This window comes from Brevibacterium ravenspurgense (assembly GCF_001584615.1).
Classification (GTDB): Bacteria; Actinomycetota; Actinomycetes; order Actinomycetales; family Brevibacteriaceae; genus Brevibacterium; species Brevibacterium ravenspurgense.
This window is the reverse complement of the sequence record NZ_LQQC01000012.1, coordinates 57672-115342: the sequence shown is the minus strand read 5'-3', so window position 1 is coordinate 115342 and position 57671 is coordinate 57672. Positions and strand designations below refer to the sequence as shown.

The following is a 57671-nucleotide window of genomic DNA, read 5'->3' as shown; positions in this document are numbered from 1 at the left end:
GACCCGAGAACGTCAGTGGCCACGGGCAATCCGGGACCACGGGGCGCGAACCGACCGCGGCGGCCCACACATCGGCGGACGCCGCATCCGGATTCGGGTCACGGGGAACAAAGCGCACGCCAGCAGCCTCGTTGAGTTCGAGCACGGCCTGACCCAGCTCCGGACTGGTCCCAGGCAGGGGAAGGTCACCGCGCAAGTGGAGTGCCACCTCGGCACCCAGGTCGGCAGCGGAGCGCGCGATCTCAAGAGCCAAGAAACCAGACCCCAGCACACCCAGCCGCGGCAGGGGGTCTCCCCTACCGACAACAGCATCGCGCAGTGCCTGCGCCCCAGGCAGCGAGCCGACCGTGAAGCCGCCCGGAATGGGTGAGGGGCGCGGGCTGAGCCCCGTGGCAATGACAATCGATTCGGCCTCCAACACGCGCCCGTCAGCCAGGTGCACAGCACCCTGTTCAACGCGCACGGCCTCTGCCGTGATGCGCTGGATGCCCTCCGGCACCGGCAGCGGCGTGACGGTCAGCGCCTCCCCGAACAGGCCGTCGGTCAGGGGCGGAAGCTCAACGGGTTCGTCCCGCGGGTCAACAAGCACGGCCGTCTTGCCAGCACGCGACAGCACCTGGGCGACCTGCGTGCCGGCAGCACCGGCACCGACAATGACAATGTCCGACTTCTTCACGCACCCCACTGTACTCACGGAGCTCGGCAGTCATGGCAGACTGACCGTATGAGTGACGAACAGCCGAAGGCCAGCGATTTCCCGCTGGTTGCAATTGAAAAGATCCGGTACGGCGACACTGACAGGCAGGGCCATGTCAACAACGCCGTCTATGCGACCTACTTTGAGTGCGGTCGTGTGGAGATCATCCAGTCGATGCAGGATATCTTCGCGGAGGACGACGCTTTTGTTCTTGCGACGATCACCATCGACTACCTGGCTGAAGTGCTGTGGCCCGGCGAAGTTGAAATCCGCACGCGCCTGACGAAGGTCGGAAATTCCTCAATCGGCCTGGAGCAGCTGCTCATCAACGAAGGCGAAGTCCGTGCGAAGGCAACCTCGGTCATGGTGCTGACGAACATTAACACCCGCCGCTCCGCTCCCCTGTCGGACGAAGCAAAAGACCGCCTGCGCACCTTTATGTGACACTGAGCCCCCTCTCAACCCAAATGACGAGGCGCCGCTCACCTGGGAAGGTGAGCGGCGCCTCGTCGTTTGCTCGGGTGAGGTTCGCGGCCTCAGCTGCGCAGTGCGCGTGCCAGCTTGCGTCGGCTTTCCTGTTCCACGGGGTCGGGAACGGGCAGCGATGCGATGAGGCGCTGCGTGTAGGTGTGCTGCGGTGCGCCGAGCACCTGTTCCCCGGTGCCCTCTTCCAGCAGGTCGCCGTGGAAGAGCACGCCCAGACGGTCTGACAGCATGTCGACAACGGCGAGGTCGTGGCTGATGAACAGTGCGGCGAAGCCGAACTCGTCCTGCAGCTGGGTGAACAGCTCGAGCACGCGCGCCTGGACGGACACGTCGAGGGCGGACGTGGGTTCGTCTGCCACGACCAGTTCGGGCTGCAGCGCCAGGCCGCGGGCCAGCGAGCAGCGCTGACGCTGACCGCCGGACAGTTCGTGCGGATAACGGTCGGCGTATTCGCCCGGCAGCTGCACGGCATCGAGCAGACGCACGACTTCGCTGCGGCGGTCGCGTTCGCTCATGCGCGGCCTGTGTACCCGGAAGGGCTCGGCAATACAGTCGCCAATCGACAGGTGCGGGTTGAACGAGGCTGCGGGGTCTTGGAAGACGAAGCCGATCTTTTCGCGCAGCGGCTTGAATTCCTTTTCTTTGAATCCGACCATTTCCTGATCGAAGACCCGCAGGGAGCCTCCGCTGGCGCGAGTCAGGCCGGCGATTGCACGGCCGATCGTGGTTTTTCCTGAGCCGGATTCGCCCACCAGGCCGTAGACCTCGCCTTCGCGGATGTCGAAGTCAACGCCCTTGATGGCCTGGAAGTCTGGTTTGCCGAAGCCGCCGCGGTAGGTGATTTCGAGGCCGCGCGCCTTGACGATGGTCTTCGCGTCGGCAAAGGGGTCTGCCTGCTGTGCGGCCTTTCCCACGTCCTCTGCCGCACGGTCCGCTGCCAAGGCGCTTGTCGGCTCAGTACCGGTGGCCGGGCCGCTCTTAAGCGTGCGGATCTTCGGCACTGCCGCCAGGAGGGACTTCGTGTACTCGTGCTGCGGGTTGGCAAACAGCGAGCGCACGTCGGCGACTTCGACCAGCTCACCGCGGTACATGACGGCAACTCGGTCTGCGAGGTCGGCGACAACACCCATGTTGTGGGTGATGAGCACAATTCCGGTGGAGAATTCATCTTTCAGCGACCGCATAAGGTCGAGGATCTCCGACTGGACCGTCACGTCGAGTGCTGTTGTCGGTTCGTCCGCAATCACGAGGTCGGCCCCCAGCGCCAGTGCCATAGCGATGACGATGCGCTGTTTCTGCCCACCCGAGAACTGGTGCGGGTAGTAGTCGAAGCGCTCATCAGCCTGCGGGATGCCGACCTTCTCCATGGCCTCGACAGCGCGCGCCCGAAGGTCCTTTTTGCTTGCCTTGGGGTCGTGCGCGCGCAGGCCTTCCGTGATCTGCCAGCCCACGGGGAACACGGGGTTGAGCGCGGTGGACGGCTCCTGGAACACCATGGCCGCTTTGCGGCCGCGCATGGCGGTCAGCTGAGCAGGCGTCATCTTCAGGACGTTGTCACCTGAAACGAGGACAGCGCCGTCGGCCACCGCTGTTTCCGGCAGCAGCCTCAGGATCGTCTTTGCAGTGACGGTTTTGCCGGAGCCGGATTCGCCGACGACCGCAAGCACTTCACCCGGGTCGACGGAGAGGCTTACGCCCTTGACGGCGTCGACATCACCAGCGTCGGTGGTGAAGGTGACGTTGAGGTCCTCAATAGACAGCAGATGTTCAGACATTCTTGCTCTCCTTTGCCTTCCGGCTGCGGCGGGATTTCTTGCGCAGGCGCAGGCGCGGGTCGTTGAGGTCGTTCATGGATTCGCCGACCAGCGTGATCCCGATGACGGTAAACACGATCGCAAGGCCCGGGAACAGGGCCGTCCACCAGATGCCCGAGGTGACATCTGAGAGCGACTTGTTGAGGTCATAGCCCCATTCGGCTGCCGAGGTCGGCTCAATGCCGAAGCCCAAGAAGCCCAGGGCGGCGAGCGTGAGGATCGCCTCGGAGCTGTTGAGGGTGAAGATCAGCGGGATGTTGCGGGTGGCATTCGGGTAGATGTGGCGGGCGATGATCCGCAGGTTGGAATCACCCAGAACCTGCGCGGATTCGACGAACGGCTCAGCCTTCAGGCGCACCGTTTCAGACCGCACCACGCGGAAGTACTGCGGGACGAACACCACCGTGATCGAAATTCCGGCGGCGACGACACCGCCGACGACGGTCGACTGACCGCCGGAGATGACGATCGTCATGACGATTGCCAGCAGCAACGACGGGAACGCGTAGATCGCGTCGGCCACGACCACGAGCACGCGGTCGAGCCACCCGCCGATGTAGCCGGACAGCAGACCGAGGATCACACCGAGGAACACGGACGCGATGACTGCCACCACGATGACGAACACCGCTGTGCGCGCACCCCAGATAACGCGGGAGAAAACATCGAAGCCGGTGACGGTCGTGCCCCAGATGTGCTGGGCCGAAGGCCCCTGCTGCGGGGCGAAGCGACCGTTTTCATCGCCCAGGTCGGCGTAGCCGTACGGGGCAATGAGCGGGGCGAACACAGCGCAGATGAGCACAACGCCGCAGATGATGAGACCGGTGATCAGCATTCCGCGCTGCAGGCCGGAGGACTGCAGCACGTGGCTGATGACGGGCAGCTTCTTCCACCAGGGTTTCTGTGCGTAGCTGCCGGAGTCCTTGCCGGCAGCGGGTGCCGCTGACGGGGTTTCGGGAGTGTTGAGGGTGCTCATCAGTACCTCACTCGGGGGTCGATGAAGGCGACGATGATGTCGACAATGAAGTTGGTGACCGCGACGATGACCGCCAACATAACCACAATGCCCTGCACTGCAACGAAGTCACGCGCCTGCAAGTACTGGAACAGCTGGAAGCCCAAGCCCTTCCATTCGAAGGTCGTTTCGGTCAGAACCGCACCGGCCAGCATGAGGGCAATCTGCATGCCCATGACGGTGACGATCGGAATGAGAGCCGGGCGGAACGCGTGGCGAGTGGTCAGACGGAACTCGCTGACACCTCGGGAACGGCCCGACTCAATGTACTGGGCACCCAGGGTGCCGATCAGGTTGGTGCGCACCAGGCGCAGGAACGTACCGCCGGTGATCAGCCCCAGGGCGATAGCCGGCAGAACGGCATGGGACAGAACGTCGTTGACAGCGGCGAAGTCGCCGATCCGCAGCGCATCGATCAGGTACAGGCGGGTGGGCGCAACAACGCCGTCAAGCAGAATCTCCGTGCTTCCGGAAGCTCGGCCCGCCACCGGCAGAACCGGCCACAGAACACCGAAGACCAGCTTGAGAAGCAGACCGATGAAGAACACCGGGGTCGCGTAGGCGAGGATGCCGAAGATACGCAGAACCGCATCGGGAGCGCGGTCGCGGCACTTCGCAGCGATCATGCCCAGCGGAATGCCCACGATGAACGCGACAACCAGCGAAAACAGCACAAGCTCCAGAGTTGCTGTGCCGTACTGCGCGAGAACCTCCGTGACGGGGCGGTTGTCCGACACTGTGGTGCCGAAGTCACCCCGCAGCAGGTTGCCCATGTACTCGAAGTACTGGACGATCAGCGGCCGGTCATAGCCGGCTTCAGCTACGCGCTGGGCCAGCTGTTCTTTTGTCAGACGACCGCCGAGGCTGGCGGTGATGGGGTCACCGGTGACCCGCATGAGGAAGAAGACGAGCGTGGTGAGGATCCACACCGTCGGGATGATGAGGAGGAACCGGACCAGCAGGTAGCGGCCCAAACCCGAGCCGCTGCTCTTGGTCGCTTTCTTCTTCTGCTGGCCGGCCGGGCCGGATGCGATATCCGGAATTTCGACACTGGCTGTCATATGAGTTTCCGTAGGTAGAGGGAGTGCAGGCCCTTGACACGGGCCTGAGGATCGAGCGAGGCCGCCGCGTCCATCAAGTGTCAGCGGCGGCCTCACTCTTCAGCGATTACTTGCTCAGCATCGACAGGCGGAACTGGAACGACGGGTCGAGCGTTTCGTCAACGCCCTTCACGTTCTTGTCCGCAACGGCGATCTGGTTGCCCTGCAGCAGCGGCAGCGTGGGCAGCTGCTTGGCCAGGTCGTCCTGGATGTCGCTGATCAGCTGTTCGCGCTTGCCGGCGTCGGGCTGGGAAACCTGTTCGAGCAGCTTCTTGTTGATGCTGTCGTCCTGGAAGTGGTTGGCCAGGAACGCCGGTTCTTCTTCTGTGTTGTAGAAGAACGGAACCAGGTAGTTGTCACCGTCGGAGTAGTCCGGGAACCAGCCCAGCTGGTACATCGGGTAGACGTCGTTGCTGCGGTCCTTGGCGTACTGCACCCATTCCGTCGACTGCAGGTCGACCTTGAACAGATCGGTGTCTTCCAGCTGCTTCTTCACAGCGGCGTATTCGTCGCCGGACGACGGACCGTAGTGGTCCGGATTGTACTGCAGCTTGATGTTGACCGGGGTTTCCACACCGGCGTCTTCGAGGAACTTCTTGGCTGCATCTGCGTCAGCGCCGCCCTGCTTGTCACCGTAGAGGCCCTTGAGCGATTCGTTTGCACCCTGCATGCCTTCGGGCACGTAGGAGTACAGCGGCTGGTAGGTGTCCTTGTAGACGTCCTTGGCGATGGCCGCGCGGTCAATCGAGGATGCCATGGCCTGGCGGATAGCCAGGGCCTTCTTTTCGTCCGGGTTTTCCGACTTGGCACCGTGGGGCATCGTGTCGAAGTTGAACACGATGTAGCGGATTTCGCCGCCGGGGCCCTTGTGGACGGTCAGGTTGTCCTTGCCCTCGAGGTCTGCGATGTCCGTGGGCGACAGCGAACGGTAGGCAACGTCGATGCTGCCCTTTTCGACGTCGAGCTTCATGTTGTTCGCGTCGGAGTAGTACTTCATCTGCACTTCGGCGCTCTTGGCCTCGTCACCGCCGCCGTTGTAGCCGTCGTACTTCTTGTAGGTGACCAGTTCGTTGAACTTGTAGGTCGAGATTTCGTAGGGACCGGCGAATGCCTTGCCCTTGACGATTTCGTCGTCCTTCGTGATGGCGTCAGCAGCGAAGACGTCTTCGTCGACGACCGGACCGGCGGGGCCGGCGAGAACCAGCGGGAACGTCTGGTCGTTTTCGCGGTTCAGCTTGAAGACGACGGTGTGGTCGTCCGGGGTGTCAATCGATTCGATTGCGGTCAGCAGCGAAGCCGGGCCGTTGGGGTCCTGGATCTTGGTCTGGCGCTCAAAGCTGAACTTGACGTCCGAGGCAGTCAGGTCGTTGCCGTTGGCGAACTTGAGGTCCTTCTTGAGCTTGACTTCGTATTCGTTCGGCTTGACGAAGTCAGCAGATTCCGCGATTCCCTCGCGGATTTCCGACGTTCCGGGCTTGTATTCCATGAGGAACGGGAACACCTGCTGCATGACGAAGAACGAACCGTTGTCGTACGAACCTGCCGGGTCGAGCACGGTGACCTTGTCGGTGGTGCCGACGCTCAGTGCGCCGCCTTCACCGGAGTCCGAACCGCCGGTGGTCGACGACGAGCATGCGCTCAGCCCCAGTGCGAGGGCGGCAGCTGCGGCAACAAGTCCCGCCGCGCGCTTCTTTACGGCCATGAAGCCATCCTTTCGTTGCGAACCGCCCGGTGGGGCGGTCAGACCAATGCAGCGACCACATTCAGTGTTTATTTACAGGCCGCTCAGGTTCCGTTAAGGATAGCAAGACTTTGCGCCGACTTGTGATCCACCTAACCCCAAACACGAGGCGCCGCTCACCTTTTCGGTGAGCGGCGCCTCGTATTTGCGGTGGTTTCTCAGTCCCTCAGCCGTGCACGAACTCGATCGTCGTCGCGGTGCTCGGGGCGATGTCGATGACCAGCCGCCCGTCTTCGGCGGTCTTCACACCGCTGCCGGAGTCTGCGAATTCGGCTAGTTCGCGGTACCGGGTTTTGCTCTGAGCAGCGTTTGAAGGTGCGTGGATCTGTGCAGCGCGCTTGGCGGTGAACCCCTCGGGGACGGTGACGGTCACCTCGCGGCTGCCGTACTTGGCGGCGTCGGCGTTGTTGACGATGGTGACAATGAATGAGCCCTCAGTGCGCACGGCGTAGGCGTAAGCCTCCTTGCCGGAGACCGCGACATCGTGGAACGTTCCGCCCACACCGATTTCGGCCAACCGCAGGCCCTGGAAGTTCGGCTGGGTCAGCACTTCCCCGTCACCGTCTTCTCCGGTGCCTTCTGCTGAGCAGACCACGGACATCGGCGCTCCGCCCTTGCAGGCGCCGAGCATAGAGTGCATGTTCATTCGCTCGACACCCATTTCGGCGGCGTGGAGCACGTAGTCGACAGTCCACAGCGCCGAGGCGTGGGTGCGGGACGTGTCGTTGGTTCCCGGGCAGCTGGTGGGCCCGGTCTCCTCGACCCACAGGGGAATTTCGGCGGCCTCGGCTTTGTCCAGGCCGATCGACAGGAGGCGTTCGGCGCTGTCGTGGACCAGCGGGCTGACAAGGTTCTCCCATTCGGGCCCGCGCCCGGGGACCTTGTCCGATGTGCATTCGTAGGTGGCGTACCAGTGCTGGCTCAAGGCTGCGGTTTCGTCGAATCCGGCGTCCAGGAACGCCGTCATCCATGAGCCTTCGGCCACGCCGGGGCCCACGAGCCGGACATCGTCGCCGACGCGCTGTTGGATGGCTGAGCGGTATGCCTTGACTTGTTTGAGGTAGGCACCTTCGTCCCACTCTGCGGCGTCGCGGATCTTAAGTCCCTCGCGGTGGTCGGCGGTGAATCCGTTGGGTTCGTTCCCAATCGACACTGCCAGCAGGTGGGCACCGAAGGCTTTCTTCGCGTGGGCGACCATGTCGGCGCCGCGCTCTGGGTCATAGTCTCCCAGGGGGATGCCGAGTGTCACACTCGCGCCGACCTTTTCGACCGTGCGCGCAACGCGGTTGAGGTCCTCTGGAGTCACGGCGATTTTGCCATCTGGCGGCCGCTCCCCCGACGAGGTCCAGAACATGCCGCGGTCCAGCTGGTTGCCTCCGAATCGCAGGCCGGGGCTGCCGAGTGCAGCCAGCACCTCATCGAGGTTCCCCGCGTCCGGGTCCCATCGTGGATCGGTCAGGTCCGTAGCTTCGAAGGAAATGCCGATGTTGTCAGCTGACAGCGTCGTGTTCGCGGGATTCTCACTGACGTCCACGCCCACTGGTGCGGGGCTGGGCGCATCAGAGTCGAGATCCTGCACAAAGGGCGCGGCCGTCTTGGCCGTGTTTTCCTGACTCGTTGTTTCTGAGCCGCTGCGCGTCTTCCCGTTGGTACAGCCCGAAACGAGGAGGGTGACGGCAAGCGCTGAGGCGATTCCAGCTCTGAAGATTCGGGTCTTAGGTGAGGTTGTCACGGGTGCTGTTGGTCGGCGTTCGCCGCGTAGTCCTCTACGGTGTCGTCTTTGAAGGCCTTGCGGACGTTTTCGAGTTCTTCTTCGTCGACGTTGATGATTGATTGGCCGTCTGATGATCGGCCGACACCCGCGGTCGGTGCGGTGAAGAAGTCGATGTCGTCGCTGCGGATATCGCGCATCGACAGCGCGTACCGAGAGATCGAAGACGAGCGCAGGCCTGAATCCAGGTACATGTACGGCGAGAAGTCACGGATCATGCCGGTGACTTTGTTCGGGTTGGACAGCGTATCGGCGGTGAGGAGCTTGCCGAACAGGGAGGACATGAATTCCTGCTGGTTGCGGGCGCGTTGGAAGTCGCCGTCAGCGAATGGTTTGCGTGCGCGCACGAAAGCCAGCGCTTGTTCACCGTTGAGGTGGTTCGTTCCCTCGGTGAAGCTGTGACCACCGCTTGAAAATGCCTTTGGTGATTGGACGTCGACGCCGCCCACTGAGTCTGTGAGCAGTTTGAAGCCTTCGAAGTCGATCATCGCAACGTGGTGGATCGGCGCACCGATGAACTCTTCGATGGTGCTGACTGCCAGCGGCAGGCCTCCGTAGGACAGGGCAGCGTTGATTTTCGCTTTGCCGTGGCCCTCGATATCGACCCAGGAGTCACGCGGGATTGACATGAACTGCATGCTGGAGCGGTCTGCTGGAACGTGACCGACCATGATGCTGTCTGAGCGCAGACCACGCGAGTTCTCGAAGTCCGCCTGGTTCATGGGTTCGTCGGCGCCGAGGATCAGGATGTTCATGGCGCCACCGTCGACCGGCGGGGGCGTCTTCTTGCCGAAGACCTGCTCGTCAGTCAAGCTGTTGGCGTTCTTGTCGAAGGTCCGACCGACGTACCAGGCGTAGCCGCCGATGCCGGCGACAACAACGAGAACGAGGACGAGGAGCCCGAAGAGAATCTTCCTGCCGGTTCGGCGAGGCTTGCGTCGAGGCCGCTGGCGGCGCTCCGGAGCATCCTCAAAAATATCGTTCGACATTTCTTGCGTCATTGATTGTCCTACTCGTTCCAAAGGTATTGGGAGCTGTTGACCTCTGAATCGTCGATGGCGGCTGCCTGACTTCTGACGGCATACAGTCTTCAGAGTCTTTCCGAATAATGATAGAGCTAGTTCCTCATAGTAGGCGCGAGCCCATTCGTCAACAGTCGTTTACCAGCCCAGACAACTCGCGTTGCTGAAACCAAGTCGTTCCAACGACTACCCCGCTAGAGGACCGAAGCAGCCCCATCGGTTAACCTTGACGGTGATCGTTGTCACATCTTCAGGGTCGATGACCATGGGCTAACTTCAAATGATATTCGCCGCACCCGAGACCACAACGCGACTATGTGAGCCCCTGCCGCCCCTGCGGCAAACCACTCTTTCCCTGCACGCTCGACCGTTATCGCCCGAACGCCAGTTGCGCCACCACTCACATGCAGTGTCGAATATCGATGCTACCTGTGCTCCTACTTGATCAATGAACCCGTTGAGCAGACTGATGGTGGCTGCCCACCTCCTACCCAGGCACTTTCACGAACAGATCTCTAGGCGGAAGCTGTCAAGCTCTTCGGGCCGGTTAGCGGGCATGAAAGAAAGGTGCTCTCATTTGTAGGACTGTGTCCGCCGCTCCGACCCGTCTGCGGTAACGTCGACACGTCGTAGTTGCGGTCGCCGTTCGGTTCAGGCGGGATTCGTCGCCGAAAATTAATACAACCCTCTTGTTTTGGCAACCTCGACGGGCTCTGATGTGCTGACTCCACCCTTGGCACGGTCAATCGAACGATCGGTGCCGAACAGCCGACCTAACCGTCAATGGTGAGAGCATGCGCCGACGCCTTCGTCGGCGACGGATCGGTGCGCATGCGCGTTGCAGCGAGCAGGACTCCAACCGGACCATTGCAACGATCTAACAGACCGCCCTCCTCGAACTCGACATAGCGCTTTCTGGGCTCCGTTCTTAATTGAGGCAGGAGCGGACCCGGGACTCTACAGGTCCTGGTGCAGTACCAGCGCCTGAGTTCCGCCGGGTTTCGCTCGAGGTCGGCCACGTGGCACGACTCAGGCACCGGATAATGGTCCAGTGTGGTAAACCTGACACCGATAGACGAGCCGTCAGCCTGCTTCCTACCCCGCTGAGGTGAGCATCTTTTTGATCGCCACGACGCTCTGCTTCGCAGCTGTGCCGTCGCCGAAGGGATTAATCGCCTCCGACATCTCCCGGTAGGCATCGGCGTCTTCGAGCAGACGGTTAACCTCGGATTCAATCCGATCGGGTTCGGTGCCGATGAGCCGCGCCGTGCCCGCCTCGACGGCTTCGGGACGCTCCGTATTCTCACGCATCACGAGAACCGGTTTGCCCAGGGTCGGCGCTTCTTCCTGAAGACCACCCGAATCGGTCAAGACCACATGCGAACGGGCGATCAAGTGCGAGAACTCGCCGTAACCCACGGGCTCGATCATGAGAACGTTGTCGAGACCGCGGATATGGGGTTCGATGGCCCCGCGGACTGCCGGATTCCGATGCGCTGGCCACACAATGGACACGTCTGGGTGTTTGCGGGCTATTGCGCTGACAGCGGCCCCGATGTTGTTAACTCCCTCTCCGAGGTTCTCTCTGCGGTGAGCGGTCAGGAGCACAACACGGCGGGACGAGTCGTAGAGCTCAGTCACCGCTGCCTCAGAGAACTCAGCGGGCTGCTTGACTGCCCACTGCAGCGCATCGATCACGGTGTTGCCGGTCATGACGATGCTGTCGGACGCGATTCCCTCAGCCAGCAGGTTGTTCTTCGACTTTTCTGTCGGCGCAAGGTGCAGTCGAGCGATCTGCGATACAAGCTTCCTATTCGCCTCCTCCGGGAACGGAGACATAATGTTACCGCTGCGCAGGCCCGCCTCCAGGTGGACCACGGGTATCTCGCGGTTGAATGCTGCAACGGCCGCGCCCATCACCGTTGTGGTATCACCCTGCACCAGGACAGCGGCAGGTCGATGCTCAGCATAGACGGCATCCATCTTCGCGATAACACCAGCAGCGATCTCATTCAGCGTCTGGCCGGCACGCATGAGGTTTAGATCAACATCAGGGGTGATGCCGAAGACGCGGTTCACCTGGTCGAGCATCTCACGATGCTGTGCTGTGACGACCGAGATCGGACGCAGCTGCTCAGAGGCTTCCAACACCCGGATGACCGGAGCAACTTTGATGGCTTCCGGTCGAGTTCCATATACGACCATGACCGGGATTCTCTGATCAATCACAGAAATCCACCCTTCTTCCTTTCGATTGAGTTCACGATCTCGTCTGCAATAGATTGATAGTCAGCGGCTCTGTAGTGATAGGGAGCGGTTCCCCACTGATTCGCAGTCGACATCCGCAGATCATCTGCCTGTCGCCTGATATGCACTCCGTCAATGCGAGACTGTGCGAATTGTCGATACCGTCGGAACTGCCGGTTCGCCCGCCGAGCCTCGCGCCGCAGCTTTTCCCGTTCCGTCGCGGGTGGAACACACAGGTCGCGGAGCATCGCCCTGTAGTCTCCCTCGCGCACATCACGCAGCGCCGTGCGCAGCCCGCGCCGGAGTCGGCGAACGGCTCGCCCGCCAAAGGCGACTAAGCCGTGTGACGGGTTAACGTCGTCGATGAGTTCAGCCCAATCGAGATCAATGAAGAACGTCAAAGCCGAGCTTTCGGCCTGGAGTCGTCGCATCACCGACGCGAAGCCCGCTGACCAGAGGCGGAAATGCTCATCAGAGCCGAATGGGATGAGGCGGCCGCCTTCTCTGGGCGCCCAATCATCCACCCCCGTGCGGAAGGCCTCAACCGAATTGGTCAGGTAGGTGCCGTCGGGAAAAACCCACACTCCGCGCCGTTCGTCGACCAAATCGATGAGCAGTACATCAGGTTCGGCTTCCAGCAGCCGCTCTACAGCGTCAGCTTCCATGTCACCGTTGAACATTTTGGCTTGGAACGCAGAGTTGAGTGCTTCATCGGACCAGCGACGGGCACCGGCCGGATTCAAGTGCACTATTGCAGACTGCCGTGCCACGTACGGTGCGACATCGGCAGAGGGCAGATACTCGCACGTGTCTCTGCTGACACACGATCCGAATACCGCAACCTGCAGCTGTTCCGTGTCCTCCATGTTCCGCTTTCAGCTCCGCGTGGCACGCTCTGGTACGGAGACTGACCTATGGCCTTCTTCATCCCGCACATGCCGACTAGGGCGGAACCTTTTCACACCTGAGAAATGACGTGGTTGCAGCATTTCCATCGGTGCATCCTGGAGCACCTCAACGACCTCCGGGTCACCTTCTGCGATGGCCTTTTCCAGAAGTCGTTCGGCGGTTTCGTCTTCACCTTTGGCAATATTCCACGCCCACCAGCGGTACTTCTCCGCCACCTCGTCAGCCGGACCGTCCATAATGATCTGCCCCTCGTGCAGCCAGATGGCACGCGAGCACATTTCTTGAATCACCTTCGCTGCGTGATTGACGAGGAAGACTGTCCCGGCGTTCTCGAGCATCTGATCCATCGCCTCGGAGCTGCGCTGCGCGAAAGTTGCGTCACCGGTTGACAGCGCTTCGTCGATGAGCAAGATCGACGGTCGGTTTGCAACCGCGATGGCGAATCGCAGACGGGCCGCCATACCCGAAGAGTAGGAGCCCATTGGTCGATAGATCGAGTCTTCCAGAGCGGAGAGCTCAACGACTTCGTCGAAGACGGCCTCTGCCTGTTGCGGTGTCATGCCCATCGCAAGGCAACCGAGGCGCACGTTGTCTGCGCCTGAGAGCGCCGGTTGCAGAGCTGCGTTGACCCCGAGCAGCGTAGGTTGGCTTCGGGCAAGGATCTGGCCTTCGTCCGGTCTTTCTACACCGGCAATCAGCCGCAGCAGGGTCGACTTCCCGGAGCCGTTGGCACCGATCAGACCAATGAATTCGCCTTTGCGGGCAACCAAACTGACACCGCGGAGGGCATGAACCTTCTGTTTTCGACCGCTTCCGAGAATCTTCTGTTGCACTCGTGCAAGGCGCCCGCACTGGTTGCTCACCGGCACGGAATAGCTGATGTGCACATCATCCACCACAACTGCCGCATGACGCCCACGGGACTCAAGGCTGCCCATACTTCTCCTCTCCGAAGTAGAAGTACAAGAAGCCCAAAATGAGGGCCGCGATACCCCAGCCGAAAACGAGCATCCACATCCACGCGGGGGAATCGAGCCCGTAGAGGAGGGAATTCCGCACGATCTGAAGATAGGAGTACATCGGGTTGATCTTCATGATCGCAGCCAGCACGGGCGTGTCCACGAACCTGTCGACTGAGAAGAACACACCGGAAGCGTAGAGCCAGAAGCGGGCAGCCACCTGGATGACGTTGATGAAGTCCGGTACCTGGTGACACAGGCGTGCTGCAATGAAGGCGCATCCCTGGGCGAAGCAGATCTGCATGATAAAGCAGGGAACAACGAGCACTACTCGCCACGTGATGGTCTCGGCTGGTGGGAAAGCGAGGATGATCACCAGCATGACGACGAAGGTCGGAACAAAGTTCATTGTCTCACGCACGATGACGGCGATCGGCAGGGAAGCACGCGGAAAGCTGAACGCACGGATCATCGACTGCCCACTTTGGATCGCCTTTGCCCCCTGAGTGACGGAGCGCATGGTGAACTGGAAGAAGAACACGCCGATAATCAGGAAGCCTATGAAGTTCTCGATACCGCGTGAAGTGTTGAGCACGTATCCGAAGATGAGGAAGAAGCCCAGTCCATTGAGCAGCGGGCTGAGCAGCAACCAGACACTGCCGAGGACGTTGCGTCGGGCACCGCCGGCAACCTTGGCGCGCGATTCCGCAAGAATGAAATGCCGGCGCTGCCACAGCTGGCCGAAATAGGTCCCCAGCGGAGCGCGCTTGCCCACTTCGCTCAGCGTCCATGACGGAACGGTGATGGGACTGCGCCAAGGCGGAGCAGCAGCTTCTGCGGAGAGCGACTTCGTCACGTCAAGCCTCCTACCCCGAGTTCACGGTACATGTCAGTATAGGCACGCCCTACAGCATCCCATGTGCGATGTTGCTCTACGAATCGGCGGCCGATGCGACCCATGTCCCTGCGTGTCTGTTCATCCTCTGCCAAGCGCGACAGCACCTCAGCCCAGCGGGTCACATCCCCGGGAGCGACCGCCGTGTGTGCTTCTGCGGGCAGCGCTTCGGTCAGTGCGGGAAGGTCGCTGAGCACCACGGGGCGGGCGAGGCCAGCAGCCTCAACCGGCTTCAGCGGCGTAACGAGGGAGCAAACCGGATCGTCACGCCGCGGCACCGCAAAGATGTCGAGCGCGGTGACGAGCTCGTGAGCTTGCTGCTGGGCTACGCGCCCTGTCAAGACGGCTGCGTCTCCCAGCGATGCGGCACGCTGCCGCAGAGCCGGCAGCTCGACTCCATCACCGACGATCATCACCCGCAAATCGGTTCCGGCACGCCTGGCCTCGGCGACCGCGTCGATGAGAGTGTCGAGCCCTTCGTATCCGACGATCGATGCCGCTGTGCCCACCCACACTCCGCCGGCGGGCAGTCCGTTCTCCGCGCGGACAGCGCTAGGCGGCCGGTCAGCGTCCCGGCGCAGCACTTCACTGCTCACCGCGTTCGGCGCAACCAGAATGCGTTCCCGCGGGATTCCGCGGCTGACCAGTTCGGCGGCCATTGTGCTCCCGAGGGTGACGACCCGGTTTGCCTGAAGGGCAATCTCCGTTTCGCGTGCTCGGAAGAGCCGATAGCGTTCGCTCTGCCGAGCGTCTTTACGCTCCTCTGGTAAACCAGCCGAGGCGGCCCACGTCTCCTCGAGCAGCCCTCTGACCTCATATACCCACGGCAGTTTCAGCTTCCGGGCGGCGGCTGCCGCAGCAACTCCGTTTACGAAGTGCGAGGTCGTGTGGATGACCTGCGTACCGCTGGCAGCGGCAAGTGCGGCAGTGAATTCCGCTTGCTTGCTCAGTCGTTGAGCCATCGTGCGCCCCTGATTCCAAGGGATGTCGCGCAGGTAGGCGATATCGTCGATCCAGTCGCGGTCGGACCATGAAAAGCGACCGACCGACACCGGGTACCCGGTCCGAGTGGCTCCAATCACCCTCAGACCACGGCGCTGAAGCGAAGTGAGCACTGCGTGCGATCGCAGTGTGTACCCCGACTGGGTGTGCGGCAGCGAGTTCGTCAGCGCGAAGAGCACGTCGGCCTTCGGACTGCGGATCTCCGGCAGCTTCTGCGGCAGGGTAGGGCGCCATCCCGGCTGGAAGACCTGCGCTTCTCCTTTAAGGCGAGACTGCAGACGCTCTTCTTCGGCAAGACCGATCGCTTCGGTCATGCGTCCGGCCTGCCATTCAATGCGGGCGCGCAGGTTTCTGGCCCTGCGGCCTCTGCGTATCCGATCGGCGAATTGTCCGGCCTCGCGGCGCATGCGCAGACTGAGCGCGAACTCCCCGAACACGCGTGCTCGGATGTCGCTGAGATGGTCTGCCGAGAGCTGCCGACGCAGCGACTGCTCTGCTCCGGCAGCGTCCCCCATCAGCCACTGACCCGCTGTCTGGGACACGGTCGAGGGAAGCCGACGGAGGCCTCTGCCGACGGCGTTGGAGACTGTGCGCGGCAACCGCCGCGACACCTGCACACCGAAGAAGACCGGGTCGCTTCCCATATGCTCGGCGAGCACGCGAAGAAGAGTTACACCCTGCCGGCACATAAACGAAATGCTCATCTGGCTCCTTCGAGGATGCTGAGGTACCGGGAGAGCGCAACATCGGGTGCCGCGTGCTGAGCGAGCCACTCCTGTGCCCGCTCGGAGGGAGTCAGGTCTACCCGTCCGTCGCGCATAGCTGTCAACAGCTCTCGCAGACCCGACTCATCGCCTGGCGCGACGACATGACCGGCCTGTGCGTCGGTGACGATTCCTGCTGCCTCTCCCGCAAGGATTCCGGTGATGTGGATACCCCGCGCCATCAGCGTGTACAGCTTCGATGGAACCGTGTATTCAAAGGAAGGGAGTCCTCTTAGGCTGACGACGCCGCTGTCGGCCCACGTCCACAGATGCCCCAGTTCAGCACCTGTGGTCTGCGGAAGAACACGAATAGCGGGGCCATCGGACCGCCCGCAGGACGTGCTCCATGAGCTTTCCGCCCACTGCTGCAGGGATCTGTGCGCGGCACCTGCGCCGGCAATCGTCAGTTCGATCCCGCCAAGTTCTGTCACAGCTCGCGCCAGTGATTCGAGGCCCTGGGACCGGCCCACTGTTCCGACGTAGAGCAACCGCAGCGGAGAAGAAGCGTCTCGTTTCCGGTGCTGTGCAGTCGGACGAAAGGGGACTGCGGTGTTCCGCACCACCGTCACCTCTGTGTGACCGGCCGCTTTAAGCCGCGAAGCGAAGACATCTGAGGTCACCACAATGTGAGCTGCGCGTCTCATCACCGAGTGAAAGGCTGCCGGGATAGCGGTCGCCTCCGCATAGTCGGTCAGAGTCGCGGGCAGCAGACCGCGGGTGGCTGTTCGCACCAGAGAAGAGTCAGCAATGAGATCAGGCCAGGCATCACGGATCTCGGCAATATGCGGGACACCGAGCATCCTGGCCACGATGTCTCCGGTGAAGAGCATCGGCAGACCGGGAGTTGTTGAGATCACCACATCCGGCTTCGCTGTCCGCATCGCGGCCGCCACGCGCACCGCGAACAGCGATGACCACGACTGATCAATGAGCTGACCCGCCATAGAGCCAGAAGTCGGCAAGTAGGGCAGTCGCAGCAGCCGCTCACCGTGTGGCCCGTCGGCCCACACCATCGTCTTCTCATCTGTACCGCCTACATCGGATGCAGAGCGATACGGATAATGCGGCACGGGAGCACAGACTGCCACCTGGTGTCCCGCAGCGATCATTCCTGTCACCAGCTCTCGCCAACGGCGCTGCGGAGCGCCGATCTCCGGCGCGTAGTAGTGGGTGAGCAGAAAGATTCTCATTGCGCCACCGCTTCCGCTCTGCGCGCTACCGACCATCGTGCCAGCACGGGCAGTCGCGAGTAGACAACAATGAGGCAAACCAGGATGAACGCGCTGACCCACACAGCGAGCTCATTGGCGACGAGGAGCGTTGGGATCGTTGCGAGACACGCGCAGGCGTTCAGTAGTGCGTATGCAGCAGACGTCTGCTCATGGCTCAGTCCCTGCTGCTGCGTCTGCTGGTAGATGTGACGCCGGTGAGCTTGAAAGATGTTCTCACCGGCGAGCAGACGCTTGAGCAGCGTCCAGCTGACGTCGAAGACCAACAGCACAATCGGTGCGGCCACCACCAGCGGACTGACACCGCTGACAAAGAGAAAGACCGCGAAAGCTGCCACGGCCGCCCCAACTCCGTAACTCCCGACGTCCCCGAGGAACGCGCGTGCGCGACCGATGTTGTAGGGCAGGAATCCCAGTGCGGCGGCGGCGAACACAGCCGACAGGGCTGCGGCCGCCGGCTGAGCAACGGTGACGAAGAGCACGCAGTACCAGACCCCAACAAGCACGGCCCACGAACTGGTGAGCGCGTTGAGGCCGTCCATGAAGTTGACACCGTTGACAATGAACACGACACCGAGTGCGACCGCTGCGAGCCCGAATACTCCGCTGTTGTCAAACAGGGACAGCAGCGTGGCGAAAGCACCGGCGATCAGCACCTGGAGCACCAGGCGAAGACCCGAGGACATTGAGCCCATATCGTCCATGAATCCCAGGATGCTGAAACACCACGTGAAGACCACGAATATGCCGATGACGAGCGCCGCTGACAGCGTCGTGAACACCCCGGTCGAGGTGCCGATCCATGCTGCAGCAACACTGCCAGCAGCTATTCCGCACCCGACTGCGAATCCACCACCGCGGGCGACCGGAGTCAGATGGCTGGAACGCGCGGTTGGGATGTCGACAAGACCGGCGCATCTGAGGATGGGAATGACGATCGCCGCTGCCAGCAGCGTCACTGCCAGAGAGGTGACTACACCGGCTGCCAGAACGGCGATCATGGTGTCCCTCGTTCGGATGCGAGCGCCGGCCACCCATCGGTCGACGTCCCGACCAATTCGCCGAGCATCCGACGAATCGAGTGGGCGTCAAGGTCAGCACTCCCCCGCACCATCTCGATGAGCGTGTTGACCCGGTCGAGATCGACAGGGTCGATCGGCACCTGCGTGATGAGCGGGTGATTCGGCCGTTCGTCCTTCTCCGTTCGTGCCAGCCGGGCTTCTGCCAGCTTCTCCCCCGGCCGCAGGCCGGTATAGACGATCTCGACATCAGACTTTCCGCTGAGCGCGATCACCCGCCGTGCGAGGTCCTCGATGGAGACGCGATCGCCCATGTCGAGCACGAGTGTCTCACCGGGCCGTCCGATGGCTCCGGCCTGCAGAACGAGTTCGCAGGCCTCAGCAGCCGTCATGAAGTACCGAGTTGCACCGGGGGCTGTCACAGTCACGGGGCCGCCGGCCGAAACCTGCGTCACAAAGGTACCCAGCACTGAACCGCGGGATCCGAGCACATTGCCGAAGCGCACCGACATGTATCGGTGGCCGGTTTCGCGGGCCACTGCCGCGACCGCCCTTTCAGTGAGGTACTTCGATGCCCCCAGGGTCGAGAGCGGATCAGCGGCTTTGTCAGTGGAGATGTGGACGAAGTTCTCAACACCGAAGTCGCGGCACGCTTCCAGCAGCTCGAGGCTTGCCGCGACATTCGTCTTGACCGCTTCGGCTGGAAAGCGCTCGAGGAACGTCAGGTGTTTGAGAGCCGCCGCATGGAACACGATGTCGGGTTTGACATCGGAGATCAGCGATCTGATGAAGCGGCGCTCTCGCAGATCCCCCAAGATGAGGTCCTCACTCATCAGCGATGCGCTGCCAGTGAGGACGAGCTCTGTGGCATGCAGCCCGGATTCATCGCGATCAGTCATCACCAGCCGTCCGGGTTCGAAACGCGAAAGCTGCGAGCACAGATAGGATCCGATTGATCCGCCGGCTCCCGTGACGAGGACAGTGCGACCGTCGATGTAGTCGCTGATCGCCTCGACGTCAGTCGTGATGGCCTGACGGCCCAGGAGGTCGTCAAGCTCGACTCCACGGAAGCTGCCCGGCATCAGCGCCACAGCAGAGGAGCTCTTCACCTTTCTGCGTCGAATGTCGACGCCGTCAAGCTCCGGCAGCACCCGCACGTCGATGTTGTGCTCACCGGCGAAGGCAAGAATCGTGTCCAGCCGCTGTGGGGCCAAGGACGGAATCGCCAGCACGAGCGACTGGGCACCTGTGCGGTCGACGACGTCCCTGAGGTCGTCGAGAGTGCCGAGCACCCGCACCCCGCCGATCCGCAGGTGACGTTTGTTCGGATCGTCGTCCACCAAGCCGACGGCGACATATTCCTCACGCGGGTCTTCGCGAATGATCCGCAGTGCGAGCTGGCCGTGAGCACCGGCTCCGATGATGAGCGCAAGCCGTGCAGAATCAGACCGCGAGCGCCGCCGGTATCGCAGTCCTGAGCGCAGCCAGTTGACGAAAGCGATCGTCAGCAAGGTCATGGCGGCAGCTGACACCGGCGAACTGAGCGGCACGAGCGGCCTATAGGGCTGGAATGCGCTGACCAAGTAGATCAAACCACAGGCAACGGTAATAACCCCTGCCGTGGCGATGAGCTCATCGGCCGATGCCCGAGCGTATCGGCCGCGAAGACGCAGCCAGAATTCGCCAGCGAAGATCGTTGCGAATCCCAAGACAGAGCTGACGAAAATGCCGAAGTAGTGCGGAGTGGCCACAGCCAGGTCGTAGCGCGCAAGCGACATGAACCACAGAAAGAAGGCGAAGATGCCGGCGTCTATGCCAGCTCGCCGCACTGCCTTCCAGATTCGACGCCCAAGGGGAAGCTCCTGCCTCGCTGACGATTCGCTTCCGTGGTGCATGATAGTGCGTCCGCCGGTGCAGCACGATGACGCGCGCTGCCGTGGCGAAGCCGTCTCCTCTCTCACTCCACAAGAGCGCACCGCCTCATCTTCAGCAGCAACTCTGCGAGGGGTTGGCGCACAGTAGTTTCTGTATAATCGCTGAGAACAGTGTACGACAGACAAAGCTCATTCGCTTCCAAATTCGTTTTACCTGTACGGTGCAGTACTAGACGCGAGATTCAGACCGCGGCGACAGCTTGACTGTTCGAACGCCCCTCTCTCGACTCAGTCCGACACACTCAGCTTTGGAGACCGGTGACCACTTCCTCACAGCGACCGCGCGGAGCACTTGCACTCGCCCGCACAGCACTGTGGCACCTCCGCAAGGGTGGCCCAACGCAAGTTCGAACGTGGTGGCGGCGACGCCGCGTGCCGACTCAGCCGTCTGCTCGGACACCGTACGACTCCGGGGGCCCGCTCACCGATCAGTTCCCAGCCGCGGCACCGCGCCCTCGCACACCTGTCTTCGACGCTGTGCGCGTCGGCACCATCCTCGATGAGTTCTCAGAATTCGCTTTCGCAGCCGAATGGGATCTGGTGCCCCTCAAACGTCGGGGCTGGATTGAGCAGCTCGACACCCTTGACTTCGTCTTCGTCGAATCCGCATGGAACGGCAATGGCGGTCAATGGCAGTACCAGCTGACCGGCACCTCCGGAGTCAAGGAAGACGTCAAACAGCTGCTCACGGAGTGCAGGCATCGCGGAATTCCCACCGTGTTCTGGAACAAGGAGGACCCTCCCCACTACGCCGACTTCCTCGAGGCAGCCAGCCTCTTCGATGTCGTCTTCACGTCGGACATTCGACTGCTCGAGCAGTACCGGGCTGATCTCGGACATGATCGAGTTGCCCCGCTGAGCTTCGCGGCACAGCCGGCGGTCCACAACCCTGAGCGTCTGCCTGCGGGGCAGCACAGCTGGGACGTGGCTTTCGCGGGGATGTACTTCGCTCACCGCTACCCGGAGCGACGCGAGCAGATGGAATGGCTGCTCGGCGCGGCTGCGGACGTGAGCCCGAAAATGGACCGCGGCTTAGAGATCTTCTCCCGACAGCACGGCGGGGACGAACGCTACCAGTTCCCTCCCCCGCTGGATCAGCACGTCCTGGGATCCCTGCCTTATGAGAACATGCTGACCGCCTATAAGGCGTTCAAGACCTTCCTCAACGTCAACTCCGTCACCGATTCGCCGAGCATGTGCGCGCGCCGCATCTTCGAAATCTCCGCCAGCGGCACACCGGTTGTCTCAGCACCCAGCGCCGGAACCGCCGCGTTCTTCCCCGCTGACGAAGTCCTCCAGCCGAGCACCCGCGAAGAGGCGGGACTCACCCTGCGAGCACTCGTGCGCAGCCCGGAGCTGCGCGACCGCACTGTGCACTTGGCGCAGCGCAGGATCTGGAAAGAGCACACGTACTCTCACCGAGCCATGACAATCATGGACAGTGTCGGAATCGAATACTCAGACCCGATTGCCCGGTCTGCATCACTGCTCGTCTCAACCAACCGGCCCGCACAACTCGATCACGTACTGGAAACGGCTGCTCGACAGGACCATGCTCAGCTCGAGCTCGTGCTGCTCGCGCACGGTTTCGATCTCCAGGAGTCTGAAGTCCGCGCAAAAGCAGCGCACCTCGGAATCGAGAATCTGGTCCTGCTGAGCGCAAAACCTGCAGAAACTCTGGGTGAATGCCTCAATCATACGATCGGCGCATCCAGCGGGGACGTTCTTCTTAAGATGGACGACGACGACATCTATGGCGAACACTACGTATCGGACCAGCTCGCAGCGCTCCGATACTCTGCGGCGGACATGGTGGGAAAGCAGGCGCACTACCTGTACCTCACCAGTTCGAATATTGTTATGTGCCGATTCCCGGAACGCGAGCACAGATTCACCGACCTCGTCATGGGCCCGACGATGACCGCTCCTCGGCAGGTTTTTGAGGGGCTGCAGTTCGCAAAACTGCTGCGGGGAGAAGACACCGACCTGCAAAAACGCCTCGTGGCGAACGGAGGCACCATCTACTCTGCAGACCGCTTCAACTTCCTCCAGGTTCGCACCGACCATGCGCACACCTGGCAGGTTGATGACGCACTGCTGCTGGCCAACAGCGATGTACACGCCTTCGGCTACACGGCCGCCCACTACCTGTTCTGACTAGAAAGCCAAGAGGAGAATCATGACCAAAGAAGCACCGCCCGCGGCCCCGCACGTGGCCGTCATCGGGCTTGGATACATCGGTCTGCCGACTGCAGCCGTACTCGCCGCCGGTGGCGCAGACGTCACCGGAATGGACGTCAACCCGCGCACGATTGACTTTGTGAATCGCGGTGAAGTGCCGTTCGTCGAACCGGATCTTGGCACCGTCCTTGCCGGAGCGGTGAGCCAGGGGCGGCTGCGCGCCAGCTCCGAAGTTCCTGCAGCTGACGCCTACATCGTCGCCGTGCCAACCCCGTTCGCCGAGAACCACAACCCGGACCTGTCGTACATCAGCGCGGCAGCCGAATCGATTGCACCGCAGCTGACCGGCGGCGAGCTCGTCATTCTTGAAAGCACCTCACCCCCGGGCGCAACCGAACACATGGCTGACGTCATCCTCGAAGCGCGCAGCGACCTGACACTGGATCCCAACAAGCCGAACACGGTGTACTTCGCCCACTGCCCCGAGCGCGTGCTGCCCGGCCGCATCATCGTCGAACTCAGGACCAACGACCGGATCATCGGATCCCTCAACGGCGATGCCGGTGAGCGCGCCCGCGATCTCTACCGCCTGTTCTGTGACGGCGAGTTCCACATCACCGACGCCCGCACCGCCGAAATGGCCAAGCTTGTCGAAAACGCCTACTGAGACGTCAACATCGCCTTCGCCAACGAACTCTCAGTCGTCGCTTCGAAGCTCAACGTCGACGTGTGGGAGCTCATCGACCTGGCGAACCACCATCCGCGCGTCAACATCCTGCAGCCCGGCCCGGGCGTCGGCGGGCACTGTATTGCCGTCGACCCGTGGTTCCTCGTGTCAGCGGCCCCTGAGGAAGCCCAGCTCATCCGCACTGCCCGCGAGGTCAACGACTCCAAGCCCGAGTACGTCCTGAACCAGGTGGTGCCCAAGGCCCAGCGCTTCAAAGAACCCCGCGTGGCTGTCCTCGGATTGGCGTTCAAGCCCGACATCGACGATCTGCGCGAAAGCCCGGCCATGTACATTGCCCAGACGCTCGCTGACCGCCTGCCCGACGGAACCATCCTCGCCGTCGAACCGAACATCGAGGAGCTCCCCGCATCACTGGCCGAGAAGGGCAACGTCGAGCTCACCGATCTCGAATCGGCCGTCGAGACAGCCGACATCGTGCTGCTGCTGGTCGACCACGCGGAGTTCAAGAGCTTCGACCAGCGCCGACTGCAGAGCACCATCGTCTACGACACCCGCGGTACCTGGCGCACACTGATCTGATCAACACCGCGCTGTAACCCAGGCAGCCCCAAACACGAGGCGCCGCTCACCTTTTCGGTGAGCGGCGCCTCGTGTTTCTGGCGGGCGGGAGCCCGTCAGCTCATCTTCGTGCCGGCGGAGCCGAGTCGCTGGCAGGCCTCGACAATGCGGGAAGCCATACCGGCCTCAGCCGCACGACCCCATGCGCGGGGGTCATACATCTTCTTGTTTCCGACCTCGCCGTCGACCTTGAGCACACCTTCGTAGTTGGTGAAGATGTGGTCGGCCACGGGGCGCGTGAACGCGTACTGGGTGTCGGTGTCGATGTTCATCTTGATGACACCGTAGGAAACAGCGTCAGCGATTTCCTGTGCCGTCGAACCGGAACCGCCGTGGAACACCAGGTCGAACGGCTTATCCTTGCCGTGCTTCGCACCGACCTCGTCCTGGATTTCCTTCAGCAGCTCAGGACGCAGGCGGACGTGTTCGGGCTTGTACACACCGTGCACGTTGCCGAAGACCAGAGCGGTCATGTAGCGACCGCGCTCTCCAAGGCCGAGCTTGTCGACAATTGCCAGGCCGTCTTCGACCGATGAGTACAGCTTGTCGTTTTCGCCGCCCTTGACACCGTCTTCTTCACCGCCGACAGCACCGACCTCGATTTCGAGGATCTGCTTGGCGCGGCTGGTCAGTTCGAGCAGCTCTTCGGCGATTTCAAGGTTTTCGCCAACCTCAATGGCCGAACCGTCCCACATGTGCGACTGGATGAGCGGGTCTTCACCGCGATCAACGCGCTCCTGGGACACCTGGATGAGCGGCTTCACCCAGTCTTCAACCTTGTCCTTCTGCGCGTGGTCAGTGTGCAGAGCGACCGTCACGCCGTAGTTCTTCGCAACCGTGTGCGCGTATTCGGCGAGCGCAATCGAACCGGTGATCCGGTCCTTGACGGTTGCACCCGAGGCGAATTCAGCACCGCCGAAAGAGAACTGGATGATGCCGTCGGATTCAGCTTCCGCAAAGCCGCGCAGTGCGGCGTTGATCGTCTGGGAGCTCGTGACGTTGATGGCCGGGTAGGCGAAACCGCCCTCCTTGGCCCGGTCGAGCATTTCGGCGTACTGATCAGGGGTTGCAATTGCCATGAACACTCCTGCGCTTAGGGGATTGCTTCAGTCGGAATCATTCTACGCACCCGAATTTGACCGTAGTCTTAACAACATGAGCCCAAGCACTGACTCAGCCGGCCCGCTCGACGGCCAGCCAGCCGGCGCCTCGTCCGAAGTCCCGGCTGGAACTCCGACCGGCACCTCGTCCGAACCCGGACACCCTGCCCCGCCCGCCCGCACGAACCTCGTGCAGGCTGCGGCCTGGGCTCTGTGGGACTGGGGAAGCTCGGCCTACTCTGCTGTGATCGTCACCTTCGTGTTCGCCCCGTACCTCGTGAAGGCGGTTTCCGAGGACCCGGTTTCGGGCGCTGCCGCGCTGGGGTGGGCCTCCGGTCTGGCGGGCCTGGTCGGTGCTGTTGTCGCTCCCGCCGCGGGCGCCCGCGCCGATGCGAAGTCCCGCCACCGGCGCCTGCTGACCATCTACACCGGCGTCGTCGTCGCCTGCGTTTTCGCGCTGGCGTTCATCAAGAGCGAACCGGTGTTCTTCCTGCCCGGCCTGATCTTCCTGGCCGCCGCTTCCGTTTTCTTCGAACTGGCCCAGGTCAGCTACAACGCGATGCTCGGGCGGATTGCCGCACCGAACAGCGTGGGCAAAGTGTCGAACATCGGCTGGGGTTTCGGCTACCTGGGCGGGCTCGCGATGCTGCTCATTGCGCTGTTCGCCTTCATCCTTCCCGAGGTGGGACTGTTCGGGGCGGTCAGCGAAGGCGGCTGGCGGTTCCGGCTGGTGGCAGGTGCTACCGCCGTGTGGTTTGCCGTGTGGGCTGTTCCGCTGATCTTCCTGGCCCCGCGCGATGCGTCGGGGGCTCAGGTGCAGACCGCCCGGGCGCGTTCCGGGAACCGGGCTGCTGAATGGTTCACCAGCTGGAAGCAGGACTACAAGGACCTGTTCAGCAGGCTGAAGGACCTCTTCCAGAACGACCGGCAAACCTTTGTCTTCTTCATCGCCTCGGCTGTTTTCCGCGATGGCCTGACCACGATCTTCGCGGTGGCCGGTGTGCTCGCTGCTTCTGCCTACGGGTTCACGGAAACTGAGGTCATCTACCTAGGGATCGCCGCGAACGTCGTTGCCGCCATCGGCTGCCTGGTGTCCGGCCCGCTTGACGATGCTGTTGGCCCCAGAGCGGTCATCATCACGGGCCTGACCTGCCTGTGCATTGGCGCCGTGCCGATCCTGCTCTCCGACAGTCCCACCGTGTTCTGGGCGTGCGCACTGTTCCTGTGCCTGTTCGTCGGGCCGGTCAACGCATCGAGCCGTTCGTTCCTCACCCGCATCACTCCCCCGGAGCGCGCCGGCGAGAACTTCGGCCTCTACGCCACCACCGGGCGGGCCATCAGCTTCCTGGGCCCGTGGCTGTTCAGCCTGTCGATCACCATCTTCGGCTTCGAACGCGCGGGTGCCGCCGGCATCATCGTCGTCCTGCTGCTGGGACTCGTACTCATGCTCGCCGTGCCGCGCACTGGTCCCGGCCAGAAGCGAGCCGAACAAGCCGCCCAGAGCTGACCCACCCGGCCCCAGCCGGCACCTCGGCAGCCCAAGCGCCAGCCAGCCCGGCACCTCGTTACCCGGTACTGGCAGACACAGATTTTCCCAAAATGCGGCGCGGGTCATAGTATGGGCTCAAACCAACCAAACGAACGATCAAATTCGATCGGGGAAGAGGACCGATGGACAGCCTTTTCAGCAAAGAAGAGTTGGAATTCGCAGAAGAGATGCGGAACTTCTACCGCACTGAGATTCCCGAAGAAATCCGCTACCGCGTGGCAATCGGCCAGGAAGTCTCCAAGGACGACATGGTCACCAGCCAGCGCATCCTCAACAAGCACGGCCTGGCCGTCCCCAACTGGTCACTGGAATACGGCGGCCGCGACTGGACCCCCGTCCAGCGCCACATCTACCTGGACGAAATGCAGACCGCGTGCGTTCCGCACCCGCTGCCGTTCAACGCGTCCATGGTCGGCCCCGTGATCGACACCTTCGGTTCGAAGGAAATCAAGGACCGCTTCCTGCCGGCCACCGCCAACCTCGACATCTGGTGGTCGCAGGGCTTTTCCGAACCCAACGCCGGTTCCGACCTCGCATCGCTGAAGACCTCGGCCGTGCGCGACGGCGACAAGTACATCGTCAACGGCCAGAAGACCTGGACCACACTCGGCCAGTACGGCGACTGGATCTTCTGCCTGGTCCGCACCGACCCCAACGTGAAGAAGCAGGCCGGTATTTCATTCCTGCTGATCGACATGACCTCCCCCGGTCTGACGGTTCGCCCCATCCAGACGATCGACGGCGGCGTTGAAGTCAACGAAGTGTTCTTCGAAAACGTCGAAGTTCCCGTCGAGAACCTCGTCGGCGAAGAGAACAAGGGCTGGACCTACGCCAAGTTCCTCCTGGGCAACGAGCGCACCGGCATCGCCCGCGTCGGCGAATCCAAGGTCAACCTGGCACGCGCCAAGGCCTACGCCGCAGCAACCAAGACCCAGCGCGGCTCGCTGTTGGACGACCCGCAGTACTCCACCCGGATCGCCAAGATCGAAGCCGAACTCAAGGCACTCGAAATGATGCAGCTGCGCGTTCTGTCCACCCAGGTTGCAGGCTCCGACGCACCCGACCCGCGGTCGTCAATCCTCAAGCTGCGCGGTTCGGAACTCCAGCAGGACATCACCGAACTGCTCATGGACATCGTCGCCCCGCAGGGCATGGACTTCGTCGACTCCGCACAGACCCGCGACGGCTTCACCAACCTGCCCCAGGCTGCTGTCTCTGCCACGGCACGCTACTTCAACATGCGCAAGGTGACGATCTACGGAGGATCCTCCGAAGTCCAGCGCTCCATCATCTCCAAGGCCATCCTGGGTCTGTGACCTGCTGAAGAACGAGAGGTATAGAAAATGGATCTTGAACTCAATGACATCCAGCAGGAACTCAAATCGACCGTCGGCCGCCTGCTGAAAGACAAGTACAGCGCTGAAGCGCGCGAAGAGATTCTGCGCTCGGAAGCCGGTTGGAGCCAGCAGATGTGGGACCAGTTCGCACAGCTGGGCCTCATGTCGCTGCCGATTGAAGAAGAATACGGCGGCGCCGGCATGGGCTTTGGCGAAGTCGCAGTCGTCATGGAGGCGTTCGGCCGCGCACTCGTGCTCGAACCCTACCTGCCGACCGTCGTGCTGGGTGCCGGCCTCATCCAGGCCGCAGGCAGCGAAGACCAGAAGGCAGAACTGCTGCCCGCGGTTGCAGCCGGCGAACTCAAGCTGGCCCTCGCCGCGCAGGAACCGGCCGGCCGCTACGACTTCCTCAACCCGACCACCACGGCTCAGGCCTCCGGTGACGGCTACACCGTTTCGGGCGAAAAGGCGCAGGTCATCGGCGGCGACGCAGCCGACACCTTCGTCGTCACGGCAACGGTCGACGGTGAGCTCGGCCTGTTCCTCGTCAAGGCCGACGCCGACGGTGTGACCGTCGACCCGCGCACCCAGGCTGACGGCCTGCGCAGCGCATCCGTCCTCTTCGACGGTGCGACAGCCCAGCGTCTGGAAGCCGGCGATGCGGCGGCAGCGATTGAGCGCGTCCTCGACACCGCTCAGGCAGCCCTCGCCGCTGAAGCAGTCGGCGCTATGGAAGCCGCACTGTTCATGACGGCCGACTACCTCAAGACCCGCGAACAGTTCGGTGTGCCGATCGGCGTCTTCCAGACCCTGCAGCACCGCGCGGCAGACGCCTACGCGAAGCTCGAAGAGGCCAAGTCGATGGCGCTGTACTCGAAGCTCGCCATCGAGGCTGACACCGACGGAACCTCCAAGACCCGCCACGCGGACGTGCTCGCCGCCAAGGTCATCATCGACCAGTCAGCAAAGCACATTTTCTCGGAGTCCATCCAGATGCACGGCGGTATCGGCATGACGATGGAATACCCCATCGGCCACTACGCCAAGCGGCTGACCGTCATCCCCCGCACCTTCGCCGCTCCCGACCAGGCTCTGGCCGAACTCGGCGAAGTCGGCGGTCTGCTCGAACCCTACGCAGCTGACCTCTGATCTGTGCGGCTGAGCCGAGTTCCGGCTCAGGCAAGACAAAGTACGAGGTGCCGCTCACCTTTTCTGGTGAGCGGCACCTCGTGCTTTGTGCTGGGTTTTTCTGCCGTCGGCTGCGCGCACCGTCAGCTGACGGGCTCTTAGCTGACGGTCTGCCCGAACTCCCACCTGCGGATCCAGGCGTGCATCGCGATTGCCGCTGCGGCAGCCGCGTTCATGGAGCGGGTCGAACCGTACTGCTCAATTGACAGGACGGCTTCGCAGGCTTCGTGCGCACTGTCTGTCAGCCCGATGGACTCCTGACCGAACAGAAACACACAGTCCCGCGGAAGGTCATAGGTTTCGAGCGGCGTTGAGTCGGGGAAGTTGTCGATGCCGATCAGCGGCAGGTTCCTTTCGGCACACCAAGCCGCGAGGTCGTCGGCACTCGGGTGGTGTAGAACGTGCTGGTAGCGGTCGGTGACCATGGCGCCTCGGCGGTTCCAGCGCTTCTTGCCGACAATGTGCACGGCAGCCGCGTTGAAGGCGTTGGCTGTGCGCACAACCGAACCGATGTTGAGGTCATGCTGCCAGTTCTCAATCGCCACGTGAAAGCCGTGGCGACGCTGGTCGAGGTCGGCGATGATCGCCTCCATCGTCCAGTAGCGGTACCCGTCGACCACATTGCGGCGGTCGCCGTCGCGCAGCAGCTCGGGATCATAGCGCTCGTCGTCGGGCCATTCGCCCTCCCACGGGCCAACCCCGTGGGAGGGTGCTGCGGATTCAGCCGGCTCTGCGGCTGTCGGCTCCGCGGTGGGAGATGACGGCTCAGTCATCCTCGTTCACGGACTTGCCGGCCTTCTTCTTGGGCTTCTTGGCCTTGGCGGAGCCAGCTTTAGCGGAGTCGGCCTTGGAGGACTTGCCGTCAGCCTCCTTGACCTTCGCCTTGTCAGCTTCCTCAGCGTCCTCAGCCTCGGCAGCGTCGTCGGCTTCCTCAGCCTCGGCAGCGTCGTCGGCTTCCTCCGCCTCGTCAGCCGTGTCGACCTTGTCAGCCTTGCCCTTCGGTTCGTTCTTGAGCTTTGCCTTCGCAACAGCCGGACGGCCTGCGATGCCGGCACCCGACAGCACGGTCTTCGTGTAGCGCGAGATCGCCAGCATGACGAGAACAACCGCGACGACAGCGGCCGAAGCGGCGGCCACCAGACCGTGCCACCACGGGGCGGCGGTCAGCAGGTACAGCGCGCCGACACCGGTCGGTTCGGCAAACGGCAACCACGCGGCAACCTGCGGCAGACTGTCAGCCATGAACGGCAGCATCGGCAGGAACGCCATCACGACGATGACAACTCCCACAACAGCCGCGCCGATCCGGCGTCCCCGCTGCTTGGCACCCATTGCAATGAGCGCGAAGAGTGCGATGACCGCAGCCGCATAGAAGGCATAGCTCAGAACAAACCAGCCGAGCGCAGGCAGAGCCGCATACACCTCGCCGGCCAGACCGATGACAGACATGCCCAGCAGGCCGACCACCGCCGTGATGACCAGCAGGAGCAGAGCCAGCTGCGTCAGCCCCCAAATGCGGCCCCACAGCGCCGAGCGCGGCGGGATGGTGGCCACAATGATTTCGCTGGTGCGGGTGCGGCGCTCTTCGCGCACACCCCGGTAGGCCAAAGCACCCAGGCTCAGTCCTGCAGCCAGGGTCAACGCGGCCATCGTCCAGGCCACGACCTCGCCGGTTGCGGGATCAATGGGCCCACCGTCGACGTAGGTGACGTCAGGCGTGTTGACGAGCTTGTCGATGATTGCCTGCGGCATGCGGTTCTTGGCGATCAGCTGGTCGTTGCCCTGACCCGTGGGGTCCTGCAGGAGGAACGCATCAACCTTGCCGCTCTTAACGGCGTCCTGGCCCTCTTCGACGCTCGTGACGATCGTGACGGACATGCCCAGCTGCTGCTCGACCTGCGGAAGCTGCTGTGCAACCTGGTCCTTCTGCTCTTCCGGCACCATCATGGCAACGCTTTCGCCGCTGCCGGCGGACACACCGGTGCGCGAAAAGCCGATGATGAGCGCAGCAAGCACGCCGATGATGAGTGCGAGCGCGGTCGCTGCGAACAGCGGACTGCGCAGCGCCTGCGAGGTTTCGCGGTTGGCTACCAGGTAGGACGCCTGCCCACCCGTGAGGTCGCGGAACTCGGAGACGAGCCCCGTCTTGGTTTCATCGCCGGTGTCCTCACGCAGCTCATCGGGAACCTCTGCGAGTTCTCCCACCGGTTCGTCACCGAGGTTGTGCGGGTCGAGGGCCTTCCCTCCCCCGCCGAGGTCCGTGTACGAGGTGGTGCTGATGTTGTCGTGATCCTCGCCGTGATCTTTGTTTGCCATCAGACGTCCTCCTTGAAGATCTCCCGCAGGCTGGCGGGCTGAGCGTCGGCCTTGGCGCCGGTCTTGGCCTTGGCCTTGGCCGCGTGTTCCTTCCGCAGCTCCTTGGCTGTTCCGTGGGCGATGACGCTGCCGTGGCCCAGCACCAGAATGTCGTCGGCGTACTGTTCGATGAGCTCCCAGTCGTCAGACGTGACGATGATGGGCACGCCGGCGTCCGCGTGGTCCTTCAGCAGGCCGAACACGAGCTTGGCGGAGGCCATGTCGAGGCCCTCGCCGATTTCGTCGATGACGACGACATCCGGGTCAGCGGCCAGAACCGCGGCGATGTGCACGCGAGCCTGTTCGGTTCCCGACAGCTGGGAAAGCGGAACGTAGGCGCGGTCCGACAGTTCGAGACGGGCAAGCAGGGTGACCGCGTTGCGCTCTGCCGCACCGAGCGTCATGCCGTGCAGGCGCGCCATGTAGACGATCTGCTCCATGACCTTCATGGAGGGGAAGCCGCCGCGTTCGGCGGGCAAGTAGCCGAAGTTTTGGCGGTCACCGCCGACGAGCTCGTTGTCTTCGAGCTTCACGGTGCCGCTTTCGGGTTCGATGATGCCCATGATGGCGCGGGCGAGTTCGGTTTTGCCGGCGCCCTTGGGGCCCACAACACCGAGGATGCGCCCCGGGGTCGCTTTGACGGAAACGTCGTCAAGCCACAGTCTGCGCTGCGACTTCACAGTGATGGACGACAGTTCGAGCACAGGGTGTCCTTTCCTTTGCGGACTTTCGCCGCGTGACTTCAGTCCAGGCCGAGGTCAGCGGTGGTCAATGCTGTCAGATAGCGCAGACCTTCTGCTTCAACGCGTTCGCGCGCACCGGTGTTGCGGTCCATGACCACGACGACGGCGACGACTTCCGCACCGGCTTCACGCAGGGCTTCCACGGCGGTGAGAACCGATCCGCCGGTTGTCGACGTGTCTTCTACAGCGACGACGCGACGGCCCCGGACGTCCGGTCCTTCGACGCGCTTGCCCATGCCGTGTTCTTTTGCCTGCTTGCGCACAACGAAGGTGTCCAGCGGGGTGCCGCGACGCACGGAGGCGTGCATGGTGGCGGTTCCCACGGGGTCAGCGCCCATGGTGAGCCCGCCGACGGCATCAACCGAGTCCAGCAGGCCTTCGGCTTCGAGGACGTCGAGGACGATGTCGCCCACGAGAGGCGCCGACCGGTGGTCGAGCGTCACCAGGCGCAGGTCCAGGTAGTAGTCGGCCTGCTTCCCCGAAGACAGGGTGAAGCTGCCGCGCTTAACGGCCAGGGAGTCGATGAGTTTCAGCAGCTCTTCGCGTGTCTGCGCAGGATCGTACGAACGTGTGTCGGTCATGGCCGCCATTGTATTCGCGGGCATGAGCGCCACTTCACATGGAGTAGGGAGGAACCCTCTCACCTGGCACCTCGGGAGCACCCGGACCTGCACCTCGGGAGCCCGGGGTGCCGCTCGGCTGGGAGGTGACCTCCACCTCGACAGTCCGCGAGGTGCCGCACCCCTGGCACCGAACCTCACCTCGGGAGCCTCCCCCAGACCCCCGCCCACGCTTTAGCAACAAAAACTCCCCTTAGCAGTGGCGGCTAAAGCGCAGATTCCGGCTAAAGGGAGTCTCCCTACGGCTAAGGCGCAGAAACCGGCTAACGGGAGTTTTTGCTTCACCAACCGCAGCCAGCCCGACTGAAAACCACGAGGTGCCGCTCGGCTGGGAGGTGACCTCCACCTCGGCAGTCTCCCCCAGACCCCCGCCCACGCTTTAGCAACAAAAACTCCCCTTAGCAGTGGCGGCTAAAGCGCAGATTCCGGCTAAAGGGAGTCTCCCAACGGCTAAGCCGCAGATTCCGGCTAACGGGTGTTTTTGCTTCGCCAACCGCTGCCAGCCCGATTGAAAACACGAGGTGCCGCTCACCTGGCACCGGAACTCCACCTCGGCAGCCCGGGGTGCCGCACACCCGCCAACCAAACCCCCACCCCTGCACCTCGGGAGCCTTCCCCAGACCCTCACCCACGCTTTAGCAACAAAAACTCCCCTTAGCAGTCACTGCTAAAGCGCAGATTCCGGCTAAAGGGAGTCTCCCAACGGCTAAGCCGCAGATTCCGGCTAACGGGAGTTTTTGCTTCACCAACCGCAGCCAGCCCGACTGAAAACCACGAGGTGCCGCTCACCTGGGACCTCGGGAGCCTTCCCCAGACCCTCACCCACGCTTTAGCAACAAAAACTCCCCTCAGCAGTGGCGGCTAAAGCGCAGAAACCGGCTAAAGGGAGTCTCCCTACGGCTAAGGCGCGGATTCCGGCTAAAGGGTGTTTTTGGGGGCTCGGCTCAACCCGTCAGGACGCCCTCCCCAAACGATCGAAGGCCCGGCCGTCAGTGGCCGGGCCTTCGGAGCACTCCCCTCGAGTACCTGGACGCATCCCCATACGTCCGTGATGTCTGCTCGATCCCCACCGAGCCGACGTGATCAAGCTTACATAAATAATAATTCCTTCGCATGTATATTTTCACGATGCGGACATTATTTTTGGAAATTCGCCTTTATCGCAGGCCAGACGGCTGTTCTTCAGGCCCTCTCATGCTTTCCACAGACCCGCGCACGTTTCCTGACAACAAGACCCGTGACCGTGTCAGTGCAAGCCGTTAGGGTGGACTCGTGCGAATTGTGAATTGGAATGTCAACTCGATCCGAGCCCGAGCCGAGCGCATCGGGGCTTTTCTTGACCGCTCAGACGTTGACGTCTTGGCGATTCAAGAACTCAAGTGCCGTGACGACCAGTTCCCGGAAGACATCTTCTCCTCCCGCGGCTACGAAGTCGCCTACCACGGCCTCAACCAGTGGAACGGCGTTGCCATCGCCAGCCGCGTTGGTCTCGACAATGTCGAAATCGGCTTTGCGGGCATGCCCGAATTCAACGACGCTCTCGAAGCCCGCGCACTGTCGGCCGACACCGGCGGGGTGCGCGTCTATTCGCTCTACGTGCCCAACGGGCGGGAACTCGACCACCCGCACTATCACTACAAGCTCGATTGGCTGAGCCGCCTGCGCGACGTCGCAGCGAACCGGCTTGCCGCAGACCCCGACGACCGCTTCGTCATGGTCGGCGACTTCAACGTTGCCCCGCTCGACGAAGACGTCTGGGACATGGAGGCATTTGACGGTCTGACGCACGTGTCCGAACCCGAACGCGAAGCGTTCCGCAGCCTCACCGACGCGAGCCTGCAGGAAACCACCCGGCAGTTCACCCCCGGCCCCGGCGTCTACACCTACTGGGACTACCAGCGCCTGCGCTTCCCTAAGAGGGAGGGCATGCGCATCGATTTCCAACTGGCCTCACCGGCCCTTGCCGCCACCGCTGTCGACGCCCACATCGACCGCGAAGAACGCAAGGGCAAAGGAGCATCTGACCACGCGCCCGTTTGGGTGGACTACCGCATCTGACAGGGAGTTCTCATGCCAGCACAGCCGCCAACCAACCCGCCCCCAGGACCCTACGGACATAGGCCGCAGCCTCCACAACACGGTGGTGGCGGGCAGCCCCCGCAGTACGGCGGCAACCAGCAGTCCCCATACCAGAGCGGCAGTGGGCAGCCGCAGCACCAAAGCGGCGCCCCGCAGGCGTCACCCTACGGTGGCAGCGGGCAGCCCCCGCAGTACGGCGGCGGCCAGCAGCCTCCCTACTCCGGCGGACCACAGCCTTCGCCCTTCGGGGCACCTCCACCTCCGCCTAAAAAGAAGAACACGGGGCTGATCATCGGGCTCGTCGGTGGCGGACTGGTCCTGGTGCTCATCATCATCGGCGCGCTGGGGCTCGGCCTCTTCGGCTTCTTCGCCTTCAAGAAGGACCCGGTAGCAGAACCCGCACCCGGCACCTCGTCACCTGACAGCAAACCGGCACCTCTGCCGGAGAACACAGGAGACCCCAACGACCCGGGATCGCAGGACGATGGTGACGCGCCTCCCCCGGGCAGCGATATCGCAACCAGCCTGGGAAAGCTCAAAGCCGGTGACTGCGTAATCAACCTTTCCACTGCCGGCCCACCAGCCACCGTGCCCTGCAGTGAACCCCACGTTCACCAGATCTTCTCGGTCGGCCGAACCTCCGACCAGTCGGATACCTATCCCGGCTACAGCACACTGAGCAAGGACGGCGAAAGCTACTGCAAGTCCGCGCGCTTCGAACTCGACACCGATCGCGCTGTCGCTGACGACCTCAAAATGGTCTTCTTCACCCCCAATGCAACGGGGTGGAAGGACCCCGACAACAGGCACATCGTCTGCGCGGTCCAGCGCAAGGACGGCTCAAAGATGTCCGAGGACTACAGCAAGACCGCCTGACCGACTTCTACGGCACAGAGCACGAGGGGCGCGGAGAGTTTCTCCGCGCCCCTCGCGTGTGAACAGCCCGCGTCAGTCAGCGTGCTCGACCGGAACGATCGACAGGCCACCGGATTCGGCGGTATCGACGCGCACGGTGTCGCCATCGCGCACTTCGCCGGCCAGGATCTCCTTGGCCAGGCCATCGCCGATCGTGCGCTGCACCAGACGGCGCAGCGGGCGAGCGCCGAACGCCGGATCGTAGCCTTCCTGCGCCAGGTAATCCGAGGCAGCCGGCGTGATGTCCAGAACAATGCGGCGATCGCTCAGACGCTGCTGCATCGCGTCGATCTGCAGGTCGACGATCCGAGCGAGGTCCTCGCGGCTGAGAGCGTCGAACATGACGACGTCATCCAGACGGTTGAGGAACTCCGGTTTGAACGCGGTGCGCACCACGTCCATGACCGACTCTTCCTTCGTCTTGGCATCGAGAGTCTGGTCCACCATGAACTGGCTTCCCAGGTTCGACGTCAGGATGAGCACCGTATTGCGGAAGTCAACAGTTCGGCCCTGACCGTCGGTCAGCCGACCGTCGTCCAGCACCTGCAGCAGGATGTCGAAGACGTCCGGGTGAGCCTTCTCGACCTCGTCAAGCAGGACCACCGAGTACGGCCGGCGGCGGACAGCCTCGGTCAGCTGACCACCCGTTTCGTAGCCGACGTAGCCCGGAGGGGCCCCGACCAGACGGGCGACCGAGTGCTTTTCGCCGTATTCGGACATGTCGATCCTGATCATGGCGCGCTCGTCATCGAACAGGAAGTCAGCCAAGGACTTGGCCAGCTCCGTCTTGCCGACACCCGTCGGACCCAGGAACAGGAACGAACCCGTGGGGCGGTTGGGGTCGGAAACCCCGGCGCGTGCACGGCGGATAGCGTCCGACACCGTCTCAACGGCCTTCTTCTGGCCGATGAGCCGCTTACCGATGTGCTCTTCGGCGTGTAGCAGCTTTTCCCGTTCGCCTTCCAGCAGACGGCCGGCGGGAATGCCCGTCCACGACGACACGACTTCGGCGATGTCGTCGGCCGTAACCTGTTCGCCCACCATCTGCTTGGTCTGGCCGGCTGCCGATTCGGCTTCTTCTGCCGCGGCGATCTCCTTTTCAACCTGCGGGATTTCGCCGTACAGCAGACGCGAAGCGGTTTCGAGGTCCGTGTCGCGGCGCGCGATCTCAGCCTGACTGCGCAGATCGTCGAGCTTCTGCCGCAGTTCGCCCAGGCGGTTCAGACCTGCACGCTGCGATTCCCACGCAGCGGTCAGACCGAACAGGGTTTCCTGCTTGTCTGCAAGGTCTTCACGCAGAGCGGCCAGGCGCTCCTTCGAGGCTTCGTCGGTTTCGGCCGACAGGGCCATTTCCTCCATTTTGAGGCGGTCAACGTCGCGCTGCAGCTGGTCGATTTCGACGGGTGCCGAATCGATTTCCATGCGCAGGCGGCTGGCGGCCTCGTCAACGAGGTCGATGGCCTTGTCCGGCAGCTGCCGGTCCGTAATGTAGCGGTTCGACAGCGAAGCGGCGGCCACGAGAGCCGAATCTGCGATCGTCACCTTGTGGTGAGCTTCGTAGCGCTCCTTCAGACCGCGCAGAATCGCAATCGAGTCCTCAACGCTGGGCTCACCGACGAACACCTGCTGGAACCTGCGCTCCAAGGCAGGGTCCTTTTCGATGTTCTCGCGGTACTCATCGAGCGTCGTCGCACCTACCAGCCGCAGTTCGCCGCGGGCCAGCATGGGCTTGAGCATATTGCCCGCATCCATTGCGGAGTCCCCCGTGGCACCTGCGCCGACGAGCGTGTGGATTTCGTCGATGAAGGTCACAATCTGGCCTTCGGAGTTCTTGATCTCCTCAAGAACGGCCTTCATGCGCTCTTCGAACTCGCCGCGGTACTTGGCACCGGCAACCATGGCCGACAGGTCGAGGCTGACCAGCTGCTTGCCGCGCAGACTTTCAGGGACGTCGCCTGCGACCATGCGCTGCGCAAGGCCTTCGACAACGGCCGTCTTGCCGACACCGGCCTCACCGATGAGCACCGGGTTGTTCTTGGTGCGGCGCGACAGCACCTGGATGACCCGGCGGATCTCAGAGTCACGGCCGATGACGGGGTCGAGTTTGCCGTCGCGGGCCTGCTGGGTCAGGTCGAGGCCATACTTTTCGAGAGCCTGGAAGGTGTCTTCCGGGTTTTCGCTGGTGACCTTGCGACCACCGCGAACCTCCGGAAGAGCGGCCAGCAGTGCATCGCGGGAAATGCCTTCGGCACTGAGCAGCCGACCGGCTTCACCGGAATCAGCTGCAATACCCAGAAGGAGGTGTTCGGTCGACACGTACTGGTCACCGAGTGCCTGCATTTCCTTTTCAGCACTGCTGATGACCGACAGTCCGGCGCGTGAAAGCTGCGGCTGGCTGACGGAGGATCCGCTGGCGGACGGCAGTCCGGCAACGATGGCCTGGGCACGGCTGCGAATCTCCTGGGGGCGTCCACCCAGGTGAGTGATGAGGGCGCCGGCAATGCTGTCTTCGCCCTCGAGCAGAGCAGCGAGGAGGTGCGCAGGCTCAACCTGCGAGTTTCCGCGCTCCGCGGCGTCCTTGATCGCGGTGGAAAGAGCCACCTGCGACCGTGACGTGAATTTGGTGTCCATGGGGACACCTCCCTTCGTGCAAAACTACGTTCATACAGGTAACTTCAATAAGGTTGAGTCTATTCCACTCAACCCATGATTTCTGACATATTCTTTCCGCACCGGCACGGACTTTGGCAGACTGAACACATGTCTGAAGAACTGGTCACGCTCGAATACGACGGCCCTATTGCCTTCGTAACCCTCAACAGCCCCGGAAACCGCAACTCCATGTCGCGGAAGATGATGCACGAACTGATCGACGCCTTCCGCACGGTCGGCAAGGACACCGACGTACGCGCCGTTGTGCTGGCGTCCACTGGCAAGGTGTTCTCCGCCGGCCACGATCTGCGCGAAGTCCAGGGCAGCGACCACGCAACACAGCAGAACATCTTCGACACCTGCACCCTGCTCATGCGCATCATCCAGTCGATTCCGCAGCCTGTCATCGCCGAAGTGCAGGGCCTGGCCACCGCTGCGGGCTGTCAGCTGGTGGCCACGTGCGACCTCGCGGTCGCGTCCGAAAGCGCCTCCTTCGCCACACCCGGTGTGACCATCGGCCTGTTCTGTTCGACCCCGATGGTGGCGCTGTCACGCGCGGTCAACCGCAAGACGGCCATGCGAATGCTCCTGACCGGCGAGCCGATGAAAGCCGAAGAGGCATTCCAGCGCGGCCTTGTTTCGCACACCGCACCGGCCTACGCCCTGCGCGAGCGCACACTCGAGGTGGCCCGCACGGTCGCCCAGTCCTCATCAACCACGGTCTCGATCGGCAAGCGCGCCTTCTACGAGCAGATCTCACTGAGCGCAACCGAGGCCTATTCGCGCATGGGCCGGGTCATGGCCGACAACGCCGTGCTCAATGACGCCCAGGAGGGCATCACCGCTTTTCTCGAAAAGCGGTCCCCCGAATGGAGCCACGACCATTCCGAGGCCGAGGGGCTCGTCAGCAAGAACATCGACCGCAACTAGGCGACACTCGCGGCTTCCCGGCCAAAGCGGTCTAAGCGCGTTAACCTACGCGTATGACCGTTCTTGTCACCGGCGCTTCCGGATGCATTGGGCGCGCCGTCATCTCCGCACTGCGCGAAGCCGGCCACACTCCGGTCAGCGCTGGGACGTCCGCGCCTCTCGATGATTCCGTCGAGCACGTCGAATGGGACATCCGCGCGCCCGCTGATAACCGTTTCGCCGGGCGTGACTTCACCGCTGTCATTCACGCTGCCGGAGTGAGCGGCGCTCACCTGTCGCGGGATGATGCCCACGGCGCCAATGTCACGGGGACCCGCAATGTGCTCGATGCCTTCCCCAAGGCGCGTTTCATCTACCTGTCGTGCGCCGATGTCTACGATCCCCGCCGCGGCTACAAGGACCTGTACGAAGAGCGTGGCCCCGCGGAACTCGAATGCTTCACCACCGAGTACGAACGCTCCAAGGTCGAAGCCGAAAACGTCGTCACCCGCCTGCGCCCGGACGCCCTCATTCTGCGCCCCGCCCCCGTCTACGGACCCGGCGACAGGCGCAATTTCCCCTTCATTCAGTCGCTTGCCAGCAAGAAGGGACTCGTCGAACTTCCGGGAGGCGGCCGCCAGAAAACAGCGCTGGCCAGTTCAGACAATGTGGCCGCCGCCGTGCTCGCAGGTCTCAAGCACCCCGAGGCCTACGGCCCGATCAATGTGGCCGACCCCGAACCCTATGTTCTGCGTGACGCCATCAACACGTTCATGGCACGCGCGGGGCTCGTGCCGTTCCGCTTTGACGAGCGCGCCGCCGACCTCGCCCTGACGACAGCGTGGATGCGCGAAAAGACCGGCCGCAAGCCAAAAGACGGCCTCGACCGCTACGCCGTGCGCAAGCTCTCCCAGTCCCGCAGCCTCAACCTGGGGCGCCTGCGCAGACTCCTGGGAGTTGAGCCGGTTCAGGGGCTTGCCCGCAGGGACAGCTGAACCGAACCCCGCTCTCAGCCCACCCACCGCACCAGCCCAGCCCCGCGATCTGAAGCTGATGGCGACAGGACAGAATTCAGAGTCGCCCAACGTTGATAGACAGGTTCCACCGTTTTAGCAATCTCACGACAAGGCGAGCGTCGACTCCAACATCCAACTACAAGCCGGCTGCAAAACGCTCATACGACCTACGCGAACAAGGGTACTCACAAGAACACCGAAAAAGGCGATCGAGGCTACAAACCCGGCACGAATGGTGAGTTGAACGCGCCACGAAAACGAATTCGCAGAATGAATAGCGACAACAAAGCAACCTTCTGCGTTGGGAAAGCAACTAAGAAAACGACTATATGCCACACCGAATACAAGCACACACTTGCGAGAAGCAACAACGGAAGACTAAAACTTAGATTTGACCGCGCTATTGACCGAACAGAAACTAACAATAGGCAAAATCAACGACGCACGAACATTGACACGAAAACTGCCCTGATGTAAAATCCCGTGCGAATGGCTAAGGGTCTCCAAAATGACTAGATAAATAACGAGCAAGGCCAGTAGCCGATAGAAAACCGACTGCAAATAACTCAATAAACACCACTCTGGAGGACCTTTGCGACTCGCCAACAGTCTTCGCACGCGAACCTCGAGGAGAACCCTACCGCCAGTCCTGGCCGTTCAGACCCTCGTAGCCCTGGCGCTTATACTTCTTCAACAATGGACAGAGCTCGCACTGCTGATTGCTGTCAGCATTCCTATCACTATCGCCCTTATTTTACTTGTAGACAACCGAGTCGCGACCAGCGAAAACGAAACCTCTCTATCTGAACTCCAGCACACTACAGATAAGCAGCTAGCTGAAACCAAGAATGCGCAACAGATTATTCAAAGAATCGACAACCGTGCTCGGAAAATAAATCCAACAATAAATAATATCGCCGGATCTGTGGGCAGAAGTGCACCGATCATCAGAGACATAAAAGCCCAAGTCACGGCATTCAGCACAACCCAATTCGAAAAAGGCGCCAAACATATTTCAGCGGCCAAGGGAAGACCCCCTCTTGAGGGTCACGAGGGACACATCAAACTCGCCGCCTCGAAGCCAACGATCGACAGAGCTCCAGAACATTCGCCCAACGTAGCGATGATCGCTGATCCATTTACAGCTGAAGCCTTTTCATTGGAATGGAACACGTTCTTTCCTACGCCGACGAACTGGCGAGAGCTAACGCATTCCCGTCGCCCAGACTTCTTATTTGTTGAAAGCGCATGGGAGGGCAACGACGGAGCGTGGAAGTATCACCTTACCGGCCCAACTGCACCAAGGCCAGCATTAATAGAGCTTGTAGAATACTACAAAGACAGTGGCATACCCACAGTATTTTGGAATAAAGAAGACCCCCCGCACTTTGAAGATTTCATCGATGCCGCGAAACTTTTTGACTACGTATTTACCACAGAGGGAGAGCTTATACCGGAATATAAATCTCGTCTAGGCCACGAACGCGTTGCTCTTTTGCCCTTCGCGGCGCAACCCAAGCTACACAATCCGATACGGAGCTCAATTTCTCCCCGCCAGGGCGACATCGTGTTTGGCGGTATGTACTTCCGCGATAAATACCCTGAGCGCCGACACCAAATGGATCGCTTGCTGACAGCCGCCAAGAAGCTATCGCTTGATATTTTTTCTCGCCAAAGCAACGGGGACCCGAAATATCAATTTCCAAAGACCTTCGATGATCATGTGCATAGCGCGATCGAGTATCACCGCATGGTCACCGCTTACAAAGAATATAAAGTCGTAATTAATGTCAATTCGGTTGTTAACTCGGATACAATGTGCGCCCGACGAATATTTGAGGCAACCGCGTGTGGCGCAGCTGTAGTCACCGAGCCCACTCCGGCAACAAAACGATTTTTTCCAAATTCACTTCTAACTGAAACGTATGACGAGCAAGACGCATACCTGAATATGCGCACGCTACTACGCTCAGACGAGTACCGTGATCGTCTTGTACACAAGGCTCAAAGGCACGTGTGGGAAAATCATACTTACGCGCACAGAGCCAGGGAAGTGCAAGCTATGCTGGAATACCCTTTTTCATCTAGGGACCAAAGCGCAAGTTTTATTGTCACTAGTAATCGCCCTACCGAGCTCCGCAATGTTCTTGCAAATTACGCCCGACAAGACGTTTCGAACAAAGAACTTTTGTATCTAGCGCATGGGTTTACTGTTGACGAGAAGCTGTTGATGTCCTTATGTGACGAGTTAGGAATCGATCCACCGACTGTAATTCATGCCCCTAACACAGACCCATTAGGCAAAAACCTAAACACACTATGTGAGGCCGCTTCTGGTGATTGCATTGTAAGAATGGACGATGACGATTACTACGGGGAGAAGTATGCCGCAGACCTGCTTCATGCCATGAACTTTAGTTCATCTCCGCTCGTAGGTAAGGCCGATTCTTACATATATCTTGAGGAGCTCGACGTGACCGTACGCACGCTTGTTGGGCACTCGAACAAGTTTACTGACCTGATACGCGGCGCAACCTTTTGCGGCACTCGCGACTTGTTTAACGAGTACCGCTTCCCCGAAATGGGCAAGTCTGAAGATTCTTCCTTCCTGCAGCGTCTGATAAAAGACGGCATTCGCCCATACGCGGCCGACCGTTTCAACTTTATTGTGAAACGAAAAGCGAACAAATCAAGCCACACCTGGCAAGTCAACGACAGAACACTGTTTCACACTGGAGTTCAGGCTTTTTACGGTTGGGACCCAAAGCAGGTTTCCGTTTAATTGCAGTTCGCGAAGAATCGAATCGCTAAGTATCTCTGCTGCGTCGAGGTTAAAATGAAAGAGCAAAACGAAGCACCGGATCGGCTTACCCATAAGTCTATTCGAGCCATTCAACAAGAATTGAATGACTATAAGGCTACACTCGGGAACACCAAAGCCAGGCTGCGAGGACCTAGCTTCCACCGTGAACTGCAAAGCTATATCAACTACATCAGTATACTTTCGAATGATCCGCGCTATAAATCCCACCCTCTAATGAAGCTTGGCAGCAAACTTGCTGTTTATGAGATAGCTAAGAACGCCGGTGTTGAAACACCCACTGTCTATGGCGAATGGAATAACATCTCGGACGTCGATTTTTCCGTGATACCGGACGAGTTTGTACTAAAATCTGACGGCGGCTCTACTAGTCAAGGGGTGCTGCCTCTCCGCCGGGTGTCTCCTGACGTTTACATAAGGGCGGACGGCTTGAAGGAATTCACTCAAGATGAAATTGTAGATCATATGCTCGAAGCGGAAAGAAAAGGAGTCGCCTACGGTCGCATTTTCGTCGAAGAATTCCTTCATCCCGCGCAGGGTTGTAATACGATACCTGATGACGTCAAAATTTACATGGCCTACGATCAGGTTTTACACGTATTGTTGAGGTCCGTTGATTCTCATGGAAATGTCTATGGGAACCGGTCGAAGTATGTCGATGAGCACGGAGAATGTCTTGGCGTCGTTAATCGGGGTCGCACCCCTGACCTTAGTATCCCCGTACCGAGCTCATTACCCGAAATGGTCTCTATCGCCAAGAGAGTATCTAAATCGCTTCGCTTGCCATTTGTTAGAGTAGATCTCTATGACACTACACGTGGTGTTGTTCTTGGGGAGTTGACGCGCGCCCCTGGCGGTGAACAGAAGTATATTCTGGAACATGACCAAAGAATGGGCAGAGGGTGGCTCGTCGGTTCGGCTAACCTGTGGCTCGACCAAAACTCATGACGGTGGAATCATCATTTCCCGCTATGTGCATAGGATCTACCACATCAAAATTTAGTTATTTAAGTTTAACTTTCTTGCCGTCTTTAATTTAGCATGATACGCGGCTTGCCAGGATTATCTCCGGGCAAGCCGCTTAAGATATGAGAAACATCTAAGGAGGAGTCCCGGACAGTTATTCGCTTCGACGAAATAGTCACCACGCATTGTCGGGTATGCCAGTCGTTCGAACCGTTATATTTGGCCCCAGTTGCGACTGGGTTGAACCTATTGCATTGCCTTTAAATCGATCTATATAGGTCGCTTGCGCTTGGTCTGTTTATACTTTGGTCCCACTGTGGTCTCTCGGGTTAAGGTATGGCTCCTTATCATTTTCGGGCACGCCAACCCGAGAAGGTTGCTAGCGGTTTTTTGCCGTGCGATGCCATCAACACGTTCATGGCACGCGCGGGGCTCGTGCCGTTCCGCTTTGACGAGCGCGCCGCCGACCTCGCCCTGACGACAGCGTGGATGCGCGAAAAGACCGGCCGCAAGCCAAAAGACGGCCTCGACCGCTACGCCGTGCGCAAGCTCTCCCAGTCCCGCAGCCTCAACCTGGGGCGCCTGCGCAGACTCCTGGGAGTTGAGCCGGTTCAGGGGCTTGCCCGCAGGGACAGCTGAACCGAACCCCGCTCTCAGCCCACCCACCGCACCAGCCCAGCCCTCAGAACAAACCCGGGCAGGCACCTCGTGCCCTGCCACCTCGTACCCGGTGCTTCAAACCCCCACCCGGGGCACATTGATGCAGGTCACACCGCACGTCGTATCATGAGGCGAACCAATCGTCTGGCGCTGCGGCACTGAGAGCCCGGCGCTCTTCCCCGGAGGGACATCGTGGCTGAACTCAAAAAGTCGCTCGGTCTTTTCCAGCTTCTGGCGTTCGGCGTGGCCGGCGTCATCGGAACAAGCTGGATTTACACCAACTCGAAGCTCATGGACGCCTACGGCGCCGGCGGTATGGTCTTCGGCCTGCTGCTCGGCGTTCTGCTGGCCTCCTTTGTTGCTCTGGCATATTCAGAGCTGACATCCGCATTCCCCCGCGCCGGCGGTGAGGTCGTCTTCTCCTACACCACGATGGGTCGCGGCCCCGCCTTCTTCACCGGCTGGATGCTGTTGGGGGCCTACGTGTCGTCCCTGGCGTTCTACGTCACCGCCTTCGGTTTCCTGCTGAGCAACTTCGTGCCGGCAATGAAGACGATGCCGCTTTACACCATCAACGGCGAAACCGTGTACCTGCCGGTTCTGGCGGTCGGCGTCATCCTGACCCTGCTCATGTTCGCACTCAACTGGTTCGGCGTTGAGATCGGCGGGCGCGTGCAGATGTTCATGTTCGCAGCGATTGTGCTGATCGGCGCAGCACTGATCGTTGTGGGCTTCGCCAGCGGCTCGCCGTCGAACTTCTTCCCAGCCTACGCCGAAGGCACTGCCCCGGTGTCTGACACTCTGCGCTTCATCATTCCGGGCATGACCTTCCTGGCGGGCTTCGGCCTTGTTGCCGTCCTTGCCGAAGACGCAAAGATATCGCCCAAGCGGGTGGGCCGTGCGGTGGTCCTCACGGTCATCACCGCGGGCCTGTTCTACACCGCTGTTCTTGCCGCAACCGCGTGGGTTATGCCGTGGCAGGACGTCGCGAAGATGGACCTGGGCACCGTGTCGGCGTTCACCGAGGCCGGCTTCCCCATTCTGGGCACCGGCGCCTACGCAATCGCGTTCCTGGGCCTGCTCACCAGCTTCCTCGGCCTGTTCGTAGCCAGTTCGCGCATCATCGTGGCCATGGCCCGCGGCCAGCTGCTCCCGCCGAGCCTCGCCGTCATCAACCCCAAGCGGCAGACTCCCGGCCGTGCTCTCATCGTGACGACCGTTGTCACTCTGGCTCTGGGTTGGCTTGGTCCGGGTGCCGTCGTGTGGTTCCTCGACACTGGCGGCGTGTACCTGGGTGTTGTGTGGTTCATGGTGGTGATCGCCAAGTACCTGCTGCCGCGCAAGTACCCGAATGCGGTTCGCCGTTCCAAGCTGTCATTCCTGCCCGCGCTCGGTGGTCTGGGCGCTATCGGCGTCATCGTGTGGGCGCTGGTTCCCGGAACATCGTCGTCGCTGGTGTGGCCGGCCGAATACATCATCTTGGGCGCGTGGCTGCTTCTGGGCGTTGTCATGTACGTCTTCGCGGCCAGCCGCCGCACGATCGGCTACGACGAAGGTCTGCATGAAATCCTCGGTGATTCCTATGCCAACCTCCACATTGACGACGCCTCGACTGAAACCGCGAAGAAGGAGCTGTGAGAGTGCTGTCGCAGACCGCACGTGAAGCCATTGTCGACACCATCCGCCAAGAGACCACCCGGGTGCCGGAAACGGCGTTCGGGATCATTTCAGAAGGCCAACTTCACGAGGTGGAGGGCCGGGACCGGATCTTCCGGGTCGCCTCGATCACGAAGTCGTTCACGGCAGCTGCCCTGACCGGTTTGGTCAGGGGTCTCATTCCGGGTAAGCCGGTGAGGATGGACGATCCTGTTCTCGACTGGGTGCCCGAACTCGCCGAGGCGGGGTGGGCTGAGGACGTCGTCATCGACGACCTGCTGCGCATGTCATCGGGTCTGCCGACGGACGATCCCTGGGCAGACCGCCAGGAGTCGATGTCTCAAGAGGATTTCCTGCAGCTGCTCGGGGAACCAGTCATTCGCGACTTCCCCGCGGGAACGGCTTACCGCTATGCCAACCTCGGCTATGCGGTCGCCGGTCTCGTCATCGAGCGCGCCGCGCAGAAGCCCTTCGCACAGCTCATCGACGAGGTCTTCCTCACTCCCCTGGGCATGACGTCCTCAGGTTTCGATGTTCGCAAACTCGATGCGGATCGGCTGGTCACGGGATACCGGCGCACTCGCGACGGTGAACTCGAGCCGCAGGACATTTCTCTGCCCGGCGCGTTTTCGGCCATCGGCGGACTCGCATCGACCGTGGGCGACCTCGCCTTGTGGGTGCAGGCGCAGATCGACGCCGTCAGCCCTGGTGGCGACGATTCGGCTTTCCGTGCGATAGCGGCAGCCACGGGCGAAGACACTCCCCGGCGGGTGCGCCTGTGGCGGCGAGTGCTGGCCGACCAGCAGCAGCCGGTGCGAGCCATGGAAATCACGCACGGGACATCTGACGCCGCTCATGGCGGCCCTGAGCTGTTCGCGGTCAGCGGCGGCTACGGGCTGGGCCTGCGCTGCTATTTCGACACCCGCTTCGGCAGCTTCGCTGGACATTCCGGCGGCTACCCCGGTTTCGGTCTGCACATGCGCTGGCACGCTGCCAGCCGCACCGGGGTCATTCTCTTCACCGCTCTGACCGGCTACCCTACGGAAGCCGTCACCGCCAAAGCTCTCGAAGCTGGGCTCGCAGTTCAGCGCCACGAGGACCCCTCCAGCCCCGTGTGGCCGCGCACAGAGGCACCAACCGCGACCCCCACGGGGCCGGGAGCAGGGCTGGTTGTCCCCGTTCGCTCCGTCAGCGCATTCGGCCCAAGCGACCGCGCTCTGGAACTGGTCCGCATTGCTGAGGACATGATCCGCACCGGCGACGACAGTGCGGCTGACGACGTGTTCTCCATGAACGTGGATCTCGACCAGCCGCGCCAGGAGCGCCTGGCGGCGTGGGCGGCAGCCCGCGAGCACACGGGAGAAGTCGAAAAGGAGCCCATCGAGCCTCACTTCACAGGCGCCTCGTCGGCGACGTGGACCGTGACCGGAACGCTCGGCAGCCGCACCGTGACGATGACGCTCAACCCCTACGAGCAGATCCAGGGGCTGAGCATCAAGCTGCACTGACAGACCGGCGTGAGCCCAGAGCCGGGTGTTGAGTCCTGAAGATGATCCGGCTATTCCTGGGCTTTCACCTCAGCGTCTGCACGTTGAATCAGCACTTCAAGTCGATCAGAATTGGAGTGCAGTTTCTCGACGACGGCTTTCAGTGGTTCGCAGGTTTCAGCTTCGATGGCTTTAACAAACTTCAATCCGAAACTGGCGTCAGGATTTCGTCCCAGATCTCGATTAGAAAGAAGTTCGGATCTGAGGGCCTCAATTGCGCCAGCACCATTATGTAATGTGCGCAATAAGATAATGTCCTCAGCGTGTGGCACATCCACGAGATCCAACAAATAAAGGTGGGATATCTCAATAGATGCCGCTAGTTTTTGTATAGGCTCCAAGCGATCAAGCCACTGCTCAATGAAACGATGGCAGAGAGCTGAGTCGTTGGGCGCGATTTTCTCCTCAAGAGCCTCTCGCACGTGAGCAATTGACATACCCTCCGAAAGTTTGAGCGCATCAGAAAAATTATCGTACGGCGCTGCCGAGATCTCACGAGCCAGCTGACTCTTACTATCTAACCCATCCATTACTGATCTCCCCTCCTTTCAATGCGTAGGCGACCACAACAGTATGCCTCTTCCCTTTATATTTATACTTGTAGACGGCTTGCTTTGCACCACCTCCCTTATAGGGCGAATACTTGCTGTTTTGACTTTGCTCCTACTTTCTTCCTTAAGCCCGTAGGGAGCACACGGAAAGGGGCCGCGGGAAAACTCCCGCGGCCCCTTTCCGTCGCTTCTGACAGCGAGTGTCTTACTGAACGTTCGGCAGGATGAGGCCGTCCCACTTCTCGTTGATGAAGTCAGCCATGTCCTGCGAGGTCAGGATCTTGTGGAGCTTCTGAATGCGCTCGTCATCCTTGAGCTCGGGGCGAGTGGCAAGCACGTTGTAGTACTTCGAACCCTCTTCCTCGGTCGCGATGATGGTGTCCTTCGTCAGCTTGGCCGGGATGGCGTAGGACGAGGTGACGAAGGCGGCATCGTCATCTTCAAGCGTGCGCGGAAGGCTCGCGTTGTCGACTTCCTGGAACTTGAAGTTCTTCTTGCTCTCGGTGATGCCGTCGGGCTTGGTTGCGCCGTCCTCAATCTTGATCGCGCCGGCTTCCTGCAGCAGTTCAAGGGCGCGGCCTTCGTTCGTCGGGTCGTTCGGGATCGACACGACAGCACCATCAGGGAGTTCGTCGAGCGACTTGTACTTCTTCGAGTGGAAGGCAGCCGCCGGCAGGTAGATTTCGCCAACCGATTCGAGGTCACCGCCGGCTTCCTCGTTGTAGGTGTCGAGGAAGTCCTGGTGCTGGAACAGGTTCGCATCAATCGAACCGTCCGACAGCGCCGGGTTGGGGGTGTTGTAGTCGTTGAACTCAACGAACTCGACGTTGATGCCTTCCTTTTCGGCGAGTTCGTCAGCCACGTGGGTGAGCATTTCACCGGCCGGGACGGCCAGAGCGCCGACCTTCAGCGGGGTGTCCAGCGATGCGTCTTCTGACTTCTGTGCACCGCCGCCGCAGGCGGACAGTGTGAGGCTGAGAGCAGCGACTGCGGCGATGATGCCGCGGCGAGCCGATACCTTCATGTTTCTCCTTAGGTGGGTTTTTCTGTGTGTTTGTCTGCGCTCCGTCAGATCTGACGGCTGAAGAAGCCGCGGTGGCGGGGCTTGGCGCGTCCGTACCGCTTGGCAATGAAGCTCAGGGCTGTCTGGATGATCTGCACGAGGACGAACAGGATGATGATGACGGCGACCATGTGAATCGGCGAGTACATCTGGTGTCCGTACGTGATCGCAACCTGGCCCAGACCACCGCCGCCGACCGTGCCGACCATCGCCGAGAAGTTGATGATCGAGGTCAGGGTCGTCGCTGTGCCCAGAATGATCGACGGTGTCGCTTCCGGCATGATGACGCGGCGAATGGTCAGCCACCGGGACGCGCCGAGGGATTCAGCGGCCTCCAGCAGACCGGGGTCGACTTCGCGCACCGCGATTTCGACCATGCGGGCAAAGAACGGGATGGCCACCAGCGTCAGCGGAACCGTTGCGGCTTCCGTGCCAATGAACGTCGCTCGGCCGGTAAACATCTGCATGACGAAGCGCGTTGTGGGAATGAGCGCGATCATGAGCACGATGAACGGCACGGAGCGGCCGACGTTGACGACGAACCCGAGCACCCAGTTGATGATTGCGCCCAGCCAGCGCTGGCCGAACGGTGCAGCGAGGAAACCGTCCTTTTCGGTTGCGACGAGCACAATGCCCAACGGCAGCCCCACCAGGAGGGTGAAGAACATTGCCACCGAACCCATGAACAGGGTTTCCTGGGTGCCCTTCCACAGGACGCTGAACAGCTGAGGCCAGAAGTCGGGGTTGTTGATGTCGGTCATGCCGCACCCCCCTGTTCCTGCGCACGCCAGGCCACGAGGCCGCGCGAACGGAAGTTATCGACGACCGCCTCGGCCTGCCGACCATCACCGGGCACCGCCAGGCGGGTGCGGCCAACCTGCTTGCCGTCAACGGTTTCCAGAGCCGCCCCGAGGATCGATACGTCGATGTCGAGTTCGCGGGCGAGTTTGACGACCGCACCGTCGGTGGCTTCGCTTCCGAAGTAGGTCACGTCGACGATTTCGTGTCCCGGAACCGGCGCGTAGGCGCCGACGGGGAACAGTTCGTCTGCAATCCGGCTGCCGGGTGAGCTGATGAGCTCCGGCAGGGTTCCGGTTTCCTGCACGGCGCCGTCTTCCATGAGTGCCGCGGAATCGCAGATGCGCTTGACGACGTCCATTTGGTGGGTGATGAGGAGGACGGTCAGGTCGAGTTCGACGCTGAGCTTTTTGATGAGGTCGAGAATTGACCGGGTGGTTTCCGGGTCGAGCGCGCTGGTGGCCTCGTCGCTGAGCAGAACTTTGGGCTGAGCTGCCAGCGCCCGGGCGATGCCGACGCGCTGGCGCTGTCCGCCGGACAGCTGGCGTGGGTGGTGGTCTGCGCGGTGAGACAGGCCCACGAGCTCAAGGACCTCACCAACGCGCTGGCGACGCTTGGTGCGCGGCTGACCGACAGCTTCGAGCGCGAAGTCGACGTTGTCGGCCACGGTGCGGTTGCCCACGAGGTTGAAGTGCTGAAACACCATTCCGATGTCGTGGCGTGCTTCCGAAAGCCTGCGCCCGCGCAGGGAGCTGATGGGGTGATCCCCGACTGTCACGGTCCCGCTGTCAGGACGTTCAAGCGCATTGACGCAGCGCAGAAGAGTGGACTTACCAGCGCCGGACTGGCCGACAACACCGAAAATGCTGCCCTGCTCAACGTGCAGAGAAACATCGCGCAGCGCGTGGACCGCGGATTCCCCGCTGCCATAAGTGCGGCTGACACCGTCGATTGTGATCATGAAACCTCCGGCGACGATTGTCGGCCACCGGATGAGGCCTTATGAAATCATGTGACGGTTTAAGACAGCGCTGTGGCGGAGATTACACGCGCATGTTTGGCCTGCTCAGCTGAGGTAGGAGCGGATTCCTTCAACCCACGCGTCGGCCGCCTCGAAGCAGTCTGCGGTCATTCGCGGATCCACCGGTTCGACCGAGGACTCCGCCGCTGGATAGGACCCGAGGAACTGCACGCGCCTGGCCAGCCTATGCACACCGGCGAGCGCCTCGGAGATCCGCGGTTCAGCCACGTGGCCGACAAGGTCGAGGGAGAACTGGTAGAGGCCCAGCCCGTCGCCGGTCGGCCGCGATTCAATGCGGGCGAGGTTGACTCCGCGGGTCGAGAACTGTTCGAGCAGTTCGAGCAGAGACCCCGCACGGTCGGAGGCCAGTGCCGCGACGATCGTGGTCTTGTCCGCTCCCGTGGCAGGAGGCATTGCGGCAGGCTTGCGCACCAGAACGAAACGAGTGACGGTGTCATGGCGATCGCCGATGTCATCGGCGAGGACTTCGAGCCCGTACCGCTGGGCGGCAAGAGCCGGGCACACGGCCGCCTGATAGTCACTGCCGTCTTCGGCGGCGGTCTGTGCGGCGGCAGCGGTGCTCGAAGCCGGCACGTAGGTTGCACCGGGCAGGTGCCCAGCCACCCAGCCGCGTGTCTGTGCTTCCGCGTGGGGGTGCGTGCCGAAGGCAGTGATGTCGCTCAGCTGCGTTCCGGGGCGCGCCGCGAGCACAAAGCGGACGTCGATGAGGGTTTCCGCAACAATCTGCAGCTCTCCGTGCCGGGTGAGCGCATCAAGCGTTGCAGGCACCCCGCCTTCGACCGAGTTCTCCATGGGCACAACCGCCCCCGAAAGGTCGCCGGCGGCCACCGCCGCGAGCGCTTCGTCCACACTGTGTGCGGGGATGCGCTGCGCGTCGGCAAAACCGCGATCTGCAATCAGGCGCAGGAGCGCGGCTTCCGTGAAGGTTGCCGCTGGGCCCAGGAACCCGAAGCGCAGGGTGTCTGTCATCGGATGGTCAGCTGACGCGACACGACTCCGGCACGCGCACGGCGCTCATCAGCGCTGAGCGGTTCCGTGTTCTTCAGCGCCTGGGCCAGGATTTCGGCGAATTCGCCGAGGACAGCGTCGACGTCGTCGGCTGTGACATCGCTGCCGACTTCCCACACCGGGATGACGATGCCCTGTGTGCGGAAAGTGCCCAGGTAGCGGCCGATGCCGCCGAGGGTGTTCTTGCCGTCCGCGTGCAGGCGAGCCAGGGCGTCCATGACGGTGTCTTCGTTTTCGCCGATCGCCCAGCGGACGTAGCGGCCGTCACCCATTTCGGTCCAGTAGGCACCCTCAGCTTCGACGAGCTTGTCAGTGGGGCTGATGAGGTTGTTGGCCTGTTCGATGGCCGCCTGGGTGTCTTCGTCACCGTCAAGCGAACCGTCCTGCGGAAGCCAGTAGTCGAAGGTTTCGTGGACGCGAACCTTGAACGGAGCGTCAAGGTCGAGAATGTCCTGCAGGCGCGGACCCTGGCCGGGGCTGCTGGTCGCAGCAACGAAGCTGCCGGGTTCCATGTCTTTGACTTCCAGCAGTGCCGCGGCAAGGTCACGCGAGGGGTCGGGGCTGGACACTGCCACCTGGAGGCCGCCGAAGATGACACCGTCGTGGCGCTTGTGTGCCTGCCAGGCGGAAGGAAGGAGTGAGGCGATGACGACTTCGTCGCCGCCGAATTCGTCTTTCAGCTTGGCCGTGGCGGTTGCCGCAGGCACGAGCTCCTTAAGGCTGACGATGTCGACCTCAAACGGCAGACCCTCGTAGGGGCGGGGCACAAAGGCTGCGGCCTGGGCTTTTGCGAGGCGCTTGGCAATAACGTCTTTTGATGACTTCCTGGACTTCTTTCCCATGCCGCACAGTCTACGTGTGCACTGGCGCTGCTTATACCACTGGGCGCTCAGAACCTGAGGGGCAGGCCCCGCCTCAGTGCACGCGGCTCACGCCGTAATCTCGAAGCATGCTGTACCCCGGATTGCAGGCAGATAAGGTCGCCGCGCGACACCGCCGCTACGCGGAGGCGCTCATGGCGGCCAGCTTCACCTTCGAGCTGCTCACACCCGAACTCAGCGACGACGTCGAAGCACTCATCACGGGTCTTGCGCCAACGCCCGACCCAGATTCGAAGACGCTCGTGCCGTTCCACGTGGGAGAGCAGGACGCAGGTCTCGTAGCGCTCAACGACGCCGGTGAGATCGTCGCCGCTCTCGTTGTCACAGCCGTTGACTTCAGCTCCGGCAACCAGCAGGAGCAGACCCCCACAGCACTGTTTATCCGCGGCCTGGCAACCGATCCGGACTTCCGGGGCAAAGGCCTGGGCACCGTTCTTCTGGGCATGGCCCCGCAGATCCTCAAACAGGCGGGCCTGCCCACCCGCTGCCGTCTGATCACGCAGATCCCGCAGGAACGCGCCACGTTCTTCCACCGCGCCGGTTTCCAGGTGTGGGAGCACGGTACGGAAACCCCGCAGTCCGTGACCGACATGATGGAAACCCTCCTGCCGAAAGTCGCCGACGAACCCTGCCTGACCTTCCGTGAAGTAGCCTGAGCAGACCCGGGGATCTGGCACCTCGTGATTTCCAGCAGACCCACCCGACCTGCACCCAGGAGGACGCATGACCGCGATCACCCCGTACCGCACCGAGATCAAGCAGGAGTGGATCGACTACAACGGGCACCTGTCAGAGGCCTACTACGTGCTCATCTGCGGTTTTGCCACGGATCAGCTCATGATCGACATCGGGTTGGATGAGGAGTACCGCAAGAGCACGGGATGTTCGCTCTACACGGTTGAGACCCACCTGCGGTATCTGCGGGAAATCGGCTTGGGCGCTGAAGTCGAGGTACGTCCGCGCGTGGTCGGCGCCGCCGGCAAGAAGCTGCACATCGCCTACGAAATGTTCCACGGCGATGACCTCCTGTTCACAGAGGAAGTCATGTGCCTGCACGTCGACCAGAAGGCCGGACGCGCTGCCGACTTCCCCGACGAGGTGCTGAAGCGCCTGCAGCCGCTGATCGAAGAATCGCCCGCCTGGCTGGGCCGTTCAATCTCGATGTGAGGCTCCAGCGCTGATCTTTGATACGCACATCGCGCCTGAAAGCAGCGCCCGTCGGACGGAAACGGCCGGCGGGCGCTTTTCGTGCAGTGACTTCCGAATGGCCGGAAGCCTCACCCGCGAAGCCGCCTATCGTGTTACCGTGATTTTCGCCAAGGTAACTCAGATAATGTGAAAGCAGGCGAATGATGGCGACCAAAAACGGCACCGAATTGCTCAGCCGTCGCATCAGCCGTCGCCGCCTACTCGGAACAGCAACAGCCGTCGGTGCGGCCGGCATGCTCAGTGCCTGCGGCGTGAATACGACTCCTGAGTTCGACCTGACCAAACCCGTCAAGGGCGGAAAGCTGCGAGTGGGCCTGACCGGCGGAACATCAGCCGACACCGTCGATGCGCACATCTCTGTCAACACCACCGACATCTGCCGCCAGCAGAATATGTACGAGGGCCTCATCGCCCGCGGCCACGACTACGAAGTCGAATACCGCCTGGCCACATCGGTAGAGCCCAACGAAGACGCAACCGTGTGGACGGCCAAGCTGCGCGAGGGCGTGAAGTTCTCCGACGGTCGCGAAATGACTGCCGAAGACGTCATCGCCTCCTATGACCGCATTCGCGACCCCGACGACCCGAAGACGAACGCGGCCGTGCTCTCAACGCTCGACACAATGCACGCCAAGGGCAAATACGAAGTCGAGTTCCGCTTCAGCGCACCCAACAGCGTCTTCGACGACCCCATGTCGCACTACGCCACATCGATCGTCCCGGCCGACTACGACCCGAAGAAGCCCGTCGGCACGGGTCCGTTCATGCTCAAGTCCTTCGAACCGGCACTGTCGACCGTGCTGGAGCGGAATCCGCACTACTGGGACGGAACACCCCACCTGGACGAAATCGAACTGCTGAACTTCAACGACACTGACGCCGTCATCAACGCCCTGCTGTCCAACCAGGTGGACTGTGTGGCACAGATTCCCGTGTCGCTGGTCGAGGTCATCGAAGCTGACGAGCGCATGAAGATCCTCAACTCCGAGACCGGCATGTGGCTTCCCTTCACCATGCGAGTGGACAAGGCGCCGTTTGACGACAAGCGCGTTCGCCAAGCCTTCCGCTTGGCTATTGACCGCGAGCAGATGGTCAACCAGGTGCTCTCCGGCTACGGCCAGGTGGGCAACGACATGTTCGGCGTCTACGACCCCGACTACCCCAAGCAGTTCCCTCAGCGGCGCCGCGACGTCGAGAAGGCCAAGAAGCTGCTAGCTGAGGCCGGGCATCCCGACGGCCTCACGGTTGAGCTGGTCACCGCGCCCATCCAGTCCGGCACTGTCGAAGCCGCCCAGGTCTTCGCCCAACAGGCCCGCGACGCCGGCATCGACATCAAAATCCGCCGGGTGGACACCACCACGTTCTTCGGCGACAACTACCTGAAGTGGGATTTCGCGCAGTCGTTCTGGTACACCCGCAACTTCGCCCCGCAGGCGGATCAGTGCCTCATGGACAATTCCCCGTTCAACGAAACCAACTGGGCCAGCGAAAAGACAAACGACATCGTCAAGCGAATCCAAGCCGAAACCAATCCCGAAAAGCGCAAGAAGATCATCCAGGAGGGCCAGAAGCAGCAGTACGACGAAGGCGGATACATCATCTGGGGCTTCGCCAACCAGGTCGACGCCTACCAGAAATACGTCGGCGGCCTGAAGGAAGACGCCACCGGCATCCCGCTTTCCGGTTTCCGGTTCCGCGACGTGTGGATTGCGCAGGCATAGGCGACACCATGGCACAGCTCATCTTCAAACGACTGCTCATCAGCATTTTCGTGCTGCTGGCGATCTCCGTCATCATCTTCGCGGCCACCCTGCTCCTGCCGGGTGACCCCGCCCGGGCCATCCTCGGCCAGCAGGCCACACCGGAAAGGCTCGCCGCGCTGCGCGAGCAGATGGACCTCGACAAGCCGGCCGTCGTCCGGTACTTCCTGTGGCTGGGAGGCCTCTTCACCGGAGACTTCGGCACGTCAGCGGCCACCGGCGGTCCGGTTTCACAGCTGCTGGCTCCGCGCATCGGCAATTCGATCATCCTCATGCTGCTGGCAGCCGTCGTGTCCGTCCCGGTCGGCCTGTTCTTCGGCATTGTGTCGGCCATTCACCGCGGCAAGCGCCGCGATTCGGCCATCACGTGGGTCACGCTGATCCTCGCGGCTATGCCGGAGTTCGTTGTCGGTGTCGGCCTCATCACCATTTTTGCAACGACAGTCTTCCCCATTCTGCCGGCAGTGACGATGTCTCCGCCGGGAACACCGGTCTGGAAGCTGCCGCTGCAGCTGATCCTGCCCACACTCACCCTGGCCCTGGTCGTCGCACCGTATATCGCCCGCATGATGCGAACGACAATGGCGGAGGTGCTTGACTCCGGCTACGTCGAAATGGCCAGGCTCAAGGGCGTTCCCGAACGCACCGTCATCCTGCGCCACGCGGTGCCCCACGCCATCGGCCCGGTCGCGCAGGTCATCGCCATCCAGCTGGCCTGGCTGGCCGGCGGCGTTGTGGTCGTGGAGTTCCTCTTCCGCTACCCCGGCATCGGACAGGCGCTCATCGACGCGGTCACCTACCGCGACGTCCAAGTGGTTCAGGCCATCACCCTGCTCGTGGCAATCGTGTACATCGTGGTCAACCTGTTGGCTGACATCGTCGGCATCGTCACCAACCCGAAGCTGAGGAAGTGATCATGTCAGATCAGCAGAGCCTCACGCCGGCAGACGAAGGCGTCAAAGAATCCCTCAGCCGTCCCCCGCACGTCCTCAAGCGCATCTGGGCGCAGCGCGAGGGCAAGATCGGCGTGATCATCACCGTCACCGTCGTGGCGCTGGCACTCCTCGGACCGCTGCTGGCAGCGCCCATCACGGGCGTGACCCCGTACGAGTTCGTCGGCAAGCCCTTCTCGAACCACGGCCTGTTCGGCACTGA

General features: G+C 61.8%; 46 protein-coding genes and 1 pseudogene (2 of these 47 cut by a window edge). 20 read left to right on the top strand and 27 right to left on the bottom strand.

Annotated elements, in window-relative coordinates; translation table 11 throughout:
• Window positions 1-676 carry the 5' portion of an FAD-dependent oxidoreductase gene (locus Bravens_RS09155; RefSeq protein ID WP_062022692.1) on the bottom strand. It extends 536 nt beyond the left edge of the window, so the window shows 676 of its 1212 coding nt (coding positions 1-676); the start codon lies at window positions 674-676; its stop codon lies beyond the left edge, outside the window.
• A 48-nt stretch (window positions 677-724) separates the two neighbouring features.
• Between Bravens_RS09155 and Bravens_RS09150 the strand changes: the two genes are divergently transcribed.
• The gene (locus Bravens_RS09150; RefSeq protein WP_062022689.1) at window positions 725-1141 is read left to right on the top strand and encodes an acyl-CoA thioesterase; all 417 of its coding nucleotides are present in this window, start codon (window positions 725-727) and stop codon (window positions 1139-1141) included.
• Between the two features lie 92 nt (window positions 1142-1233).
• Here Bravens_RS09150 and Bravens_RS09145 read toward each other — a convergent pair whose 3' ends face one another.
• The 14 genes from Bravens_RS09145 to Bravens_RS09080 all read right to left on the bottom strand — a co-directional run bounded on the left by Bravens_RS09145 (window position 1234) and on the right by Bravens_RS09080 (window position 20499).
• A complete protein-coding gene (locus Bravens_RS09145; protein WP_062022687.1) occupies window positions 1234-2958 on the bottom strand; it encodes a dipeptide ABC transporter ATP-binding protein in 1725 nt (574 codons plus the stop codon).
• On the bottom strand, window positions 2951-3973 hold the full coding sequence (locus Bravens_RS09140) for an ABC transporter permease (protein ID WP_062022684.1): 1023 nt from the start codon (window positions 3971-3973) through the stop codon (window positions 2951-2953). The genes Bravens_RS09145 and Bravens_RS09140 overlap by 8 nt, the downstream gene beginning before the upstream one ends.
• Window positions 3973-5073 carry an ABC transporter permease gene (locus Bravens_RS09135; RefSeq protein ID WP_062022681.1) on the bottom strand — a complete coding sequence of 367 codons (1101 nt, stop codon included), beginning with the start codon at window positions 5071-5073 and terminating at the stop codon, window positions 3973-3975. The genes Bravens_RS09140 and Bravens_RS09135 overlap by 1 nt, the downstream gene beginning before the upstream one ends.
• Before the next feature lie 106 nt (window positions 5074-5179).
• Window positions 5180-6814 (bottom strand): ABC transporter substrate-binding protein, encoded by a 1635-nt coding sequence (locus tag Bravens_RS09130; protein ID WP_062022677.1) that lies wholly within the window; start codon window positions 6812-6814, stop codon window positions 5180-5182.
• Window positions 6815-7019: 205 nt separating this feature from the next.
• Window positions 7020-8585, bottom strand: a complete 1566-nt coding sequence (locus Bravens_RS09125) for a hypothetical protein (RefSeq protein WP_062022675.1) — start codon at window positions 8583-8585, stop codon at window positions 7020-7022.
• Window positions 8582-9613, bottom strand: coding sequence for an LCP family protein (locus Bravens_RS09120; RefSeq protein WP_244878150.1), 1032 nt, complete (start codon window positions 9611-9613; stop codon window positions 8582-8584). The genes Bravens_RS09125 and Bravens_RS09120 overlap by 4 nt, the downstream gene beginning before the upstream one ends.
• Before the next feature lie 1128 nt (window positions 9614-10741).
• Window positions 10742-11851, bottom strand: a complete 1110-nt coding sequence (gene wecB / locus Bravens_RS09115) for a non-hydrolyzing UDP-N-acetylglucosamine 2-epimerase (RefSeq protein ID WP_082791132.1) — start codon at window positions 11849-11851, stop codon at window positions 10742-10744.
• A gap of 20 nt (window positions 11852-11871) precedes the next feature.
• A complete protein-coding gene (locus Bravens_RS09110; protein WP_062022668.1) occupies window positions 11872-12759 on the bottom strand; it encodes a DUF6270 domain-containing protein in 888 nt (295 codons plus the stop codon).
• Window positions 12760-12768: 9 nt separating this feature from the next.
• Window positions 12769-13740, bottom strand: a complete 972-nt coding sequence (locus Bravens_RS09105) for an ABC transporter ATP-binding protein (RefSeq protein ID WP_082791111.1) — start codon at window positions 13738-13740, stop codon at window positions 12769-12771.
• The gene (locus Bravens_RS09100) at window positions 13727-14617 is read right to left on the bottom strand and encodes an ABC transporter permease (protein ID WP_062022666.1); all 891 of its coding nucleotides are present in this window, start codon (window positions 14615-14617) and stop codon (window positions 13727-13729) included. Before Bravens_RS09100 ends, Bravens_RS09105 begins: the two co-directional genes overlap by 14 nt.
• The gene (locus Bravens_RS09095) at window positions 14614-16362 is read right to left on the bottom strand and encodes a glycosyltransferase family 4 protein (protein ID WP_062022663.1); all 1749 of its coding nucleotides are present in this window, start codon (window positions 16360-16362) and stop codon (window positions 14614-14616) included. The genes Bravens_RS09100 and Bravens_RS09095 overlap by 4 nt, the downstream gene beginning before the upstream one ends.
• Window positions 16359-17612: a glycosyltransferase family 4 protein gene (locus tag Bravens_RS09090; RefSeq protein ID WP_167346408.1), complete on the bottom strand. Its 1254-nt coding sequence runs from the start codon at window positions 17610-17612 to the stop codon at window positions 16359-16361. The genes Bravens_RS09095 and Bravens_RS09090 overlap by 4 nt, the downstream gene beginning before the upstream one ends.
• The gene (locus tag Bravens_RS09085; protein WP_062022657.1) at window positions 17609-18652 is read right to left on the bottom strand and encodes an MraY family glycosyltransferase; all 1044 of its coding nucleotides are present in this window, start codon (window positions 18650-18652) and stop codon (window positions 17609-17611) included. The genes Bravens_RS09090 and Bravens_RS09085 overlap by 4 nt, the downstream gene beginning before the upstream one ends.
• Window positions 18649-20499 carry a polysaccharide biosynthesis protein gene (locus Bravens_RS09080; RefSeq protein WP_062022654.1) on the bottom strand — a complete coding sequence of 617 codons (1851 nt, stop codon included), beginning with the start codon at window positions 20497-20499 and terminating at the stop codon, window positions 18649-18651. The genes Bravens_RS09085 and Bravens_RS09080 overlap by 4 nt, the downstream gene beginning before the upstream one ends.
• Window positions 20500-20976: 477 nt before the next feature.
• On the opposite strand from Bravens_RS09080, the gene Bravens_RS09075 reads away from it, so the two are divergent.
• Both Bravens_RS09075 and wecC read left to right on the top strand, forming a co-directional pair.
• Window positions 20977-22761 carry a glycosyltransferase family protein gene (locus Bravens_RS09075; RefSeq protein ID WP_244878149.1) on the top strand — a complete coding sequence of 595 codons (1785 nt, stop codon included), beginning with the start codon at window positions 20977-20979 and terminating at the stop codon, window positions 22759-22761.
• A gap of 22 nt (window positions 22762-22783) precedes the next feature.
• Window positions 22784-24052 (top strand): annotated as a pseudogene (gene wecC, locus Bravens_RS09070) (UDP-N-acetyl-D-mannosamine dehydrogenase).
• Between the two features lie 95 nt (window positions 24053-24147).
• Here wecC and fbaA read toward each other — a convergent pair.
• Entirely contained in the window at window positions 24148-25170 is a 1023-nt protein-coding gene (gene fbaA / locus Bravens_RS09065) for a class II fructose-bisphosphate aldolase (protein WP_062022652.1), read from the bottom strand.
• Between the two features lie 76 nt (window positions 25171-25246).
• On the opposite strand from fbaA, the gene Bravens_RS09060 reads away from it, so the two are divergent.
• The 3 genes from Bravens_RS09060 (at window position 25247) to Bravens_RS09050 (ending at window position 29226) form a co-directional block, all read left to right on the top strand.
• Window positions 25247-26698 (top strand): MFS transporter, encoded by a 1452-nt coding sequence (locus tag Bravens_RS09060; RefSeq protein ID WP_244878148.1) that lies wholly within the window; start codon window positions 25247-25249, stop codon window positions 26696-26698.
• 164 nt (window positions 26699-26862) lie between these two features.
• Complete coding sequence (locus tag Bravens_RS09055; RefSeq protein WP_062022646.1) at window positions 26863-28056, top strand: acyl-CoA dehydrogenase family protein; 1194 nt, start codon at window positions 26863-26865, stop codon at window positions 28054-28056.
• 27 nt (window positions 28057-28083) lie between these two features.
• The gene (locus Bravens_RS09050; RefSeq protein ID WP_062022644.1) at window positions 28084-29226 is read left to right on the top strand and encodes an acyl-CoA dehydrogenase family protein; all 1143 of its coding nucleotides are present in this window, start codon (window positions 28084-28086) and stop codon (window positions 29224-29226) included.
• Window positions 29227-29363: 137 nt separating this feature from the next.
• Here Bravens_RS09050 and Bravens_RS09045 read toward each other — a convergent pair whose 3' ends face one another.
• From Bravens_RS09045 to pyrE, 4 genes are read right to left on the bottom strand one after another with little or no spacing between them, the layout of a single operon-like run.
• Window positions 29364-30038 (bottom strand): TrmH family RNA methyltransferase, encoded by a 675-nt coding sequence (locus Bravens_RS09045; protein WP_062022641.1) that lies wholly within the window; start codon window positions 30036-30038, stop codon window positions 29364-29366.
• A complete protein-coding gene (locus Bravens_RS09040; protein WP_062022638.1) occupies window positions 30031-31581 on the bottom strand; it encodes an ABC transporter permease in 1551 nt (516 codons plus the stop codon). The genes Bravens_RS09045 and Bravens_RS09040 overlap by 8 nt, the downstream gene beginning before the upstream one ends.
• A complete protein-coding gene (locus tag Bravens_RS09035) occupies window positions 31581-32324 on the bottom strand; it encodes an ABC transporter ATP-binding protein (RefSeq protein WP_062022635.1) in 744 nt (247 codons plus the stop codon). Before Bravens_RS09035 ends, Bravens_RS09040 begins: the two co-directional genes overlap by 1 nt.
• Window positions 32325-32362: 38 nt before the next feature.
• Window positions 32363-32953 (bottom strand): orotate phosphoribosyltransferase, encoded by a 591-nt coding sequence (gene pyrE / locus Bravens_RS09030; RefSeq protein ID WP_019175916.1) that lies wholly within the window; start codon window positions 32951-32953, stop codon window positions 32363-32365.
• A 1302-nt stretch (window positions 32954-34255) separates the two neighbouring features.
• On the opposite strand from pyrE, the gene Bravens_RS09025 reads away from it, so the two are divergent.
• Entirely contained in the window at window positions 34256-35041 is a 786-nt protein-coding gene (locus Bravens_RS09025; protein WP_062022632.1) for an exodeoxyribonuclease III, read from the top strand.
• 12 nt (window positions 35042-35053) lie between these two features.
• Entirely contained in the window at window positions 35054-35938 is an 885-nt protein-coding gene (locus tag Bravens_RS10570) for a hypothetical protein (RefSeq protein ID WP_157452743.1), read from the top strand.
• A 72-nt stretch (window positions 35939-36010) separates the two neighbouring features.
• Here the strand turns inward: Bravens_RS10570 and clpB are convergent, their stop codons facing one another.
• Complete coding sequence (gene clpB, locus Bravens_RS09015) at window positions 36011-38608, bottom strand: ATP-dependent chaperone ClpB (RefSeq protein WP_062022627.1); 2598 nt, start codon at window positions 38606-38608, stop codon at window positions 36011-36013.
• 129 nt (window positions 38609-38737) lie between these two features.
• Here clpB and Bravens_RS09010 point away from each other — a divergent pair, with 129 nt between their 5' ends.
• The 7 genes from Bravens_RS09010 to Bravens_RS08980 all read left to right on the top strand — a co-directional run bounded on the left by Bravens_RS09010 (window position 38738) and on the right by Bravens_RS08980 (window position 48165).
• Window positions 38738-39559 carry an enoyl-CoA hydratase gene (locus tag Bravens_RS09010; RefSeq protein WP_062022625.1) on the top strand — a complete coding sequence of 274 codons (822 nt, stop codon included), beginning with the start codon at window positions 38738-38740 and terminating at the stop codon, window positions 39557-39559.
• A gap of 53 nt (window positions 39560-39612) precedes the next feature.
• Window positions 39613-40533 (top strand): NAD-dependent epimerase/dehydratase family protein, encoded by a 921-nt coding sequence (locus tag Bravens_RS09005; RefSeq protein ID WP_062022621.1) that lies wholly within the window; start codon window positions 39613-39615, stop codon window positions 40531-40533.
• Between the two features lie 613 nt (window positions 40534-41146).
• The gene (locus tag Bravens_RS09000; protein WP_062022619.1) at window positions 41147-43336 is read left to right on the top strand and encodes a glycosyltransferase family protein; all 2190 of its coding nucleotides are present in this window, start codon (window positions 41147-41149) and stop codon (window positions 43334-43336) included.
• 54 nt (window positions 43337-43390) lie between these two features.
• Window positions 43391-44323 carry an ATP-grasp fold amidoligase family protein gene (locus Bravens_RS08995; RefSeq protein ID WP_157452742.1) on the top strand — a complete coding sequence of 311 codons (933 nt, stop codon included), beginning with the start codon at window positions 43391-43393 and terminating at the stop codon, window positions 44321-44323.
• Window positions 44324-44758: 435 nt separating this feature from the next.
• Window positions 44759-44980 (top strand): hypothetical protein, encoded by a 222-nt coding sequence (locus Bravens_RS08990; RefSeq protein ID WP_157452741.1) that lies wholly within the window; start codon window positions 44759-44761, stop codon window positions 44978-44980.
• Window positions 44981-45193: 213 nt separating this feature from the next.
• Window positions 45194-46639: an APC family permease gene (locus Bravens_RS08985; protein ID WP_062022613.1), complete on the top strand. Its 1446-nt coding sequence runs from the start codon at window positions 45194-45196 to the stop codon at window positions 46637-46639.
• A 2-nt stretch (window positions 46640-46641) separates the two neighbouring features.
• Window positions 46642-48165, top strand: coding sequence for a serine hydrolase domain-containing protein (locus Bravens_RS08980; RefSeq protein ID WP_062022611.1), 1524 nt, complete (start codon window positions 46642-46644; stop codon window positions 48163-48165).
• 50 nt (window positions 48166-48215) lie between these two features.
• Here Bravens_RS08980 and Bravens_RS08975 read toward each other — a convergent pair whose 3' ends face one another.
• The 6 genes from Bravens_RS08975 to Bravens_RS08950 all read right to left on the bottom strand — a co-directional run bounded on the left by Bravens_RS08975 (window position 48216) and on the right by Bravens_RS08950 (window position 53508).
• The gene (locus Bravens_RS08975; RefSeq protein WP_061941509.1) at window positions 48216-48734 is read right to left on the bottom strand and encodes a hypothetical protein; all 519 of its coding nucleotides are present in this window, start codon (window positions 48732-48734) and stop codon (window positions 48216-48218) included.
• Window positions 48735-48960: 226 nt separating this feature from the next.
• Entirely contained in the window at window positions 48961-49779 is an 819-nt protein-coding gene (locus tag Bravens_RS08970) for a MetQ/NlpA family ABC transporter substrate-binding protein (protein ID WP_062022608.1), read from the bottom strand.
• A gap of 44 nt (window positions 49780-49823) precedes the next feature.
• A complete protein-coding gene (locus Bravens_RS08965) occupies window positions 49824-50579 on the bottom strand; it encodes a methionine ABC transporter permease (RefSeq protein ID WP_062022606.1) in 756 nt (251 codons plus the stop codon).
• Window positions 50576-51577: a methionine ABC transporter ATP-binding protein gene (locus Bravens_RS08960; protein ID WP_062022603.1), complete on the bottom strand. Its 1002-nt coding sequence runs from the start codon at window positions 51575-51577 to the stop codon at window positions 50576-50578. Before Bravens_RS08960 ends, Bravens_RS08965 begins: the two co-directional genes overlap by 4 nt.
• Window positions 51578-51682: 105 nt before the next feature.
• Window positions 51683-52627 carry a prephenate dehydratase gene (gene pheA, locus Bravens_RS08955; RefSeq protein ID WP_062022599.1) on the bottom strand — a complete coding sequence of 315 codons (945 nt, stop codon included), beginning with the start codon at window positions 52625-52627 and terminating at the stop codon, window positions 51683-51685.
• Entirely contained in the window at window positions 52624-53508 is an 885-nt protein-coding gene (locus Bravens_RS08950; protein ID WP_062022595.1) for a DUF5926 family protein, read from the bottom strand. Before Bravens_RS08950 ends, pheA begins: the two co-directional genes overlap by 4 nt.
• Before the next feature lie 107 nt (window positions 53509-53615).
• Between Bravens_RS08950 and Bravens_RS08945 the strand changes: the two genes are divergently transcribed.
• The 5 genes from Bravens_RS08945 to Bravens_RS08925 all read left to right on the top strand — a co-directional run.
• Entirely contained in the window at window positions 53616-54203 is a 588-nt protein-coding gene (locus Bravens_RS08945; protein ID WP_062022594.1) for a GNAT family N-acetyltransferase, read from the top strand.
• Window positions 54204-54270: 67 nt separating this feature from the next.
• Complete coding sequence (locus Bravens_RS08940; RefSeq protein ID WP_062022591.1) at window positions 54271-54714, top strand: thioesterase family protein; 444 nt, start codon at window positions 54271-54273, stop codon at window positions 54712-54714.
• A 182-nt stretch (window positions 54715-54896) separates the two neighbouring features.
• Window positions 54897-56477 carry an ABC transporter substrate-binding protein gene (locus Bravens_RS08935; protein WP_062022587.1) on the top strand — a complete coding sequence of 527 codons (1581 nt, stop codon included), beginning with the start codon at window positions 54897-54899 and terminating at the stop codon, window positions 56475-56477.
• Window positions 56478-56485: 8 nt separating this feature from the next.
• Window positions 56486-57430, top strand: a complete 945-nt coding sequence (locus Bravens_RS08930; protein ID WP_061941491.1) for an ABC transporter permease — start codon at window positions 56486-56488, stop codon at window positions 57428-57430.
• Between the two features lie 2 nt (window positions 57431-57432).
• A protein-coding gene (locus Bravens_RS08925; RefSeq protein ID WP_231863975.1) for an ABC transporter permease crosses the window boundary here: on the top strand, window positions 57433-57671 show its start. Its footprint extends 655 nt past the window's final position; 239 of the gene's 894 nt are visible here — the first part of the coding sequence; it begins with the start codon at window positions 57433-57435; its stop codon lies off the right edge, out of view.

Excerpts from the sequence above, each read along its gene's own strand:
- Bravens_RS09045 (WP_062022641.1), bottom strand. The coding sequence starts at position 30,038 with ATGACTGAGCCGTCATCTCCCACCGCGGAGCCGACAGCCGCAGAGCCG.
- Bravens_RS08970 (WP_062022608.1), bottom strand. The coding sequence starts at position 49,779 with ATGAAGGTATCGGCTCGCCGCGGCATCATCGCCGCAGTCGCTGCTCTC.
- pyrE (WP_019175916.1), bottom strand. The coding sequence starts at position 32,953 with ATGGCGGCCATGACCGACACACGTTCGTACGATCCTGCGCAGACACGC.
- Bravens_RS08995 (WP_157452742.1), top strand. The coding sequence starts at position 43,391 with ATGAAAGAGCAAAACGAAGCACCGGATCGGCTTACCCATAAGTCTATT.
- clpB (WP_062022627.1), bottom strand. The coding sequence starts at position 38,608 with ATGGACACCAAATTCACGTCACGGTCGCAGGTGGCTCTTTCCACCGCG.
- Bravens_RS09095 (WP_062022663.1), bottom strand. The coding sequence starts at position 16,362 with ATGAGCATTTCGTTTATGTGCCGGCAGGGTGTAACTCTTCTTCGCGTG.
- Bravens_RS09105 (WP_082791111.1), bottom strand. The coding sequence starts at position 13,740 with ATGGGCAGCCTTGAGTCCCGTGGGCGTCATGCGGCAGTTGTGGTGGAT.
- Bravens_RS08945 (WP_062022594.1), top strand. The coding sequence starts at position 53,616 with ATGCTGTACCCCGGATTGCAGGCAGATAAGGTCGCCGCGCGACACCGC.
- Bravens_RS09005 (WP_062022621.1), top strand. The coding sequence starts at position 39,613 with ATGACCGTTCTTGTCACCGGCGCTTCCGGATGCATTGGGCGCGCCGTC.
- Bravens_RS09085 (WP_062022657.1), bottom strand. The coding sequence starts at position 18,652 with ATGATCGCCGTTCTGGCAGCCGGTGTAGTCACCTCTCTGGCAGTGACG.
- pheA (WP_062022599.1), bottom strand. The coding sequence starts at position 52,627 with ATGACAGACACCCTGCGCTTCGGGTTCCTGGGCCCAGCGGCAACCTTC.
- Bravens_RS08930 (WP_061941491.1), top strand. The coding sequence starts at position 56,486 with ATGGCACAGCTCATCTTCAAACGACTGCTCATCAGCATTTTCGTGCTG.
- Bravens_RS09110 (WP_062022668.1), bottom strand. The coding sequence starts at position 12,759 with ATGGAGGACACGGAACAGCTGCAGGTTGCGGTATTCGGATCGTGTGTC.
- Bravens_RS08990 (WP_157452741.1), top strand. The coding sequence starts at position 44,759 with ATGGCACGCGCGGGGCTCGTGCCGTTCCGCTTTGACGAGCGCGCCGCC.
- Bravens_RS08960 (WP_062022603.1), bottom strand. The coding sequence starts at position 51,577 with ATGATCACAATCGACGGTGTCAGCCGCACTTATGGCAGCGGGGAATCC.
- Bravens_RS08950 (WP_062022595.1), bottom strand. The coding sequence starts at position 53,508 with ATGGGAAAGAAGTCCAGGAAGTCATCAAAAGACGTTATTGCCAAGCGC.
- Bravens_RS09090 (WP_167346408.1), bottom strand. The coding sequence starts at position 17,612 with ATGAGAATCTTTCTGCTCACCCACTACTACGCGCCGGAGATCGGCGCT.
- Bravens_RS08935 (WP_062022587.1), top strand. The coding sequence starts at position 54,897 with ATGATGGCGACCAAAAACGGCACCGAATTGCTCAGCCGTCGCATCAGC.
- Bravens_RS09150 (WP_062022689.1), top strand. The coding sequence starts at position 725 with ATGAGTGACGAACAGCCGAAGGCCAGCGATTTCCCGCTGGTTGCAATT.
- Bravens_RS08940 (WP_062022591.1), top strand. The coding sequence starts at position 54,271 with ATGACCGCGATCACCCCGTACCGCACCGAGATCAAGCAGGAGTGGATC.
- Bravens_RS08965 (WP_062022606.1), bottom strand. The coding sequence starts at position 50,579 with ATGACCGACATCAACAACCCCGACTTCTGGCCTCAGCTGTTCAGCGTC.
- Bravens_RS09145 (WP_062022687.1), bottom strand. The coding sequence starts at position 2,958 with ATGTCTGAACATCTGCTGTCTATTGAGGACCTCAACGTCACCTTCACC.
- Bravens_RS09120 (WP_244878150.1), bottom strand. The coding sequence starts at position 9,613 with ATGTCGAACGATATTTTTGAGGATGCTCCGGAGCGCCGCCAGCGGCCT.
- Bravens_RS08975 (WP_061941509.1), bottom strand. The coding sequence starts at position 48,734 with ATGGATGGGTTAGATAGTAAGAGTCAGCTGGCTCGTGAGATCTCGGCA.
- Bravens_RS10570 (WP_157452743.1), top strand. The coding sequence starts at position 35,054 with ATGCCAGCACAGCCGCCAACCAACCCGCCCCCAGGACCCTACGGACAT.
- Bravens_RS09130 (WP_062022677.1), bottom strand. The coding sequence starts at position 6,814 with ATGGCCGTAAAGAAGCGCGCGGCGGGACTTGTTGCCGCAGCTGCCGCC.
- wecB (WP_082791132.1), bottom strand. The coding sequence starts at position 11,851 with ATGGTCGTATATGGAACTCGACCGGAAGCCATCAAAGTTGCTCCGGTC.
- Bravens_RS09010 (WP_062022625.1), top strand. The coding sequence starts at position 38,738 with ATGTCTGAAGAACTGGTCACGCTCGAATACGACGGCCCTATTGCCTTC.
- Bravens_RS09040 (WP_062022638.1), bottom strand. The coding sequence starts at position 31,581 with ATGGCAAACAAAGATCACGGCGAGGATCACGACAACATCAGCACCACC.
- Bravens_RS09135 (WP_062022681.1), bottom strand. The coding sequence starts at position 5,073 with ATGACAGCCAGTGTCGAAATTCCGGATATCGCATCCGGCCCGGCCGGC.
- fbaA (WP_062022652.1), bottom strand. The coding sequence starts at position 25,170 with ATGGCAATTGCAACCCCTGATCAGTACGCCGAAATGCTCGACCGGGCC.
- Bravens_RS09060 (WP_244878148.1), top strand. The coding sequence starts at position 25,247 with ATGAGCCCAAGCACTGACTCAGCCGGCCCGCTCGACGGCCAGCCAGCC.
- Bravens_RS09050 (WP_062022644.1), top strand. The coding sequence starts at position 28,084 with ATGGATCTTGAACTCAATGACATCCAGCAGGAACTCAAATCGACCGTC.
- Bravens_RS09140 (WP_062022684.1), bottom strand. The coding sequence starts at position 3,973 with ATGAGCACCCTCAACACTCCCGAAACCCCGTCAGCGGCACCCGCTGCC.
- Bravens_RS09055 (WP_062022646.1), top strand. The coding sequence starts at position 26,863 with ATGGACAGCCTTTTCAGCAAAGAAGAGTTGGAATTCGCAGAAGAGATG.